The 57,671-nt window shown below is 35.4% G+C and carries 44 protein-coding genes, 1 tRNA gene and 4 pseudogenes (2 of these 49 running past the window's edge); 30 read left to right on the top strand and 19 right to left on the bottom strand.

The features are described 5' to 3' along the window. The 4 genes from ABWU31_RS00930 to ABWU31_RS00945 form a co-directional block, all read right to left on the bottom strand. Window positions 1–271, bottom strand: partial view of a cell division protein FtsQ/DivIB gene (locus tag ABWU31_RS00930; RefSeq protein ID WP_006279753.1) — the 5' end (the start) only. Its footprint begins 488 nt before the window's first position; only the first 271 of its 759 coding nucleotides appear in the window; its start codon is at window positions 269–271; the stop codon falls past the left edge of the window. After that, entirely contained in the window at window positions 252–1,271 is a 1,020-nt protein-coding gene (locus ABWU31_RS00935) for a D-alanine--D-alanine ligase (protein WP_049973618.1), read from the bottom strand. The genes ABWU31_RS00930 and ABWU31_RS00935 overlap by 20 nt, the downstream gene beginning before the upstream one ends. Before the next feature lie 60 nt (window positions 1,272–1,331). Beyond that, window positions 1,332–2,375 (bottom strand): RDD family protein, encoded by a 1,044-nt coding sequence (locus ABWU31_RS00940; protein ID WP_049973617.1) that lies wholly within the window; start codon window positions 2,373–2,375, stop codon window positions 1,332–1,334. 188 nt (window positions 2,376–2,563) lie between these two features. Beyond that, window positions 2,564–2,938, bottom strand: a complete 375-nt coding sequence (locus ABWU31_RS00945; protein ID WP_077188509.1) for a ferredoxin family protein — start codon at window positions 2,936–2,938, stop codon at window positions 2,564–2,566. Between the two features lie 61 nt (window positions 2,939–2,999). Here ABWU31_RS00945 and ABWU31_RS00950 point away from each other — a divergent pair. Beyond that, window positions 3,000–3,575 (top strand): annotated as a pseudogene (locus ABWU31_RS00950) (DNA-processing protein DprA); the annotation flags it as partial. Window positions 3,576–3,583: 8 nt separating this feature from the next. Here the strand turns inward: ABWU31_RS00950 and ABWU31_RS00955 are convergent. After that, a protein-coding gene (locus tag ABWU31_RS00955; protein ID WP_353271256.1) for an IS630 family transposase occupies window positions 3,584–4,595 on the bottom strand; the annotation gives its coding sequence in 2 pieces (ribosomal slippage) (window positions 3,584–4,132 and window positions 4,134–4,595; 1,011 coding nt in all). 113 nt (window positions 4,596–4,708) lie between these two features. Here ABWU31_RS00955 and ABWU31_RS00960 point away from each other — a divergent pair. Next, window positions 4,709–5,071 (top strand): annotated as a pseudogene (locus ABWU31_RS00960) (IS4 family transposase); the annotation flags it as partial. Between the two features lie 141 nt (window positions 5,072–5,212). Here the strand turns inward: ABWU31_RS00960 and putA are convergent. The 3 genes from putA to secB form a co-directional block, all read right to left on the bottom strand. Continuing rightward, the gene (putA, locus tag ABWU31_RS00965) at window positions 5,213–8,353 is read right to left on the bottom strand and encodes a bifunctional proline dehydrogenase/L-glutamate gamma-semialdehyde dehydrogenase PutA (protein ID WP_236514422.1); all 3,141 of its coding nucleotides are present in this window, start codon (window positions 8,351–8,353) and stop codon (window positions 5,213–5,215) included. 134 nt (window positions 8,354–8,487) lie between these two features. Then, window positions 8,488–11,073: an aconitate hydratase AcnA gene (gene acnA / locus ABWU31_RS00970; RefSeq protein WP_353271257.1), complete on the bottom strand. Its 2,586-nt coding sequence runs from the start codon at window positions 11,071–11,073 to the stop codon at window positions 8,488–8,490. Window positions 11,074–11,087: 14 nt separating this feature from the next. Continuing rightward, the gene (gene secB, locus ABWU31_RS00975) at window positions 11,088–11,591 is read right to left on the bottom strand and encodes a protein-export chaperone SecB (protein ID WP_006279761.1); all 504 of its coding nucleotides are present in this window, start codon (window positions 11,589–11,591) and stop codon (window positions 11,088–11,090) included. 164 nt (window positions 11,592–11,755) lie between these two features. On the opposite strand from secB, the gene ABWU31_RS00980 reads away from it, so the two are divergent. The 7 genes from ABWU31_RS00980 (at window position 11,756) to ABWU31_RS01010 (ending at window position 18,150) form a co-directional block, all read left to right on the top strand. Then, window positions 11,756–12,406 carry a Tim44/TimA family putative adaptor protein gene (locus ABWU31_RS00980; protein ID WP_353271258.1) on the top strand — a complete coding sequence of 217 codons (651 nt, stop codon included), beginning with the start codon at window positions 11,756–11,758 and terminating at the stop codon, window positions 12,404–12,406. A gap of 17 nt (window positions 12,407–12,423) precedes the next feature. Further along, window positions 12,424–13,119 (top strand): DNA polymerase III subunit epsilon, encoded by a 696-nt coding sequence (dnaQ, locus tag ABWU31_RS00985; RefSeq protein ID WP_353271259.1) that lies wholly within the window; start codon window positions 12,424–12,426, stop codon window positions 13,117–13,119. A 44-nt stretch (window positions 13,120–13,163) separates the two neighbouring features. Beyond that, window positions 13,164–13,772, top strand: a complete 609-nt coding sequence (locus ABWU31_RS00990) for an SCO family protein (protein WP_236514420.1) — start codon at window positions 13,164–13,166, stop codon at window positions 13,770–13,772. Window positions 13,773–13,980: 208 nt separating this feature from the next. After that, window positions 13,981–16,368 carry a DNA topoisomerase (ATP-hydrolyzing) subunit B gene (gene gyrB, locus ABWU31_RS00995; RefSeq protein WP_077188514.1) on the top strand — a complete coding sequence of 796 codons (2,388 nt, stop codon included), beginning with the start codon at window positions 13,981–13,983 and terminating at the stop codon, window positions 16,366–16,368. Window positions 16,369–16,565: 197 nt separating this feature from the next. Further along, window positions 16,566–16,787, top strand: a complete 222-nt coding sequence (locus ABWU31_RS01000; RefSeq protein WP_353271260.1) for a transposase — start codon at window positions 16,566–16,568, stop codon at window positions 16,785–16,787. A gap of 27 nt (window positions 16,788–16,814) precedes the next feature. Then, window positions 16,815–17,647 (top strand): IS5-like element ISWpi1 family transposase gene (locus tag ABWU31_RS01005; protein ID WP_353271062.1). Its coding sequence is split into 2 segments (ribosomal slippage): window positions 16,815–17,184 and window positions 17,184–17,647, totalling 834 coding nucleotides; the frame shifts between segments, so codons are not numbered across the junction. Then, entirely contained in the window at window positions 17,644–18,150 is a 507-nt protein-coding gene (locus ABWU31_RS01010; protein WP_353271261.1) for a transposase, read from the top strand. Before ABWU31_RS01005 ends, ABWU31_RS01010 begins: the two co-directional genes overlap by 4 nt. A 352-nt stretch (window positions 18,151–18,502) precedes the next feature. Here the strand turns inward: ABWU31_RS01010 and tsaD are convergent, their stop codons facing one another. The 6 genes from tsaD to ABWU31_RS01045 all read right to left on the bottom strand — a co-directional run bounded on the left by tsaD (window position 18,503) and on the right by ABWU31_RS01045 (window position 24,341). Then, entirely contained in the window at window positions 18,503–19,510 is a 1,008-nt protein-coding gene (gene tsaD / locus ABWU31_RS01015; protein WP_077188403.1) for a tRNA (adenosine(37)-N6)-threonylcarbamoyltransferase complex transferase subunit TsaD, read from the bottom strand. A 914-nt stretch (window positions 19,511–20,424) separates the two neighbouring features. Continuing rightward, window positions 20,425–21,936, bottom strand: coding sequence for a bifunctional phosphoribosylaminoimidazolecarboxamide formyltransferase/IMP cyclohydrolase (gene purH, locus ABWU31_RS01020; protein ID WP_077188401.1), 1,512 nt, complete (start codon window positions 21,934–21,936; stop codon window positions 20,425–20,427). 358 nt (window positions 21,937–22,294) lie between these two features. Further along, complete coding sequence (gene fmt / locus ABWU31_RS01030; protein WP_353271262.1) at window positions 22,295–23,194, bottom strand: methionyl-tRNA formyltransferase; 900 nt, start codon at window positions 23,192–23,194, stop codon at window positions 22,295–22,297. A gap of 12 nt (window positions 23,195–23,206) precedes the next feature. Beyond that, window positions 23,207–23,572: a 50S ribosomal protein L20 gene (gene rplT / locus ABWU31_RS01035; protein WP_006279340.1), complete on the bottom strand. Its 366-nt coding sequence runs from the start codon at window positions 23,570–23,572 to the stop codon at window positions 23,207–23,209. A 20-nt stretch (window positions 23,573–23,592) separates the two neighbouring features. After that, a complete protein-coding gene (gene rpmI / locus ABWU31_RS01040) occupies window positions 23,593–23,799 on the bottom strand; it encodes a 50S ribosomal protein L35 (protein ID WP_007548610.1) in 207 nt (68 codons plus the stop codon). A 98-nt stretch (window positions 23,800–23,897) separates the two neighbouring features. Further along, entirely contained in the window at window positions 23,898–24,341 is a 444-nt protein-coding gene (locus ABWU31_RS01045; protein ID WP_010962890.1) for a PAS domain-containing protein, read from the bottom strand. Window positions 24,342–24,506: 165 nt separating this feature from the next. Here ABWU31_RS01045 and alaS point away from each other — a divergent pair, with 165 nt between their 5' ends. The 3 genes from alaS to ABWU31_RS01060 all read left to right on the top strand — a co-directional run bounded on the left by alaS (window position 24,507) and on the right by ABWU31_RS01060 (window position 28,822). Next, window positions 24,507–27,140 (top strand): alanine--tRNA ligase, encoded by a 2,634-nt coding sequence (gene alaS, locus ABWU31_RS01050; protein WP_353271263.1) that lies wholly within the window; start codon window positions 24,507–24,509, stop codon window positions 27,138–27,140. A 733-nt stretch (window positions 27,141–27,873) separates the two neighbouring features. After that, the gene (locus tag ABWU31_RS01055; RefSeq protein ID WP_007548762.1) at window positions 27,874–28,203 is read left to right on the top strand and encodes a transposase; all 330 of its coding nucleotides are present in this window, start codon (window positions 27,874–27,876) and stop codon (window positions 28,201–28,203) included. Beyond that, window positions 28,187–28,822 carry a transposase gene (locus ABWU31_RS01060; protein ID WP_265038583.1) on the top strand — a complete coding sequence of 212 codons (636 nt, stop codon included), beginning with the start codon at window positions 28,187–28,189 and terminating at the stop codon, window positions 28,820–28,822. The genes ABWU31_RS01055 and ABWU31_RS01060 overlap by 17 nt, the downstream gene beginning before the upstream one ends. Window positions 28,823–29,460: 638 nt before the next feature. Here the strand turns inward: ABWU31_RS01060 and ABWU31_RS01065 are convergent. After that, on the bottom strand, window positions 29,461–30,987 hold the full coding sequence (locus ABWU31_RS01065) for a lysine--tRNA ligase (RefSeq protein WP_236514718.1): 1,527 nt from the start codon (window positions 30,985–30,987) through the stop codon (window positions 29,461–29,463). Window positions 30,988–31,095: 108 nt separating this feature from the next. Between ABWU31_RS01065 and ABWU31_RS01070 the strand changes: the two genes are divergently transcribed. The 9 genes and pseudogenes from ABWU31_RS01070 to ABWU31_RS01110 all read left to right on the top strand — a co-directional run bounded on the left by ABWU31_RS01070 (window position 31,096) and on the right by ABWU31_RS01110 (window position 48,426). Then, on the top strand, window positions 31,096–31,392 hold the full coding sequence (locus ABWU31_RS01070) for a type IV secretion system protein VirB3 (protein WP_006279216.1): 297 nt from the start codon (window positions 31,096–31,098) through the stop codon (window positions 31,390–31,392). A gap of 9 nt (window positions 31,393–31,401) precedes the next feature. Further along, window positions 31,402–33,807 (top strand): VirB4 family type IV secretion/conjugal transfer ATPase, encoded by a 2,406-nt coding sequence (locus tag ABWU31_RS01075; RefSeq protein ID WP_353271264.1) that lies wholly within the window; start codon window positions 31,402–31,404, stop codon window positions 33,805–33,807. Then, window positions 33,800–36,364, top strand: coding sequence for a type IV secretion system protein (locus ABWU31_RS01080; RefSeq protein WP_077188209.1), 2,565 nt, complete (start codon window positions 33,800–33,802; stop codon window positions 36,362–36,364). The genes ABWU31_RS01075 and ABWU31_RS01080 overlap by 8 nt, the downstream gene beginning before the upstream one ends. A 9-nt stretch (window positions 36,365–36,373) precedes the next feature. Next, entirely contained in the window at window positions 36,374–38,749 is a 2,376-nt protein-coding gene (locus ABWU31_RS01085) for a type IV secretion system protein (protein ID WP_265030068.1), read from the top strand. Then, window positions 38,746–41,727 carry a type IV secretion system protein gene (locus ABWU31_RS01090; RefSeq protein WP_353271265.1) on the top strand — a complete coding sequence of 994 codons (2,982 nt, stop codon included), beginning with the start codon at window positions 38,746–38,748 and terminating at the stop codon, window positions 41,725–41,727. Before ABWU31_RS01085 ends, ABWU31_RS01090 begins: the two co-directional genes overlap by 4 nt. Window positions 41,728–41,816: 89 nt before the next feature. Next, on the top strand, window positions 41,817–45,614 hold the full coding sequence (locus tag ABWU31_RS01095; RefSeq protein ID WP_353271266.1) for a type IV secretion system protein: 3,798 nt from the start codon (window positions 41,817–41,819) through the stop codon (window positions 45,612–45,614). After that, on the top strand, window positions 45,604–46,236 hold the full coding sequence (locus ABWU31_RS01100; protein WP_010082417.1) for a hypothetical protein: 633 nt from the start codon (window positions 45,604–45,606) through the stop codon (window positions 46,234–46,236). Before ABWU31_RS01095 ends, ABWU31_RS01100 begins: the two co-directional genes overlap by 11 nt. 122 nt (window positions 46,237–46,358) lie before the next feature. Further along, entirely contained in the window at window positions 46,359–46,907 is a 549-nt protein-coding gene (gene rsmD / locus ABWU31_RS01105) for a 16S rRNA (guanine(966)-N(2))-methyltransferase RsmD (RefSeq protein WP_077188204.1), read from the top strand. A gap of 136 nt (window positions 46,908–47,043) precedes the next feature. Further along, window positions 47,044–48,426: pseudogene (locus ABWU31_RS01110) on the top strand (IS66-like element ISWen3 family transposase). Between the two features lie 257 nt (window positions 48,427–48,683). Here ABWU31_RS01110 and ABWU31_RS01115 read toward each other — a convergent pair. Continuing rightward, a protein-coding gene (locus ABWU31_RS01115) for an IS630 family transposase (RefSeq protein ID WP_353271144.1) occupies window positions 48,684–49,695 on the bottom strand; the annotation gives its coding sequence in 2 pieces (ribosomal slippage) (window positions 48,684–49,232 and window positions 49,234–49,695; 1,011 coding nt in all). 147 nt (window positions 49,696–49,842) lie between these two features. Here ABWU31_RS01115 and ABWU31_RS01120 point away from each other — a divergent pair. Further along, complete coding sequence (locus ABWU31_RS01120; RefSeq protein WP_155968924.1) at window positions 49,843–50,019, top strand: hypothetical protein; 177 nt, start codon at window positions 49,843–49,845, stop codon at window positions 50,017–50,019. Between the two features lie 417 nt (window positions 50,020–50,436). Continuing rightward, window positions 50,437–50,510, top strand: a tRNA-Arg gene (locus ABWU31_RS01125). 8 nt (window positions 50,511–50,518) lie between these two features. On the opposite strand, the gene ABWU31_RS01130 is transcribed toward ABWU31_RS01125, so the two are convergent. Together ABWU31_RS01130 and ABWU31_RS01135 are read right to left on the bottom strand one after the other, a co-directional pair. Next, complete coding sequence (locus ABWU31_RS01130) at window positions 50,519–51,469, bottom strand: complex I NDUFA9 subunit family protein (RefSeq protein ID WP_236514355.1); 951 nt, start codon at window positions 51,467–51,469, stop codon at window positions 50,519–50,521. 50 nt (window positions 51,470–51,519) lie between these two features. Next, window positions 51,520–53,049, bottom strand: a complete 1,530-nt coding sequence (locus tag ABWU31_RS01135) for a UDP-N-acetylmuramoyl-tripeptide--D-alanyl-D-alanine ligase (RefSeq protein WP_353271267.1) — start codon at window positions 53,047–53,049, stop codon at window positions 51,520–51,522. A gap of 183 nt (window positions 53,050–53,232) precedes the next feature. Between ABWU31_RS01135 and ABWU31_RS01140 the strand changes: the two genes are divergently transcribed. The 7 genes from ABWU31_RS01140 to mdh are packed head-to-tail and all read left to right on the top strand — an operon-like array spanning window position 53,233 to window position 57,047. Continuing rightward, on the top strand, window positions 53,233–54,000 hold the full coding sequence (locus tag ABWU31_RS01140) for a hypothetical protein (protein WP_353271403.1): 768 nt from the start codon (window positions 53,233–53,235) through the stop codon (window positions 53,998–54,000). Between the two features lie 16 nt (window positions 54,001–54,016). Continuing rightward, window positions 54,017–54,274, top strand: a complete 258-nt coding sequence (locus ABWU31_RS01145; RefSeq protein WP_006279579.1) for a hypothetical protein — start codon at window positions 54,017–54,019, stop codon at window positions 54,272–54,274. Window positions 54,275–54,277: 3 nt separating this feature from the next. Continuing rightward, a complete protein-coding gene (locus ABWU31_RS01150) occupies window positions 54,278–54,646 on the top strand; it encodes an HIT domain-containing protein (RefSeq protein ID WP_338482554.1) in 369 nt (122 codons plus the stop codon). 18 nt (window positions 54,647–54,664) lie between these two features. Beyond that, the gene (locus ABWU31_RS01155) at window positions 54,665–55,018 is read left to right on the top strand and encodes an NADH-quinone oxidoreductase subunit A (RefSeq protein WP_006279576.1); all 354 of its coding nucleotides are present in this window, start codon (window positions 54,665–54,667) and stop codon (window positions 55,016–55,018) included. A gap of 3 nt (window positions 55,019–55,021) precedes the next feature. Further along, complete coding sequence (locus tag ABWU31_RS01160) at window positions 55,022–55,528, top strand: NuoB/complex I 20 kDa subunit family protein (RefSeq protein WP_006279574.1); 507 nt, start codon at window positions 55,022–55,024, stop codon at window positions 55,526–55,528. Beyond that, a complete protein-coding gene (locus tag ABWU31_RS01165; RefSeq protein WP_006279573.1) occupies window positions 55,521–56,093 on the top strand; it encodes an NADH-quinone oxidoreductase subunit C in 573 nt (190 codons plus the stop codon). The genes ABWU31_RS01160 and ABWU31_RS01165 overlap by 8 nt, the downstream gene beginning before the upstream one ends. A gap of 3 nt (window positions 56,094–56,096) precedes the next feature. After that, window positions 56,097–57,047 (top strand): malate dehydrogenase, encoded by a 951-nt coding sequence (mdh, locus tag ABWU31_RS01170; protein ID WP_353271268.1) that lies wholly within the window; start codon window positions 56,097–56,099, stop codon window positions 57,045–57,047. Window positions 57,048–57,095: 48 nt separating this feature from the next. Here mdh and ABWU31_RS01175 read toward each other — a convergent pair. After that, window positions 57,096–57,671 (bottom strand): annotated as a pseudogene (locus tag ABWU31_RS01175) (IS66-like element ISWen3 family transposase); it runs 807 nt beyond the window's last position.

The following is a 57,671-nucleotide window of genomic DNA, read 5'->3' on the forward strand; positions in this document are numbered from 1 at the left end:
ACAGGATAGGTTGCGTTCTATCTGTCAAACTTAGAATATCCTTTTTGTTTGTAAATTTATTGCCGCTCACGACTACTTCGTCGATTGAAAATCCACTACTGAGTAATAAACTAGATAGGCAGTCATTATACCAAGTAAAGTAGTAATTAAATCGATTTATTATTTTATCAAGTGAGCTGTAAAGTATTAGCGTAAGAAAAAGTGCTGTGATAATAACCAAGGCACACTTACGCAAAAAACTCCTTTGGCTTCTAGTAATACTGCTCAACATGACTTAAATCCCTAATATTTTTGTGCTGCAAACTATCTTCAATAATAATTTTAACTAATTCATTAAAATTGATTCCTTTTGCCAATTTTGCAATTTCTGGCACTAACGATAACTCAGTAAAGCCAGGATGTGTATTAATCTCAAGCATTTTTAAAGTGTTATTCTTGGGATTATAACGAAAGTCTGAGCGGGAAATAGTTTTGCATCCTAAAAATTGATGAACTTTCAGTGCGTGTTCCAAGGTCATTTTATATATATTGTCAGGAATTTCAGCAGGAAATATATGTTCTGCAAATCCATCTGTATACTTTGCTTCATAATCATAGAATTTATTTTTTGGTCGTATTTCCATAGTGCCAATTGCTTCATCCAGCAATACAGCAGTATGTAACTCTATGCCCGGTATGTATTCTTCTACGATCATCAAATCTTTTGTCATAGAAGTAGCTCCTTCCTTGTCATCCAAGTAGCCAGATACTGTTTTTTTTTCCTGGTCACGCGCTGGAATGACATCAAATTTCAGTTTTAAATAATCCTCATGTGAGGAAACAATATGTACTCCGATGCTAGAGCCTTCATTAATTGGTTTTAAGACGTACGGATAATCAATTTTAATATTATTTTTTAGTAGATCTTCTCGGCTAATTACATAACCTTTTGGAGTATCAATACTAAGGGACCAAAATATATGCTTTGACATTGCCTTGTTCATAGCAACAGCAGAAGCCATAACTCCTGAGTGTGTATATTTTATACCTAAGATTTCCAATAAACCTTGAATGCAGCCATCTTCACCATAAGGTCCATGCAGAGCGATAAAAGCAAGGCCCGGATTAATTTTTTTAAGCTTTTCAGCAATGTTGCTGTCAACATCTATTTCTATTGCATTATATGAAAGGCTATCAAGTGCCTTCTTTACTGCTCTTCCACTCATAAGTGATATTTCTCTCTCACAAGAAAATCCACCACTTAAAATTGCTATAGTTGGAACCATGGGCACTCTTAGAAGAACCTTATTAATTATAACTACATATATGAACCTTGTAAACAGAAGGGAAAGTTAGCTTGGAGGTTTATAATCTACTGCCACTGTCTTTGCAATTTTATCATGAAGAAACTGCTTGCGTTGGTCAAATATTGCACATATGAAAATTAGTATTGTGGTCATAAAGATTAAGCCTAATAAAGGATCAAACCACCATTCAGAGGTATACTTATCAAAAAATTTCCTTCTCGTGATGAATATGGGGAAGCAAATAACTTCAAATGAAATATGCCTAACTATTGCTTGCACTAGAGTAACATTTTCAAGTGTATTTGCATCTTTGATATTAATACCGCATAACAATTGTCCTGGAGTACCACCAAATCTTCTTATCATGAATACTCCGAATACTATCGATAGCAAAAAAGATAAGCAAATACGTATAATTAATAATTTAGGTCTAGCAATGTGAAAAACCACTCTTACAAGAATCAAACAGAATAAAGGAATTCCCTTAATAATAAGACTGTCAATAATATGCGCTAACACACGCCTAGTTATTCCCACATATACATAGTTTAATTTTGGGTAGCATGCTTCAGACCTATAATCCATTACTACTGTTTTTGTAATTTTGTCGTAGAAAAGCTGCTTGCGCTTATCAAATATTGCAAACATTAGAACCAATATTGGTAAAATAAAAAACCACTCAGAAATGTAGGTGGGTACCCACAAAAGTGCCTTGAGAGTGCTTCTCATCACTACTTGCATTAAAGCAGCGTTTTTAAGTGTGTTTGCATCTTTTATGTATATACCAAGTAGCAACTTTCCTGGAGTCCAACCAAGTCTTGTTATCATTAATACTTCCAATGCTATATATACTAAATCTTTCAATAATATATCTAAGTCTTCTAATATTTCATATCGCTCTGATATAAGGTCACTATTAGTGTCAATATCAGGAAAGACATAATTAAAAACATCGGCAAGGGGCTCTCCTGATAATATGAATAAAATTAATAAATAAAATAATGAATAACAGACTAGGAATATAATTTGGTCAACTATATAAGCTGCAGCACGCTTAGTTATTCCCGCATATTTTACTTTAATATCCATTTTATACCCCATATGATCCGTCTAATGTACCTATTAACAGTTAAATAGCAGTAAAATTGCTGTATTACTATTTGTATTCTCAAGTAAACTAGTTATGCTATCAAGGACATAAACAATACAGCCACTTTCAGCAATGCAAAACAATAATTGTGAGATACAAGAGAAATTTTCTTTTTCCTTCAGTAGCATTATTCTAAATTTTCGTCAAAATAAGCTGTTTTATCCTTTTTTTCCTTATACTCTTCTGCAGTATAGAGAGGTTGCTTCTTAGCTGTGATATTTGGCCATTTTTGTGAGTATTCTACGTTTATGTTGTAAAATGATTTGAAGATTTTTTGTTCACTGTTCAGTAACTCTTCATCTAGTTCTAAAATATCTTTTATGGAATCATCAGTTACAATTGCATCTACTGGACACTCAGGTATGCACACTCCGCAATCAATACATTCATCTGGGTTAATCACGAGCATGTTTTTACCTTCATAGAAGCAGTCAACGGGACATACTTCCACACAGTCCGTATATTTACATTTTATGCATTTATCTGTAACAAAATGCGTCATAAAACACTGTATATTTGCATTATCTTGGGTACACTAAATTGATAAGAAATTCAAGCCTTTTATGAAGATAAATAAATTGAACAACAAAGAATTAGAAGTATGGTTAAGCTTGGCTAGAACTATAGGACCAACAAAGTTTTTTAGTATACTAAGAACACATGGATCGCTAGATGAGGTGCTAAAATATCTCAATAGGGTGGCTAATAATAAGGTGTATGGCATTCAAGATGCACGAGAAGAAATCAATAATGCAGAAAGAATTGGAGCTAAAATTATACCCGCATGTGACCCAGATTACCCTGATCTTTTAAGAAATATCTCTAGTTGTCCTCCTGTAATAACTGCGCTTGGTGATATATCATTATTAAGCCGTGAGATAATTGCAATAATCGGTGGGCGTAACTCTTCAATGAATGGAAGAAATTTTGCCAATAAGTTGGCACTTGATTTAAGCGAAGCTGGTTTTGTTATCGTTTCTGGACTTGCAAAAGGAATCGATACTGCAGCAAACAGTGTAATATACAAAAATCATCCCACTATTGCTGTTACAGCAAGCGGAATTGATGTGGTGTACCCAAAAGAAAATTTTGATCTATACAAAAAAATCACCGAGAATGGTGGATTAGTAGTTACTGATACCAACTCTCATTGTTGTCCAGTCAAATAGGAAACATTGCAGAGTTGTTTAATTGTGGAGCTGGCAAGAGAAGTAATAAATTTGCACAAAGCACCCTCAAGTAGAGCAATTGTATCGTATATTTTATTGCGCAAAATGTTCTGTTTTATATATAACCAAAGCCTCTCAACAGGATTTAGCTCAGGTGAGTATGGAGGTAGGTATATAATGTCGATATTTTTAGGTACCTTTAAATTTTTTGACCTATGCCAACTAGCACAGTCCATAACGAGAAAAGCCTCTCGTGTTTCTAGATATTGCGAAATTTGCTCAAGAAATATGTTCATGCAATCAGTGTTGACATTTGGTGCAAATAAGCTAGAACTCTCTCCATTTCTAGGATTAACTGCACTATAGAGATAGAAATTTTGCCTACCTAATTTTGTTTTAACCTGTGTTCTAATCCCCTTTTTAAACCACCCATGTCCAACTTTTGAATGTGTGCCAAACCGTGATTCATCAAAGAAAAATAGCTCTTTTTCTGGATACTTGCTAATAGCTCCATTGAGATTTTTTTTTGAATTCCTCTTGTTTGCTTTTATCTTTTCCATTATGAACTGGTCTTGGTGTAATATATGAGAATTTCATCTTTTGCATATGGCGGTGTACTGTAGATTTGCTGATATTTAATCCGAACTTTTCCTGGATTCTTATTCTCATTTCTTTAATGGTGATATTAGGATTTTCTTCTATCCACTCTTCAATTTGCTGTAGTTGAGCCTGATTTAATTTAGTTTTTCTACGACGTTGTGAAGGAGCAAACAGTTTTTCTTCTCTGCCAATTTTCAAGAGTTTTACCCACGAAGTTAGTGCGCTTCTTGAAATGCAATATATTTTTGCTACAGCCGTTATACTGTACTTTTTTGCTGCAATTACAGCATTTAGTTTTTTTGAAACATATGCATTATTCATTACTTTCTTCAGCATTTCTTTTGCTGATTCTACTACTTTTTCATCCAATAATTTTGATCTTAATGCCATTTAAACCTCGCTATTTTACTTACTTCAGTATGGCTTTTCTTCCATCATTGTCCATCTGTTTGCCCTGTAATGGGAATTGGTATGAGAAACAGAGTTTTTGACCGAGACTTTGGAGCAAAGCTTATGTGTTAAGGTGGCACATAGAGGAAACGACTCAAAGTAGGAGCAGAGTTAGAGAATTTTTCTGGAGAGGCTGTATTACAAGAATTTTGGGCAAACTTGGTCATGTGCAATATATTATCGCTTCATATATGTGATGCACAAGGGCCTTGGAACCCAGATCAAATTACTGAGTATCGTTTAAATTTTTCAGTTTTATTTAGTGTAATGAGACAGAAACTCTATCAGGTACTTATTGCGCCAAAAAACTTTCAAGCCCTTTTTAAGTATACGCGCTAAAGTTAAAATCCGACCGGGACAGCCGCAATAAAGTAGATAAGCCTAAACGCCATCATGTCTTTAGGAGAGTTTGCTAATGAAAGTTCTTAAGTTGACGCCATTGGCTGAACGGATACGATTTATTTCAGTGCATGAGCTGGTCCTTTTCGGATTTTAGCGCTGTGTACATAACTGCACGAACGTCTAGTTTAGGGGTAAGAAAAATTAGGGCCTGCAAATTAATCCAAACACATAAGTGTAGTGTTACCACCAAATGCTGTAGTGTTAACACTTACAACTTTTTCTGTAGAAAAACGCTGTAAATAATGAGGACCACCAGCTTTTGGCCCAGTGCCAGATAGTCCTCTACCACCAAATGGTTGTATCCCAACTGCTGCACCTATCTGGTTACGGTTGATGTAGACATTTCCAACTGATATTTTTTTACTTATAGTGTCAATTTGACTTTGTATACGACTCTGCAAAGAAAACGTAAGCCCATATCCAGTACTATTTATATCACTTATAACTTCATTTAATTGTGACTTGTTAAAACGTATGATATGTAAAATAGGACCAAATACCTCTTGCTTTAATTGCGAAATTTTTTGTATCTCATAAATATATGGAGGAAAGAAATAACCATTATGAGAATTCGTATCCATGGGTACTTTAAATAACAGATTTGAATCTTCATCCTCTGACATTTTTTGCGTATGTTGAGTGAGCATATCGATAGATGCTTTATCAATTATTGGACCAATATCAGTACTAAGTTGTATTGGGTCACCAATCTTGAGTTCTTGCGCTGCACCGCATATCATTTTTATCTGCTTCTCTGCTATGTCCTCTTGAATAAACAGCACTCTAAGCGCAGAACAGCGTTGACCACTGCTACGAAACGCAGAAAGCAAAGCATCCATAGCCACTTGCTCTAAAAGAGCAGAGCTATCAACTATCATAGCATTGAGCCCTCCTGTTTCAGCAATAAGTGGCACAATAGGACCATCCCTATTTGCAAGCATTTTATTGATTATTTGAGCAGTTTGTGTTGAGCCAGTAAAAGCTACTCCGGCAATTCTATTGTCTGGAACTAATATTTTGCCTAAATATCCACCATCCCCAGGAATGAGGTGTAACACATTCTTTGGTATCCCAGCTTCATGTAGTATCTTAACAGCTTCGTAGGCAATAATCGGCGTTTGCTCTGCCGGTTTTGCCAGCACTGCATTACCTGCTGCAAGTGCAGCTGAGACCTGCCCAATGAAGATAGCGAGCGGAAAATTCCACGGTGATATGCATAAGAAAACTCCTCTGCCTTCAAAAAAGATGAAGTTATCTTCACCTGTTGGGCCCGGCAATTTTTTCCAGTCGCTCAGTTCATTTTTTGCTATCATTGCATAATAACGCAGAAAGTCGATTGCCTCTCTTACTTCTGCTATTGCATCGGATAAAATTTTTCCTGCTTCCACAATCAGAATGTAAATTAACTCTTTCATCCTTTCCTCAAGCAAATCTGCAGCTTTTTCAAGGCATTTAGCGCGCTCTTCTGCTGAAACATTCTGCCACTTAGCAAAAGCACTATGTGCTATTTCAAGAGCGTTTAAAGCTTGATCGCTTGTTGCACTTGACACTTCTCCAATTACATTTTCCAAATGTGCAGGATTCACTACTTCGATAAATTCAGCATTATCAAATAGTGCTTTTCCATCAATTATTGGTCCAACTTGCCACTTTTTTTCACTAAAACCCTTTATATCATCTGCAAATTGTGAGACTATCACAGAATCACTAATATCCATCCCCAAGGAATTTTTTCTTTCTGGTCCCAAAATATCTTGTGGTAATGGAATGCCTGGATGAGGTTCATAATTAAAATTTATAGCTTTTTCCAGTGGATCTGAAATTAACTCATCGATTTTAACGTTAGGATCACTTATTTGATTAACAAACGAACTATTAGCTCCATTTTCAAGAAGGCGTCTTATAAGATAAGGCAACAAGTCACTATGTTCCCCAACGGGTGCGTAGACACGACAGCTAACATTTGTTGCAAGCTCTGACATTGCATAATCATATAAGTCTTTTGCCATTCCATGTAAGCGTTGAAATTCAAATCCAGGGTGGTTTTTATCAGCAAGTTCCATGATAGAGGCAAAAGTATAGACGTTATGAGTTCCAAAGCATGGGTAAAAGCTGTTTGGTTTACTCAAAAGTTTCTGTGCGCACACGAGGTAAGATACGTCAGTATAGCTTTTTCTTGTAAATACTGAGTAATCATTTAATCCCAATTCTTGCGTACACTTGATTTCTGAATCCCAATATGCACCTTTTACAAGCCTCACCATAATTTTATGATTTGATCGAATAGCAACATCCTCTACAAAGTCAAGAACAGATAAAGCACGTTTTTGATATGCTTGTACAGCCAAGCCGAGCCCTTCCCACTCAGAAAGTGATTCATCAAGCCGTAATTGTTCAAACAAGATTAAGGAAATTTCAAGCCTTTCTGTTTCTTCTGCGTCTATGCATAGTGAAATGTTGTATTTTTTTGCCTCGCGGCAGAGCTCTAAAACCTTAGTGAATATCTCACCAGCAATTCGGCCAAATTGACTAAATTCATAACGTGGGTGTAAAGCAGAAAGTTTGATTGAAATTCCATGGGATTTAAAACAATCATTTATTTCAGTGGATTCACCTATAGCTTTTATTGAGTGCATGTATGAATTAAAATACTCTTCTGCATCCTCAGTTGTGTGAGCAGCTTCGCCAAGCATATCAAAAGAGTATAAAAACTTACTATTGTCATCTAGTTTTGCGTACCTTAAAGCTTCTTCTATGGTTTCTCCAACAACAAAATGATTACCAAGCATAGACATTGCTTGTTTTACTGCTTTGCGAATGATCGGTTCTCCTAAATTCTTAAGTAACTTAGAAATTGCGTAATAGAACTTCGAATCGCCTTCATTATCTCTCAATATACTGCTACCTATCATCAAGCTCCATGTGGAAGCATTAACAAACAACGAAGAAGAGTGCCCTAAATATTTATTCCATTCCTGATTGGCAATTTTATCTTTGATTAGCTCGTCTATTGTATAATCATCTGGTATTCTAAGTAGTGACTCAGCAAGACACATAAGCGCTATTCCTTCATCATTGGAAAGCGAGTATTGCTGCATAAAGGAATCTACAATACTTAATTTATTGTGTTTGATTTTTTCAATAACTTGTTTTGCTATATTATAAATTCTATTTTTTGAATCAGCCGAAAGCTCTGCTTTTTCTACAAGATAACGTATATAACTCTTTTCATCAGTACGATAAAATCCTTGTAAACGTTTTCTGAGTTCATTAGGTTCTTGTATAGAGCTTATCATATATAATTATCTCCAAAAAATACTCCGACACCATATGTATGGTGAAATTATATCATAACTTTGCGCAGAGCAAATTGCTATTTACAAAGGGATCAGGGCTGGCTAAAAGAAGTCCATGCAATAACTTCACTAAATCAAAAAGATTGTGCAAGTATGTAGCTCAACACTCCACCACACATCAAGTATTTAGTCTCAGTTGCGGTTTGTACAAAGCATTTGAGTTGAATTGATTGCCTTGAATTATCCTTTCTTTTGATGATACATTCTAGATTTCCACTCGGCACTATTTCACCTTTTATGCTTATTACCTCGCTACCATCAAATATCTTTCTGGTTATTCCATTTTGGAATATAAGTGGAAGAACACCCATACCAACTAAGTTGGACCTATGTATACGCTCAAAGCTTTCTGCAATTACAACTTTAATCCCCAACAATAAAGTACCCTTTGCTGCCCAATCCCTACTTGAACCTGTGCCATACTCCTTTCCTGCCACAATGATGAGAGCTTCCTTGTAGCGCATCGCCGCATCAAAAATTGGCATAGTTTCTTGAGAAGGAATATATTTTGTATATCCACCTTCGGTGCTAACCATTTCATTTTTTATTCTAATGTTAGCAAAAGTCCCACGCATCATTACATTGTGATTACCACGACGAGATCCATATGAATTGAAATCCTGTGGTTCAATTCCAAGCCCTTTTAAATATAGACCGGCAGGACTACTCGAGGCAATATTTCCCGCAGGGGAAATATGATCAGTAGTTATGCTATCGCCAAACATTGCTAATATTTGTGCACCCTTTATATCGATTTTATTATTTTTAGGTGATAAGTTATCAAAATAAGGCGGATTTTGTATGTAAGTGCTGTTTGCATCCCAATTATAGATTTCACTTTTTTCACACTTTATCTTTCGCCAATGTTCATCACCAGAAAAAACATCCTTATACTTTTGTATGAACATCTCACGTGTTACCACACTTTTAACACAATCTTCGATTTCATTGTTTGTTGGCCATATATCTTTGAGATAGACATCATTTCCATTCTTATCTTTGCATATTGAATCTTTTGTCAGATCAATTTGCACAGTACCAGCAAGTGCATATGCAACAACAAGTGGCGGAGATGCCAAGTAATTAGCTTTGACTAACGGATGAATTCTTCCTTCAAAGTTACGATTGCCAGATAAAACTGCAGCAACGGTTAAGTTTTTGTTTTTAATGCCATTTTCTATATCTTTATTAAGTGGACCAGAATTCCCAATGCAAGTTGTGCAACCATATCCAACTAGATTAAAACCCAAAGCATTTAGATCTACCTGCAATCCAGACTTTTCTAAATATTCTGTTACAACTTGTGACCCTGGAGCAAGAGAAGTTTTAACCCAAGGCTTTGATTTTAATCCAAGTTTAATTGCATTACGAGCTACAAGACCTGCAGCAATCATCACACTTGGATTTGAGGTATTAGTGCAGCTTGTTATTGCTGCAATAACTACACTTCCATCTTGGAGTTTATCGCTTTCCTTTGACTCATTAACTGAAAATGATTTAGAAAAAGACTCTGCCACTTGTGAAAGAAAAACCTTATCTTGTGGTCTTTTAGGACCAGCCATTACTGGCTTCACGCTCGATAAATCAAGTTCTAGTGCGTCAAAAAATGCTAACTCATTATTGCCACGCCACAATCCTTGCTCTTTCGCATAAGCCTCAACTAACTTAATCAGCTTTTCTGGTCGCCCTGTTAAATGTAAATAATCGAGTGTTTTCTGATCAATTGGAAAAAACCCACAAGTTGCACCATACTCTGGGGCCATGTTTGCTATAGTGGCTCTATCTGCCAAAGATAAATAATCTAAACCATCACCATAAAATTCTACAAACTTACCAACAACGCCTTTTGTTCTTAGGATATTGGTAACCGTCAGCACTAAATCAGTCGCAGTTACTCCTTCCGGCAATCTGCCAATTAATTTAAATCCAACTACTTCTGGAATCACCATACTAATTGGTTGACCAAGCATCACAGACTCAGCTTCTATGCCTCCAACACCCCAACCAAGAACTGATAATCCGTTAACCATTGTAGTATGGCTGTCAGTACCAACTAAAGTGTCAGGATATATGACTCCATCATTATTACACACAACTTGCGCTAAATATTCAAGATTCACTTGGTGGCAAATCCCTGTGCCAGGCGGCACTACTCTAAAATTTGTGAAGGACGATTCCCCCCACTTTAAAAATTGATATCTCTCCAAATTTCTTTTTACTTCTAGCTCAACATTCTTACTGAATGCGGAAACACTTCCATAACTATCTACTTGAACAGAATGGTCAATCACAAGATCAACCGGTACAGACGGATTTATGTTGCTCGGGTTTCCTCCATTTTTCTTAACATAGCTCCGCATTGAAGCTAGATCAACAACAGCAGGAACCCCTGTAAAATCTTGCATCAACACCCTTGCTGGTTTATAGCTAATTTCGTGATTAGTGTGTTTATTAACGCAGTCTGCTAGCACTCTTATGTCATCCAGCTTTACGTTTACTCCATCTTCATTGCGCAATAAATTTTCAAGCAGAACCTTAAGTGAGCAGGGCAATTTAGTCACATCTATTCCTAAAAATTCACTAACACTACTTAGGCTAAAATAGTTGTATGACTTCCCGTCAATGTTTAAAGTCGTTTTTGCGTTTAAAGAATTATTCATCAAGTTACATCATATTAGTTAAAATTGGAATTACTACCGTTACTTTTTTGTTGTTGACCTTGCTGCTCATACATAGTTTCAAAATCTATAGGATCTAGCATCAGTGGGGGAAATCCACCACTACTTGTAACTCTTGCAATTATTTCTCTTGCAAAAGGGAAAAGAAAAGTAGGTCCGCCAATAAACAAAGCTTGTCTTACCTCTTCCTCACTCAACTCTTTTAAATTTTCTATTGAAAAAATACCACAATATTTCGTCTCACAAATGAAAGCTACGCCATCTTTTATGCCTTCATCTTTTACCGTTGCTTTGACTTCTATATGCAAAGTAATTTCATGGAAAGATTTTTCTTCATTCACTTCTTCTTTGTTTTTCGTCCCTTCTAATTTTGCTGAATTGATATTAACCATTACATTAATATCTGGAGCTTTACTAGAAGAAAGGAATGGCGAATTCGGATTCTCAAATGATAGATCTTTAACATATTGACCGTGAATTCTCATTTTTTGTTGTGGCATTTCTTACGTCTCCTTTAATTAAGTTGAGATATTTAATACTTTCTTATATAATATATTCATTTACAAACGAATAGCAAACCTGATTATAAGTTGATATGAAAAACATATTTTCATTAATAATTAATAATGTTCGGATACTTTATATGCCAAGGAGTTGAGTTACTATGATAGAGCTTGTAATATATGCTTTATTAGCGGCGTTCATTTTTTCACGTTTGTATAATTCTTTAGGAAGGTCAGCCAACCTCAACCTAAAAAAGCTAACTAATGTATTGGATGTAAGCCGAAGTAGACAAGATGTAGTAGAAAACATTGAGGGTTACATTGATAGCAATGATGAAAATTCAATAAAAGTTACTTATAAACAAATATTAAAAAAAAACAAAGATTTTTCTATTTCCCACTTTATAGAAGGTTCAAGCATAGCTTTTGAATTAATAATAAAATGTTTCAATCAAGGAAATTTGTCTCAGTTAAAACCACTTCTCGATAAAGACTTATATGATAATTTTGCAGAGAAGATTAAACATCGTAAAGAGGTGCACGAGTCTATAATTGTTTCTATTGTTTCACAAAAGATTTTAGAAATAAAGCTAGTAAAAAACGCAGTGTTTATTGCAGTATATTTCCTTTCAGAGCAAATTAACTTCGTTAAGAATAATAAAGGGGATATCATATCAGGTAGTACATCCACCATTAATAAAGTTGAGGATGTATGGCAATTCAAAAAAAGTGTTAATTCATCAGACCCAAGCTGGTTGCTTGTTTCTATTCACTATAAAAAGACAAGTAACGATAAGACAAATGACAAGTAAGATGAGTTTTTTTTGAAATGGAAAGCAAGCTACGCGAAATAGTACTTGACACTGAAACGACAGGTCTTGACACTGGATCTGGTCATCGAATTATTGAAATAGGGTGTGTGGAATTAATTAACCGCATTCCAACAGGTAAAGTATTCCATCGGTACCTTAACCCAGAAAGAGATATACCTTATCACTCATTTAAGATTCACGGTGTTAGTGAAGAATTTTTAGAAGATAAACCATTATTTTCAGATGTTGCACTTGAATTTCTTGACTTTATATCTAATGATATTTTGGTAATTCACAACGCTGAATTCGATGTTAAGTTCCTTAACATGGAGTTAAGCAAGCTGAATGCTGGGTTAATTTCCTCAGATAGAGTGCTAGATACATTACCTCTTGCGAGGAAAAAATTCGCAGGATCACCTGCTTCTTTGAATGCATTATGTAAGCGTTTTGATATATCGCTAGAGAATAGAGAATTGCACGGAGCACTAGTTGATGCTCAATTGCTTGCAAAGGTATATGTTGAACTTACAGGAGGGTTACAAACCTTTCTGTTTGATAATGAATGCAGTCAGGACAGTAACTCTACATTCGTTCAGCATAAAGCGCGTAATCTAACTCCCAGAGAACATTCACCAAATAGTGAAGAAATTGATGAACATAAGAAACTGTTAGACAAAATTAACAATACACTTTGGAATAAATGTATTGAATAGATCAACCAATAAAGATACAATTTAATTTTACTGAGAGCATTCTAATGGTAAGGTTTGTAAGATTGTTATCTAATGTGCTAGCAGCATTAGCAGTTGTTTTTTTAGGTTATTGTTATTTCACTAAAAAAGGCATATTTGCCCCAGTAGCGATTCACAACGCAGAAGTTAAGATAGGCGGAGATTTTTCTTTAATTAATCAGGACGGACAGATCCTGCGCAGTAGTGATTTTAAAGATAAATACATGATGATTTTCTTTGGGTTTTCCTCATGCAAAAGAACTTGCCCTATGAACCTTGGAATAATTTCAGAAACACTTGCAAAGTTAGATGAGAAAACTAACAACAAGCTACAAACATTTTTTATCACAGTTGATCCTGAGCGCGATAGCACGGAAAGACTTAAAGAATTTCAGCAGCAATTTGACCACAGAATACAAATGTTAACTGGTGAAAGAGAAAAAATAGACGAAGTAGTTGCGAAATACAAAGTATATGCAAGCAAAGTTGGTGGAGAAGAAGAAATCAACCATTCTTCGATAATATATCTTATTGGCCCTGGAGGAAAATATGTTACACACTTTGCAGCCGATTTAAATTCAGACGAAAGTCAATCTGATAAGATTTTGGCTGAGATCAGAAAATACGTAAACTGAATTATAGATTCTTCTGTTAATTACGCAACTGCATGAGCGTTATAATTTAATCTCCACCTGGAAGACACATTGGAATGACACTATTTGCTGTCTTCAAAAATAAACATTCGTAAAATTGTGCTTTTAATATGGGTTATCAGTTTAAAAATGTTGCTAATCAGCATATATGAATGTAATATTAATTAACATTCATAAACGAAGCAATACCATGGAAAATAGTTATAATGCCGATGCAATAAAAATCTTAAGGGGTCTTGATGCTGTAAGGAAACGTCCAGGTATGTACATTGGTGACACTGACGATGGATCTGGCTTGCACCACATGGTATATGAGGTTGTTGACAACGCAATAGATGAGTCTTTAGCTGGATATTGTGATAAAATTGAAGTTAGTATAAATGCAGATGGTTCAGTATCTGTAACTGATAATGGTCGTGGCATTCCAACTGACATTCATGAAGAAGAAGGAATATCAGCAGCAGAGGTAATAATGACTCAACTCCATGCTGGTGGTAAATTTGACAGCAATACCTATAAGGTTTCTGGGGGATTACATGGTGTTGGAATCTCAGTTGTGAATGCATTATCAAGCTGGTTGGAATTAACTATTTGGCGCAATAAGAAAGAACACTTTATGCGTTTTGAAGATGGTGAGTCTATTGAACCTTTAAAGGTAGTCAACGAAAATACAAACAAAAGAGGAACTAAAGTCACGTTCATGCCATCAACAGAGACTTTTAATGGCATTAATTTCAGTTACTCAACGCTTGAAAGTCGTATAAGAGAATTAGCATTTTTAAATTCAAATATCGACATTACTTTACGTGATCTGCGCAATGAACCATATACAGAATCTCATTTCAATCAGAGCAATCAATCTAAAGACAATTTTGGTACAGCAAATTTTGTGCAGTATTTAGATAAGAATAAGACACATGTAACTAAAATTGCCAGTATGAAAGGAGATGCAGAAGATCTTGGCATCAGCTTGGAAATATCGATGGAATGGAATGATTCCTACTATGAGAATATGTTGTGTTTCACTAATAATATACGGCAACGAGATGGTGGTACGCATTTGGCAGGATTTAGATCTGCACTAACTAGATGTATCAATAACTATGCAACTAATGAAGGGTTTTTAAAGAAAGCAAAAGTAAATTTAACTGGAGAGGACGTTAGAGAAGGTTTAACTTGTGTTTTATCTCTCAAGATGCCTGACCCTAAGTTTTCTTCACAAACAAAAGATAAACTAGTTAGTTCTGAAGCACGTGCAGTTGTAGAAAGTATAGTTTCTGATAAATTGAGCACAATCCTTGAAACTGATCCCAAATTGGCGGCAAGCATAGTAGAAAGAGCAATTAGGTCAGCAAAAGGAAGAGAAGCCGCAAGAAAAGCACGAGAGCTAGTTAAAAGCAAAAACAATATTGATATTGCAACTCTGCCAGGAAAGCTTGCTGATTGCCAGGAAAAAGCCCCTGAGTTATCGGAATTATTTATAGTAGAGGGTAATTCAGCAGGTGGTACTGCAAAGCAGGGGCGTAATCGTAAAACACAAGCAGTGCTTGCCTTAAGAGGAAAAATTCTAAACGTAGAACGTGTAAGTTTAGATCGTATTTTTTCATCTGCAGAAATAGGCTCTTTAATTACTGCAATTGGTGCTGGAATAGGGAGTGAACACTTCGATATTGAAAAAGCTAGATATCATAAAATTATCATCATGACAGATGCAGATGTTGATGGTTCACATATAAGAACTTTGATTCTGACTTTCTTTTTTAGACACATGCGTGAAGTTATTGAAAAAGGCTACTTATACATAGCACAGCCACCCCTCTATAAAGTTACAAAGAATGCTAAAGACACTTATATTAAAGATGACGAAACTTTTGAAGAGTATATAATAAACTCAGCAGTTAAAAGATTAACACTAAGTAGTACAGCTACAGAATTTAACGATTTGCGCCTTATTTTGAATAAATGCGTTAGCATTTCTAATATTAGCAAAAATTATGATAGAGAAATACCACAAAATCTCTTAGAGTCATTGCTAATTTTAAGTAAAAAGAATGCTCTATCATCGGCTGATGAGATATTAAAGTATTTGAAGTTAATGTACAGCGAATACACTTGGGAAGTGGAAATAAAAGATGAAGAAAAAGAAATTCATATCTCTAAATTGTTTCAAGGATTGGCAGACAAATATATATTTGCACTTAGTATGCTTGAAGGCAAAGATATGCAAAACATATTAAGTTTGCTTGATGGTATAAGTAATTTATTTAATGGTGATTCATTTTTAAAGTCACAAGAAACTGAAATAAGAATCACTTCTCCAAGTACGCTTGCAAAAATAATAATGGACTATGGTAAAAAAGGTTTAACTCTGCAGAGATTTAAAGGTCTTGGTGAAATGAATGCTGATCAGCTATGGGATACTACGTTAAATCCTGAGGCTAGAACTTTACTAAAGGTTGAAATAAAAGATTGTGAAGAAGCTGATTCCATATTTTCAATACTAATGGGTGATATAGTTGAACCACGCCGTGATTTTATTAATAGCAATGCACTCAACGTGCATGATGTTGATATTTGAACTTTTAGCAAAATGTACGAACGTTACGGGTTTAAGCAAAGACTGTGTCATTCAAGTAGCTGACACTGGTTTCTTTATAACGGTGTCATTCCAGTGCTTGACACTGGAATGGCTTTGTTGCATCGCTCAAGTGAAAAGAACTGGCAGTTACTGACAAAATTCATTATAAATAGCGATTTAACTGTTGAAGAAAAAATATGCCACAAAAAATGAGGGTCAGTAACCATAGCGAATATAACAAATTTCTAGAAAAAAGAGGAAATATTTTTCATTATATCAACGAAGCCATAGAAAAGTGGTACGAGAATGGTCCAAAAATACCAGGTGGCAACAATATTTATAGCGATAAAGTTGTAATTTTGGTGCACATAATAACTTGTTTATTTAGAGGTTGTCCGGAAACAAGTAAAAGGCTATAATATCTGAAATTTTAGTACGGGGTAAAGATGAGAAAAAAGTATCCAACAGATCTAAGCGAAAGGGAATGGGCAAGAATAGAAAAACACTTCAGAGTATCATACAAGAAAGGAGGAAGGCCGCCAAAGTATAGCAAAAGAGAAATATTAGAAGCAATTTTCTATGTATTGCGTACAGGGTGTCAATGGCGGTATTTACCAAATGATTTTCCGCTATGGAAGACTGTGTATGAGCAGTTCAGGCAATGGAAGAAGCAGGGAATTTTTGAGAAAATGAATTATGAAATTACAAAATATAGTAGAAGAAAAATAGGAAGGAATGAGCAGCCGAGTGCCTGTATAGTAGATAGTCAATCTGTAAAGACTACAGAAAAGGGGGGATCAAAGGCTATGATGGAAGTAAAAAAGTAAAGGGTAGAAAAAGGCATATAATTACAGACACTCAGGGTTTTATACTAGGTTGTTACGTAGGCGCTGCTAACGAAAATGATAGAGATGGTATTAAAATAGCATTAAACAATATGAGAACAAAATATACTAAAGTTAAAAAAATGTGGGCTGACATGGGATACCAAGGAAGAAATTCAAAGAATCACATAAAGGAAGAATATGACATAGATATTGAAATTGTTACAAGGCCTCCATGTAGATTTTGGGTGCACAAAGATACGCCACCTGAGCTACTACCAACAAGAGAACAAGGGTTTAAAGTACAGCCAAGAAGATGGGTTGTAGAAAGGACTTTTGCTTGGGTTAATAGGAATAGAAGGCTATCGAAGGAGTATGATTTACTCACAACATCCACTGAGAATTTCATATACCTAGCTATGAGTAGGGTTATGTTAAAGAGGGAATATGCTTGAATTTACTAGTTTCCGGACAACCTCTAAGAATACAAGAGGCAATAAATAATTTGGATGAAATCAGTAGGAGTTCAATTGAAGCGTTAGTTTGTAGTTTGGAAGCAATAGAAAAGTCATTAAGAAAGCTTGACAAAATGCTTTCAGAACAAGGTGAAAAAGACGATGATTGTAAATTGTTAACTACTGTTCCAGGAGTGGGGATTATAGTAGCAATGACGTATAAAGCTGCAATTGATAACCCACATAGGTTTGAGAAATCTGATACAGTTGGAGCATATATAGGGTTGACACCAAGGCAATATTCTTCTGGAGAAGTTGATCGGCATGGCAGCATATCAAAGATGGGACCAGCGGAATGTAGAAGTATGTTATATGAAGCTGCACAAACAATGCTTACAGTTACCAAGAGGACATTTAAATTAAAAAACTGGGGTTGCGAAGAAAAAAGGAATGAAAAAAGCAATCGTAGCAGTAGCAAGAAAATTAGCTGTAATTATGCATAGGATGTTGGTTGATAAAACAGAATTTTATTATCAATAAACATCAAAAGAGCATAGGACAATAATTTTATTGAAAATAAAGATAGCAATGCCGATGGAAGGGACAAGCAAGAACTTAGTTAGACTTCGTGGTAAATATGTTGCCGTCCACTTCCGCCTAACAAGTATAATGCGGCTTGACAAATTTATTGTCATCTCAGACCGCGGAGAGAACCATATGCTACTTTTAACTTATGTAAAATTACCAAGGATTATGGAGAAGATATGCTGTTTTGATTTGTGTGAAAATTATTGTTGACTTATGTGCAATTAGAGAACCTAAGTCACTTTAGCTATAATTCAGAATTGAGAGCTTTTAATAACTCTCTAACTCCCACTTAGGTCTTGGTGCAAAATTGAGAGAATCTATATAGCTTTTCTGTAACATTTCAATTCCTGCCCATCCAACCATTATTGCATTATCTGTACATAGGTTGTTGGGAGGAAAAAATATGTTTAAGTTTATGTGTTGTTTTAATTTTTCTCTCAAGAAATTATTTGCTGCAACTCCACCGGTAATCACAAAGTCATTGATTTTGATATTTAAAGATTCGGCCATAATAATCGCATTACTAACCCTGTCCAGCAGTATGTTACTAATACACTCTTGAAACGAAGCACATACATCACACACATCTTGCTCGCTCATTTTAAGTTCTTGCACTAAGTTTTTTACTGCTGTTTTAATTCCAGAAAACGAAAAGTTACATCCAGAACGTTTTATCATTGCCCTTGGCAATTTAAATCTTGCACCATTGCCTTTTTTAGCTAACTTTTCAATTAATGGCCCTCCGGGATAGCTTAAACCCAGCATCTTAGCAACTTTATCAAATGCTTCTCCTAGTGAATCATCGAGCGTTTCTCCAAGTTTAATGTATTTACCTACATCCTGTGCAATTAAAAATTGACAGTGACCACCTGATATTAGTAGGACTAAAAATGGAAATTTTACCTCATGCAGTAACCTAATAACCAATGCATGCGCTTCTAAGTGATTCACTGCAATGAACGGTTTTTGTGCCACATGTGCAATTGCTTTAGCCATCATTGTACCAACTATTAATCCACCTATGAGTCCTGGTCCTGATGTTGCTGCAATTGCATTGAGGTCACAAAAGTTAAGGTTAGATTTTTTTACAGCGCTTTTTATCAGGCCACTTAAATGTTCCATATGAGCACGTGAAGCTATCTCAGGAATCACCCCACCGCGTTTTTTGTGTTCTACTTGAGAAAGAATCTTGTGAGCAAGGACTTGCTTGTCACTATTTACAATCGCTACTGCAGTTTCGTCGCAGCTTGTTTCAACAGCTAAAATGGTTTTCATGTATATTCGAGCACTTTATTATCAAAACTATATCTTGAAACGCTGTAGAAGTTAACTGCAAAGTTAACTTCTACAGCTAAAAGATTTACCGACAACCGTCATCCCGCTGCTTGTTAGCTGATGAGATGCCGCGAATGAATCCACAACTGTACGAACATTATGATTTGAGAGCAATTTCCACTAGGAAGGTGTCATTCCAGTGCCTCTATGATGTTATCCCAGTGCTTGACACTGGGATCCAGCTTTTTCATAATCATCAAAATGTTGTATTTTTACATAAAATGGCTATTTTTATGCTTACCAACTTAATAAAATTCCTGGATCCCAGTGGGCTTTGTTGCATCGCTAGCTATGATGGATTAAAGATAAAAAAGATAGCGAATATCAGTAGCTTATTATTCTGGTATTTATAACAAGAACGGTCAGTGAATACCTAAATTTGAGTAAAAGAAATTTCACTACCACTCACTAATCTGGCTAAAATTCAAGAATTTCAATGCTTTAGCTATTTTCAATAGAATTAAATTTATTAATATAAATAACAAGTTACTATTCTTAAATTTGATCAGATTGATTGCAAAAAAAACAAGATTTTCAATAAGTTGCTTATAATCCTAATTATAGTTAGCCTTTCATAAGTAGCGATGCAACAAAGCCATCCCAGTGTCAAGCACTGGGATGACATCATAGGGGGCTACTTGGCTGACAACCGTCATCCCGCTACGTGTTAGCGGGATCTCTTGTTAGCGCCGCGGCGGTATATTTGTCATCCCGCTAGCGGGATCTAGAGATACCGCGAATGAATCGCGGTATGACGGTTCGCGGCAGCATGACGATGGTTTATACCTCGTCATTCCGCTACGTGTTAGCGGGATCTAGAGATACCGCGGCGGTATGACGATAAGACACAAAGCCTAATGGAAAAAACTGCGAACGCCAGTGAAAAACATAGCAATTTTATTTTCATTTGCAGCTTTTATCACATCTTGATCTTTCAGCGAGCCGCCGGGCTGAATTATAGCTGTAATTCCATGTTTTGCACTTTCTACTATGCTATCTGGGAATGGAAAAAATGCATCTGAAGCAAGCACTGCACCTTTACATTTTTCACCTGCTTTTTTCACTGCAATGTTCACACTATCTATTCTGCTTGTTTGCCCTGCGCCGATGCCAATAGCACAACCATCTTTTGCTATAACTATTGCGTTGGATTTCACATGTTTACATATTTTCCAGGCAAAAATAAGATCTTCCTTTTCTTTTTCTGTTGTAGTGCACTTTGTTACTTGTTCTGCTTTTATTGTGTGGTCATTATTTTCTTGCACCAAAAACCCACCAATAACATTTTTAGTTTGGTATTTCACATTTTGTTGAAAAGATTTATGAATAATCACTCTTAAATTTTTCTTTCTTTGTAAAATTTTTAGTGCCTCATTGTTTACCGATGGTGCTATCACTACTTCCAAAAATATCTCGTTTAATTTTTCCGCTAGCTTTAAATCTATCTCCCGGTTTAAGGCAACTATACCACCAAAACTGCTTACTTCATCGCACGATAGAGCTTTTTCATATGCTTCCAAAGCATTATTACCAATAGCAGCGCCACATGGGTTATTATGCTTGATTATCACTGCTGCAGGCTCTTTAAACTCAGAAATTATGTTAAGTGCGGACTCTATATCTACTATATTATTATAACTCAACTCTTTTCCATGTAGTTTTTCCAACGGATATTCTGTAAATTGATTACTATAAAATGCAGCTTTTTGATGGGGATTTTCACCATACCTGAGTTCTTGTACTTTATGCCCGTATAGAGCAAAAAACTCTGGTAACTCATTATTTTTACTCTGGGATAAAAACCAACTGTGAATATTAGAATCGTAGTGTGCAGTGAGAGCAAATGCTTTGGTTGCTAAGTGTTTTCTATATTCCAATGTTGTTTCATTGTTATTTTTTATCATCTCAGCTTTTAGTGCTTCGTAGTCTTGAATGCTAGAAATAACTGAAGTAAAACGAAAGTTTTTTGCTGCAGCTCTAATTAATGCCACCCCGCCGATATCAATTTGTTCTATAATTTGCTCTTCATTTGAGCTGCTACTTACTGTCTCCCAAAATGGGTATAGGTTAGTTATAAGCAGGTCTATTGGCTCAATTTCTAGATCTTGCACTTCCTTTTTGTGCTTTTCTCGATCATAAAGTATTCCTCCATGAATTTTAGGGTGTAAAGTTTTTACTCTACCACCCAGTATCTCTGGAAATTGCGTATAATCTGATACTTCTTGCGTTTTTATTCCGGCATCAGATAGTGCTTTATAAGTATTGCCCGTTGAAAGAATTTCTATTTGTTGCTGCGTTAAAAACGATGCAAGATCAATTATATTCGTTTTATCGTATACTGATATTAAAGCTCTTTTTATTTTCATTTTTATATGGAAAGTTTTTTAAGATTATATCTAAGAAAAGAAAATTTGTCTATATATAGCTACTACGTCATACCGCCGCGGTATCCACAACTGTACGAACATTGTGATACAAGAGACCAAGAAAGATGTCACCCAGTCTGGGATCCAGAAAACTTCACTTTAAATGAGCACACCAGGTGGCTGTACAATAGAAACTGGATTCCAGACTGGAATGACACCATCTACTACTCAAATTACCTGCAAATTGCAATGTTCGTACACCAAAACGCGGTATCTTGTTGTAGATTCCGCTAACAAGCAGCGGAATACCAAATTGTAGAAGTTGCTTTAGCCCTCCTAACCCTCCCTTCAAAGCAGTCTATTCTATAAATTTTTTTACCATGCTTGATTTCAAGCCACGAATAAAATCTTCAATACTACAAGGATTTCTCCCTTCCATTTGTACAACTTTAGGAATTAAAGTGCCACCTTTTAAACTTATGTGCATATTATCGTTAACAATCTTACCTTGTTCTGAAGCGAGAGCTTCAAAATCAGCATCAAGTATCCTGATACGTTTATTCTCTATCTTGATGAATGCTTTTGGGTAAAACGCTTTAACTTTTCTATAAGCAACTTCACAGGAATCACTTGCATAAATTTTATAGTCTTCCACTTTGTCAGCGTAACATGCATCGTTATCGTTCTGTTTTAAGGGAAGCTGTTTTTCAATTTCGTTTAGCACTTTCAGCAGTAAATCACTGCCTAGCTTAGATAATTTATCATGCAATGTCTTGTAATTATCGTTCTTTTCGATAAGAAATTTTTCCTGTTTTAAAATAGGGCCGGAATCTAATCCTTCATCCAGTTGCATAATGCTAACCCCGGTTTCTTGATCTCCTGCTAAAATTGTGTGCTGTATCGGAGCTGCACCGCGCCACCTCGGTAGTAATGAAGGATGAATATTAATACAACCATATTTAGGAATATTCAAAATTTCTCTTGGAAGTATCAATCCATACGCAGCTACAACTGCAACGTCTGGCTTGAAATTTCTAAATTTTTCTTGCTCTGCCGAGAACTTTAGAGAGATAGGAGTACATACCTCTATGTTACTTTCTTCAGCGATAACATGTACTGGAGATTTCATTGGCTTCTGTCCACGCCCCGAAGGTTTTGGAGCCTTGGTGTATACTGTCACCACTTCGCTCTTTGATTTCAGTAACAAGCTCAGAGAATTAACAGCAAATCCTGGTGATCCCATGAAAATAATTCTCATGGTGTTTTTGCTTTAAGAATTCTCCGCTAATTTACCACTTACAGTTTCTACTAATTTGGCAAAATCATCCTTATAATTAACTGCCATCTCAGCAAGAATTTTTCTATTTAAATCAATGCCGGCAAGTGTAAGACCATGCATAAACCTACCATAAGTAAGCCCATGCTCTCTTGCTGCTGCATTAATACGTATTATCCATAAGCTACGGAAATCACGTTTACGGGTTCTTCTGTCTCTATAAGCATATTGCAGTGCTTTTTCAACTCTTTGTAATGCAATTCTATAACAACTTTTTGCGCGCCCTCTATAACCCTTTGCCAGTTTCAATATTTTTTTATGACGAGCGTGAGTAGTGACTCCACGTTTTACCCGAGCCATTTTATTTTACCTCCATTTTGTTAAATACCGTAAGGCATATGAAGCTTAACTATACGCGAGTCAGATTTACCAAGAATCGTTGTACCGCGCTGATTACGAATATTAGATTTACTTCTCTTTACCATGCCATGCCTTTTGCCTGACTGAGTAGAAATAACTTTACCCTTAGCTGTAAGGTGAAAGCGCTTTTTCACAGAAGATTTGGTTTTTAATTTTATTTTCTTCATATTCCAAATAAATTTACAAGCACTACTATTGAGTTCTTTAATAGTAATTAAGCATTAGTATAAATAATTTTATTAAAGAATCAAATTAAAATTGTATATTAAAGGAGTTTAAAAGTAATTACGCCCAATATGTGTGTTATACCTTCTTTATTCCCAAGTGGCAACAATACTTGCCTCATTTTAACACTTTCACTTTCTTCCTCTTCATTGATCGGGCATTTACTCTCTATTACAGTATCAAGTTTATCAATAACTGCATCTATTTTATATAGTCGCAAAAATGGTGCATCAATTGCATACTTATTATCAATGCGCGTCTTTTTCTCAAAACCATAGAATTCAACAGCCTTTTCTCCTGCATTTTCACAAATATAACCTTGATCCTTGACTTCAATGACAAAACAATGCTGCCATGATTCCATTATTTCTGCAGTGTCTATTTCATGCCTTTCTGGCCAATCTCTGTCTGATCCTTTTATGTCATTCCAGTGTTGAGTCACCACATTTGCTATTCTTTTTTCTTTGCCTACATAAATTTCCATTCCAATTTCCACATATAAAACACAGATATGAGGTAAATTTATCGTGAATATATTGATTTTTTCTTACCACAAGGTGCATGTCACTAGAAGTTCTGAGATCTAGAGAGTGGTATTGATTTTATTTCCATTACAACTTATTATTTATAGATAACCTCAATAAAAACGATGAAGCTAAACGAAATCAGAGAAAGATTTATAAAATTTTTTGTAAATAATGACCACGAGCAGGTTTCTTCTTCTCCTTTGATTCCAGAACATGACCCAACGCTCATGTTCACAAATGCTGGTATGGTGCAGTTTAAAAATATTTTTACTGGTGCTCAAAAAACTGAAATGAAACGTGCTGTCTCAAGTCAAAAGTGCCTAAGAGCAGGCGGTAAACACAATGATCTGGAAAATGTTGGCTATACAACTCGGCATCACACATTTTTTGAAATGCTCGGAAATTTTAGCTTCGGTGATTACTTTAAGGAAACTGCGATAGAATTTGCGTGGGAATTTATCACTAAAGAGTTATCTCTTGATAAAAACAGACTATCCATAACCGTCTACCATACTGATGATGAGGCGTACGAGATTTGGCGTAAGATAAGTGGCTTTTCAAGTGATAAAATCATAAGAATTACAACGGATGATAACTTTTGGAGTATGAGAAGCACTGGTCCGTGCGGTCCATGTTCTGAAATTTTTTATGACCATGGGAGTCCTAATTTACAAGAGGGCGATAGAATTGTTGAAATCTGGAATCTGGTATTCATGGAGTTTAACAAAGATGAAGAAGGTAATTTACACAAATTGCAAAAAAAATGCATCGATACTGGAATGGGCCTTGAAAGAATAGCGGCTGTTATGCAAAACGTCCATGATAACTATGATATTGATCTATTTTCTGCTCTGATAAGTAAATCACAAGAGTACTGTGGAAGAACGGAAAATAAAATAGCGCATAAGATCATAGCAGATCATCTTCGCGCGGCTGCATTTCTCATCGCAGAAGGAGTGCTTCCTGGAAATGAGGGCAGGAATTACGTATTACGCAGATTAATTAGGAGAGCCACACGTTATATTCACCTGCTTGGATATAATGATTCCCTACTCCATCGTATTTTTCCAGTGTTGATAGATAGCACGAGTTCGGCTTATATGGGAGCTGAATTAGTCAGAGCTAAAAGCTTAATAGAAACGACGTTAAAATCAGAGGAAGAAAACTTTAAAGACACTTTGATGAAAGGTATCAATCTCCTGGAGAAATTCACTACAGATTTAAAATCGGGCGATACTTTGCCTGGAGAATCAGCGTTTAAGCTATATGACACCTACGGATTTCCTTTGGATATTACACTTGATATTTTAAAAGAGAAAAAAATAAATTTTGACCAAAAGGGTTTTGATGATGCAATGGGAGAACAAAAAGAGAGAGCACGTGCTAAATGGGCTGGATCTGGTGAAAAATCTGTTGAGCAAGTATGGTTTGATTTGATCAATAAATTTGGCAAAACAAAATTTGTTGGTTATGAGTTCAATGAAGTAAGTGATGCGAAAATACTAGCTATAGTTTCCTCTAAAAATGAAGTAATTGATTCTGCAAAGGAGGGAGAAAAGATAACCATTATACTTGATAAAACACCTTTTTATGGCGAGTCAGGTGGACAAGTGGGAGATACTGGCAATCTGATCAAATCTGATAGAAGTATTATTATAGTCGAGAATACCAATAAGGTTAATGACCTATATTTGCACAGATGCATAGTTAAGTTCGGTTCAATTTGTAAAGGTAACACAGTTGCAGCAAGCATTGACAAGGAAAGAAGGCAAACCTTAAGAAGAAATCATTCAGCTACACATCTTCTGCACTTTACACTCAGAAAAATTCTAGGTGATCATGTCACTCAAAAAGGTTCCCTAGTTGCACCGGATAAGTTACGATTTGACTTTAGTCATAACACTCAAGTTACTCAGGATCAGCTATTCTTAGTAGAAGATATGGTAAACTCTCTAATCAGAGAAAACCTTTCTACGTCTACAAAAATTCAGAGCATGAATCAGGCAATAGACGAAGGAGCTATGGCGTTATTCGGCGAAAAATATAGCGATCAAGTAAGAGTAGTGAAGATTGGAGATTCAAGGGAACTGTGTGGTGGCACACACGTTGAACATACTGGAGAAATTGGTTTGTTTAAGATAGTAACAGAGAGTTCTGTTGCTTTTGGAGTGAGGAGAATTGAAGCTTTAACTGGTCAGGAAGCAATCAATTATGTACGTGATAATGAAATTAACTTAAAAAAAGTTGCAGAATTCGTAAAAGCGCCAGTGAGTGAAATAACAAGCAGATTAAGTATTTTAAGTCAAGAACACAAAAAATCCGAAACCAAAATAAAAAACCTATATAAAAAGCTTGTGAGTGCAGAGAATATAAAAAGCACCGAAATAAATGGAATAAATTTTATAAGCCACACTTTCACTGATATTCCAGCAAATGTAATAAGAGAGTTTGTTTTGCAGCAACAAAAACCAAAAACGGTAATAGCTTTTACGGCAACAGAAAAAGATAAAACAGTCTTGATTATTAAAGTAAGTAAAGACTTAATCAATAAGATTAGCGCAAAAGAACTAATATCCATAGCAGTTAAAAAGAACTGTGGTGGGAATGCTGAACTTGCACAAACAGGCTGTGATAGCAATAAAATAGATGATGCCATTACAGCCATTTATAGCAAAATAACAGCTTCTAAGCACTCTACGTCATACCACCACGAACCGTCATACCGCCGCGGCGCTAACAAGCAGCGGGATACTTAACCATCGTCTACACCGTCATACCGCGATTCATTCGCGGTATCTCTTAGCATAGATCCCGCTACCTGTTAGCGGGATGACGGTTGTCAGGCTAGCTGTCATCCAAGTAGCTCGACTACTTGGATCCAGGAAAAAGAATGGTGTCATGAAAGTAGCTGACACTGATTCCTTTATGATGGTGTCATCCCAGTGCCCAGACACTGGGATGGCTTTGTTGCATCGCTACTTATGAAAGGCTAACTATAATTAGGATTATAAGCAACTTATTGAAAATCTTGTTTTTTTTGCAATCAATCTGATCAAATTTAAGAATAGTAACTTGTTATTTATATTAATAAATTTAATTCTATTGAAAATAGCTAAAGCATTGAAATTCTTGAATTTTAGCCGGATTAGTGAGTGGTAGTGAAATTTCTTTTACTCAAATTTAGGTATTCACTGACCGTTCTTGTTATAAATACCAGAATAATAAGCTACTGATATTCTCCACCTTTTTTATCTTTAATCCATCATAGCTAGCGATGCAACAAAGCCCACTGGGATCCAGGAAACTTAATTGCAAGTAATGCATTGGATTTGGTGAGTATGGGTTTTGCGTTATAGAATGAAGCACTTTTGGTGAATTTATAAAGAAAGCTGGATGCCAGTGGGCTTTGTTGCATCGCTCAAGTGAAAAGAACTGGCAGTTACTGACAAAATTCATTATAAATAGCGATTTAACTGTTGAAGAAAAAATATGCCACAAAAAATGAGGGTCAGTAACCATAGCGAATATAACAAATTTCTAGAAAAAAGAGGAAATATTTTTCATTATATCAACGAAGCCATAGAAAAGTGGTACGAGAATGGTCCAAAAATACCAGGTGGCAACAATATTTATAGCGATAAAGTTGTAATTTTGGTGCACATAATAACTTGTTTATTTAGAATAGGCCTGAGGCAAACAGTTGGGTTTATAGCAGGATACCTTGAGCAAATTGGGAAAAATTTGCAAGTTATCAGCTATTCACAATCATCAAGAAGGTTTAAGAAACTCAATATTAAGATCAATGATTGCAGAAAATAATATGGAAGATATCGAAATTGCTATAGACAGTACAGGAATTAGTATATACAACAACACTCCTGGTCATAGCAAAGAAAATAGCGAAGATAGAAAGTATCGCAGCTATGAACAGACAAGAAAATTGCATGTAATGTTGAATACAAACAGCAAAAAAGCCATAGCTGTAAAATACAGTAACGGTGTCTACTCTGATCACTATGGAGCTTGTGATTTGCTAAAAGAAGTCGATTTTCAGTATGTCATAAAAGTACTATATGCAGATAGGGCATATGACAGAGAAAAGCTCTATAAGCTGTGTAATCAATATGGTATAAAAACGAAAATTCCTCCGAAAAACAACGCAGCAGAGCATCCAAAGTTAGACTATATGGCTGAGAGAAATTCTGCAGTCAAGCTCATAAAGTCATATGATGAAGATGGTATAAAGAAGTGGAAAAAAGAGATGAGTTATGGAAAAAGATCTTATATAGAAAGTTTTTTCTCGCGACTGAAACAAACATTCGGGTTTAGTTTTAGGAATAAATCTGAGACAAATAGAGAGAAGGAACTACTTGTTAAATGCTATTTGCTCAATAAGTTCACTGATATTGGTATGGCTAAATTTGAGATAGCTTCATAAATTTATTGTGCGTTACCTACTATCCGAAGAGCGATGCAACAAAGCCATCCCAGTGTCACGCACTGGGATGACATCATCCTTTTTTTTGGATTCCAGCGTCACGCGCTGGAATGACACCTCTCTTGGGCTCTCTTAGCTATAAATATTAAGGAATTTACCAAACGAAAAAAAAGGCAAAAGAAGCCCCGTGGTTGGCTAATTACTTACATTATACTTTCAAGTATGGCGTTTTTTTATTCTAAACGCTTAATAACCGCGATTTAGTTGCTTTTAAGCCGCAACTAATCTAAATTATAAACATTAAGAAATTTACTAAACAGAAAAAAAGGCAAAAGAAACCCTAGGGTAGCTAGTTATTCACTATCCATTTTTTAAATCGGCGTTTTTTGATGTTTTAAATAGCGCATTTCAGCTTATATTAGGTAAAAACCTAGAAATTTTATAAAGACATAAGGTGCACATAGTGCAAAAAATTAAACATGGGACGCCAGATACGTGAGTTTTTTTGTCATTTAATCTGTACAGAGAAGATAAATAAATAGCTTCAGTTTCATGATAAGGGAGCTGGCGAAGGGTGTCAAGTAAGTTTTTTCGTTTCTATTTCCAATAAAAGTTTGTTATATGGTTATGCAAGAAGTCTATTTAATAGCGCTTTCTATGAGAGAAATCGTATTATCCATTCCATAAAGCTTTATGAAAGATCCCATTCTTGGACCGGTTTTTTGGCCAAGTAACGTTTCATATAATAGCTGAAACCAGTCACGTAAGTTAGTGTAATCATATTTTTTTCCAATAGAAAATACCTGAGATTGAATTTCTTCAGCAGTAGCAGTTATAGATAGAGAATGTAAAGTGTCCTTCAAATCTAGTAACGCTTCTTTCTCTTTTTCATTTGGAGTTTTATATGATTTTGTTGGCTTGATAAAATCGTGATAATACTTTACTGCAAAGTCTGAAAGTCTATCAAGCATTTTATTATTTTCTGGTGTAACGTTTGGTGCATAAGAGGATATAAAACCCCATAGGATCTCTTTGTTTTCAGCATTACAAGCTGCTGCTAGGTTTAAAAGTAGTGAGAAATTTATGCCTGAAGTTTCTATACTGGGAACATTGCCCTGGTGAATGTGCCAAGCAGGATTATTTATATCCTTTTCTTTGTTCTCATGATAACGCTTTACAAATTCTAAATATTCATCAGTTGATTTTGGTATCACATCAAAATATAAACGTTTAGCTTTTTTAGGACTCTGAAAAATGTACAATGCTAAGCTCTCTGTTGGTGCGTAAGTTAGCCACTCTTCAATTGAAATGCCATTTCCTTTTGATTTTGATATTTTCTTTCCTTCTTTATCAAGGAAAAGCTCGTAGCAAAACAGAAGTGGTGGCTTTTCTCCAAGTATTTCACATATTTGACTTGAAAGCACAGCAGATGGAGTTAAATCTTTTCCGTGAGCTTCGTAATTTACTCCAAATGCGGCCCACCTCATTCCCCAATCAGGTTTCCATTGCAGTTTACATTTTCCTTTTGTCACTGGAACTTCTATTTTTTCCCCGTTTGGGTCTTCATATGTGATTGTTCCTTTCTCTGTATTTGTTTCAATTACTGGAACTTGTAAAACTTGAGAAGTTTTTGGGCATATTGGCAAGAATGGACTATAAGTCTGCTGTCTTTCTTCCCGAAATGATGGAAGCATTACGTCCATCACTTTATCATAATTTTTCAGTAAGAGTAAAAGTTTTTCATCGTAAACGCCAGATTTATAACACTCTGTTGCACTCCTGAACTCGTATTCAAATTCAAACATATCAAGAAATTTACACAACAATGAATTCATATGATGACCATAACTCTGATGAGTGCCAAATGGATCAGGTATCATAGTCAATGGTTTATTTAAGTGCTCTCTTAGCATCTCTTGATTTGGCACATTATCTGGTATTTTTCGCAAACCATCCATATCATCTGAAACTGCAATGATTTTGGTTTTTATACCAGGAGCTATTTTTTTTAATGCATTTACAATAACTGTAGTGCGGAAAACCTCTCCAAAGGTTCCTATGTGGGGTAAACCAGAGGGTCCATAACCAGTTTCAAATATTATTTCTTTTTTATTAGGAAACTCTTGCAATATTTTTTCTGCTTCTTGAAATGGCCAACTTGTCATTATCGGGATTAAATAATGTATCTTAACTTAAAGTGCTACTAGTTTCAATGGATTTTTAATATAATGATATAGTATTAGTGTTAGAGCTATTATTAGAAGGTTAAAGATATGTCCACAGGTAGTATACAAACAGATCAATTATTTAAAGGTCTTACAAGACCTGCAATGCTCTTTGGTGTGAGTTATATGTTTGCAATATTAAACGTCCTGATTTGCATGCTAATTTTCATTAATTCAAATGATTTAAGAGTGATTCTCTTAATGTTACCAGGTATGCATGGACTTGGTTATATAGCTTCTGCAAAAGAACCGTTGTTTATTGAATTATTTATGGTAAAATTGGGAAAGTGCTCGAAATGTTTAAATCGTTTTTACCATGGAGCCAATTCTTATGATATTGCTTAACGTTGTGTGATGCTGAGGTTTAGGGCTATTCAATCAAAGAATAAATCTACTCTGAACAGGGAAGTTCACGCTGCTGAATTTATTCCTTATTCTTGCTATTGGAATAGCACAACCTTGATGACAAAAGAAAATTGGTTGGTTAAGGTTATAAAATTAAGTGGTTTTGCATTTGAAACTGCCGATGACGAGGATTTAGTCATACAGAAGAACATCAGGAATCAGATGCTAAGAAGCATTTCATCTCCGGCATTTAGTTTGTATTTTCATACTATCAGACGTAAGAAAAATATTTTTTCTGATGAATTTGCAAGTCAAGGTTTGCCGAATTTTTTCGCTAATCACGTAAATCTAAAATGGAGAGAAAAACACGCAACAAGGCAATCATTTATTAATGACCTATACATTACGATTATCCGTAGAGCGGACACAAAAGGAGTAGAATTTTTGTCACATCTACTAAAAAAATTCGGACATGTAACTTCAAAACATGCTTGGGAAAGTGATATACGTGCCACGTATGAAGATTTAGAGGAAACGACAAATCGTGTAGTGACAAGCCTTAGAAATTATTCGCCTAAAATTCTTGGAGTAAAAGAAACTCCAGATGGTTTGTTCTGCGAAATAATGGAGTTTCTATCTAGAATCGTAAATTGTGGCTTCGTTACAAATACGCTTTTTCCGCTAAGAACTGAAATATCAAGATACTTACCAGTACATAGGTTATTCTTTGGCCGTAAGATGATACAGGTTGTGACTCATAATGAGAGTAAATATGCTGGAATAATTAGTATCAAAGAATATGGAAATCATACTTCTGCAGGAATGCTTGATTCGTTTTTACAACTTCCTTACGAGTTTATAATTACGCAATCTTTTCAATTTATAAACAGGCAAATGGCGATTGGAAAAATGCAGATACAGCAAAATCGAATGATACAGTCTGCAGATAAAGCTATTTCTCAAATAGCAGAAATTTCTCAAGCGCTTGATGACGCAATGAGTGGTAAGATTGCGTTTGGTCAACATCACCTGACTATTTTATGTATAGAAAAAAGTCCTAAATCATTGGATAACGCTCTGTCGTTGGTAGAATCAGAGCTTTCTAATTGCGGTGTTTACCCTATACGTGAGAGAGTTAACCTTGAACCAGCATTTTGGGCGCAAATTCCTGGTAATTTCGATTATATAGTGAGAAAAGCTACAATAAGTAGTCTTAATTTGGCTGGATTTGCATCTCAACATAATTATCCTACTGGTAATAAATTCAATAACCACTGGGGAGATGCCGTTACAGTTTTTGACACGACATCTGGTACTCCATTTTTTTTCAACTTTCATATAAGGGATGTTGGACACACTATGATAATTGGCCCAACTGGTGCTGGTAAAACTGTTTTAATGAATTTCCTGTGTGCCCAAGCGATGAAGTTTTCTCCAAGGATATTCTTTTTTGATAAAGATCGCGGTGCAGAGATTTTCTTAAGAGCACTTAGTGGTATCTATACTGTAATAGAACCAAGAACTAAAACAAATTTTAATCCTTTACAACTTGATGATACCTCTGATAATAGAACATTTTTAATGGAGTGGATAAAGTCTTTAATTTCGGTATATAATGATAAATTTACTTCAGAAGATATTGCACGAATTAATGATGCAATTGAAGGAAATTTTAAATTAAGAAAAGAAGACAGATTCTTGAGAAACCTCGTACCGTTTTTAGGGCTTGCAGGTCCTGATACTCTAGCTGGGGCAATATCTATGTGGCATGATAATGGTTCTCATGCTGCAATATTTGACAATAAAGAAGATTTGCTAGATTTTTCACGAGCAAGAGTATTTGGTTTTGAGATGGCTAGCTTGCTCAAAGATCCTGTTGCTCTTGGACCGGTCTTGATTTATTTATTTCATAGGATTAGTATATCTCTTGATGGCACTCCATCTATTATCGTTCTTGATGAGGCATGGGCGTTAATAGATAATCCAGTTTTTGCACCCAAGATAAAAGACTGGTTGAAGGTACTGAGAAAACTAAATGCTTTTGTGATTTTTGCTACTCAGAGTGTTGAGGATGCAAGTAAAAGTACTATTAGCGATACGCTTGTACAACAAACAGCGACACAGATTTTTTTACCAAATCTGAAAGCTACTAGTGTCTATCGGGATGTTTTTATGTTAACTGAACGTGAATATATATTAATTAAGCACACAGATCCGAGTACTAGATTCTTTTTGGTGAAACAAGGAGTCAATGCTGTAGTAGCTAGAATAGACTTAAAAGGCCTGGATGATATAATCAACGTATTATCCGGACGTGCAGAAAGTGTTCTATTGTTACACGATATATTAAATGAAGTTGGGGACAACCCAAAAGTATGGTTGCCTATATTTTATCAGAAGGTAAAAAATGTTTAAGACTAAGCTGTCATTGCTATTAATTGCGATATTTTTACTAAATATAGACTTTTTACTCTCATATCCAGTGCTTGCAGATGGAGTAAGTGGTACTGACAAGACAGAATTTGTTAGCAGATTTAATTCCACTGGCAGTTTTAGTCGTGCCTCTAATCCTGATTGTGGAGCGTTTAAAACAGCTGCAGCACTTGCTGGAATAGCGATTGCTGTTGGCGCAATATTTACTGGCATTGTTTTGATCGTTTCTTCTGCTGGTTTGTTTACCGCTCTTGTTATTGTTGGAATGATAGCTGCAATTGTTGGAGTCTGGAAAGCGATAGGAGGGCTTGTTGTTTGTGAACATAGTTTTGTTAAACACCCAGTTGCACGTGATCATGATGGAAAATACAAAAATTTTAAATTAGAAGACACAGGTTATAGTGGCTGCACCAATGAAAATTACCAAACAGAAGAGGAATATTTTTCTTGTTTGCAAAATAAAGCTCGGGAAGACGTGAACAAAAAAGATTATGACGGGAAAAGAGCAGAAAAAGAAGCCTTAAATTCTAACGTTCAGGAGAGTACAGAGAGTTATTACTGGCCAAAAAACGGTGTGCAATACAGTGAATATATAGAAGTATGTCATCGAAACCCTTTAACTTTTGGTAATCTTTTTAACAAGAAAGACTTTGATTTCAGAAAAGAAACTGGATACATAGATTTTGATGTCAGGGAGAAAGATACTGGATATGTAGATGGGTCATGGTCCCCGAAGGTTGATGGTGAGCTGAAATGTAAAGTTCTCAAAGCAGGACAGAGCGAACCCATACATGGAGCTACATTTAAAGCAGTAAGAAAAATGGGCAGATTATGTGTGGAGTTAGCAAGTGTGAAAATGCTTGGTATCGAAATGACTCCTTGGCCGCAAGGGGTTGATATGGGGTGCACGGAATTGCCACCTGACCCACTTGCTCCTATGTGTGAAAAATCTGTGATGATATTCAAAAATAAAGATGGTACAGGAGAGGAAAAAGTTCCTATTGGTAATAATGATGACTATAAAACTATTATCAGATCTAAAGAAAAAAGACTCAACGGACAAGGGGGGAAAATTTTTGTAGGTTATGATAATGCTGGCTGTTTTAGCTCGTATGTTTCTGAAGCTTGTTATAACCAGGCAGGGAGTAAATCATTAGCTCCTATTCCCGTAACTTCTATGATAGTGCAATGCATTAAGGAATCGTTAGATAATTTAGTTGCAGGTAAAGGTGCACCAAATGGTGAGAGTTTTATATCTGTAGCACAGAAAAGGCTGAAAAACACTGTAACTGCTGTTTTAGTTTTAGCTTTAATACTGTTCTCTATAAAAGCCATGTCTGGTGGAGTTCAGAGGCCTCAAGAAATGTATATGTTGATCATAAAATTCGCTTTAGTGATTTACTTCACAACAGGCAGTACCATGTCTCATTATTATGGAGAATTAACTCGTCTCTCAAATGGTTTGTCAGAGATAGTGCTAAAAGCATCATCTGAAAGTAAAGGCATATGTAATTATAAAGCAGGTACAGATTATGAATATACTCGTGCAGGAAAGAGGGTATCTTACAGTTATCTTGCACCTTGGGATAGGCTTGATTGTAGAATTTTATTTTATTTAGGTGCCCCTTTAGATGGAATTGGTGGCAAAATTGGTACTGGAGGTGTTGCAACGTTAGCAGTCTTGCTTGGTGCTGCTCCTGTCTTATTAGTTGCAGGTTCGGTAATCGGTATTATTTTTGCTGGTGGACAAATTTTAGTAGCTCTTGTCTGTATATTTATGGCCGTTCTGATGATGATGGTTATTTTGTGGCTGTGCTATGTATTTATTTTATCTCTAGTTGCTTTAAGTGTAATCATCATTTTATCACCTTTGTTCATTCCTATGGTTTTATTCCAACACACCAAAGGATATTTTGAAGGCTGGGTGAAAGAGTTGATTACCTATAGCTTATACCCGGTTATCCTTTTTGCGTTTTTGTCCTTTATGTTCATAGCATGTGATAAAATCTATTTTAAAAATTTAAATTTTGAACTGGACGAGTCATATAAAAATGAACAACCGGACAAGTCATATGAAAAGAAACAAGCAGAAATCTCATATAGTAAGAAAAAACAGTGGTTTAAATTGAAAAATGGGGAATGTGATAAAAATGAAACTACTCTTGCATGTATGATGCAAAATTATAGCTTTAAAAAGAGCAGCATACTTGGTCTATTCGACTTTACATACATGGAGTTTGGCAGCTCTCTCATCGGAGAATTATTAAAATTGTGTTTAGTATTATTCCTCTTTTACCACTTTTTAAACATTCTTCCTGGCATGGCTGCTGAACTTGCTGGTAACCATAGAGCAGCACTTGGCTCAGGTCAGACACCTGGACAAATGGTGGGCAAAGCTTTATCTGCTGCCAAAGCTGCTGCTGGGGGTGTTGCTGGAGTTGCTGGTGCTGCTGCTAAGAAGTTGAGTGGTGGAGACAAGAGTAAATCTCGAGGTTCTGGTTCTAGTAGCTCCGAGAGTGTTAACAAAAGCACTGAATGAGTTGGATTTATGCTAAAATTTTTGCTGATAATACCGTTTTTTTTTCTGTCAGGCTGCGGGGAACATCACTGTATTAAGCCAGAAAATTTATCAGGTTTGCGTGAAAAACTAGATATAGTGTCAACAGAGCAGAAGTGGGTTGATTCCGGTGTTAATATCTCAGATAGAATAAGAGTAACAGAGATTGGTATAGTGCCTAGTAAGGTTAATTTTTGCCCTAAGCAGTATGAAGATTTTGCAATTGGGCCTGGGGAAAATAGCGTTACATTACCATTTGCACTTAAGGAAGGCGATACGATAAGCTTTAGTGTTATTGGAAGTAAAGTGTGTAAAGATAAAGAGAGTGAGACAAAAATCAGGTATGTGAAAATTGATGAAAAGTGCAGCGAACAAGAAACGGAACATTTTGCACATGTTTTAAATCGAGAAGGATGTCAGGGTGAAATATGTCCTAATAAATATATAATAGGCGATGCGCAATGGTTGAATGGAAAAGAGTACTGGGATTCAGATTTTTCGCAGTTAAGTCAAGATACAAACATTATTAATTCTATAAAACAAGGAGAAAGTGTAAACTGCAGTGAGCTTTCAAGTGATCAGAAAAACAAAACAGATACGCGCATTTTGAATTTACTCTGCGGACGTATATGTAAATTTCCTTCCGACAGCGGAAACAAAGGTTGCGCATACATTGAATACAATAGTATAGAAGGTGAGATATTCAATGCTTTAAATTCTAGTGGTGAATCTGTTATTGCTGAAACTATTAGTAACGTATTAAAGGAAAAACAGGTAAAAACTGACATTACACTATTACGTGTTCACATGGATGGTGAAGATTTTGAACACATTCCAACAGGTGGCATATGCACTAACTGTGATTATAAGATAGAAAAATACCATCGAACACCAAGTTTAACTTTTAGTTTATGTAGTAGAAATGACGAGCACTGCTATGATAGAAATGACAAAGGTGGTTTCAACATAAGAGTAGCGAAGAACCACAGTCTGGAGAATAGTTTGTATATAAGCGTCTCTGACAAACTTCCTGAGCATAAGCCTGGTGAAAACCAAGCGGATATATCTGTAGATATCAGCAAAGTTCATGATACTGAGTACATGGAAGGCTTAAAGGAAAAGTTAAAAGAAAAAAAAGGCACCATATATTATGGAATAAGAGACCATGGCTGCGATTACAAAAATGAAGGTCAGTTTAGTATTAACCTAACAACTAAAGAGCCACCTACAAAAACTTTTAGTGCAATATATAATTTCTTTGATGAAAAAGTGAAAACTGCATTTTTCGGCTCTAATTATAAAGACCCTAACGCAATTCACTCTGATACTAGTCCTGTGAAGTCTCTTTACGAAAGTTTTATAAAATCAAGCAGAACAAATACCATTAGATCTACTATAATATCACTATTAGTACTATATATAATCTTATATACTCTTTATTACTTTTTTGGATTAACTCATATTTCTATATATGAGTTTTTAATTATATGCGTAAAGATAGGAATCATCGCCCAGCTATTGCAGGATAATAGCTGGGACTTTTTTTATAACAACGCATTCTCTATATTTATTAACACTCCAAAACAACTAATAGAAATAGCAAATTTTAGAGGCACTACTTCAAATGTTTTTGAGTTTCTTGATTTGCCGCTCAATAGGTTCTTGTCATCGCATTCAGTATTGTTAATAGTATCTCTTATATTTTCTGGCCCTTTGGGCATTGTATCTTTTTGCTTGGTGATTTGGGGTTTAATCACAGTGAGCTTATCTATTTTTAATGCCTTATTTTCTTTTATTACATCTATAGCAATAGTTGCGTTATTACTTTCTTTAGCACCTATTTTTATTATTTGTCTTTTATTTGCGTATACTAGGCAGATGTTTCAAAACTGGGTTAAAAATTTAGCAAGATTTGCAATTCATCCAGTGGTCCTTTTAATTTTTATATCACTGATAAGTCAGGTTATGGATTATATTGTGTATTCAGTATTTGATTTTGAGGTCTGCTCTACATGTATACTTAATATTAACCTAAAGATTTTTAACCCTTGTATTTTTTATGGTTATGCTTCCAAATATACACCTAATATTACCGCTATGATGGCTTTTGTTATTTTGGGACACGCTATGAAAGCTTTAGTTGAAGCTTCTTCGGCAATATCTGACTCGTTGTTTGGTGCTTATGTAGCAAGCGAACCTGGAAGACAGTATCAACAAAGCTTAATGGGAACAGTAGGGTTAGATGAACAAAGCGTTCAAAGAAGAGAAAGAGGAGATGCCTCTCAACAGTCAGGTACGTCAAGACCTCAAATACCACAAGGGACTCAAAGGTCAACGCCTCAGATACCACAAGGAAGACAGCAATGATAAGTAAAAGATCACTATTGTTGATACTGTGTCTTGCAATCACTGGTTGTAATATGGATTGTGTCGAGCCTGGGTTGCAGAGCAAAAACACCAGCGTTAATGTGGATGTTCCAGTTCGTAAAGCCGATAAAATTCATTGGGTTGATTCTGGTCAGGTAATTAGTCAGGGTGAGAAAATCAAATTCACCCTCGATGGATCAGTAAATTTTTGCCCTTTTAAAGAAGACAAAAATCCAAGGAAAGTACTTGTGCCAGCTAGCTTTTGTGCTGATGGCTCAGAACCAAATTATAGTAAGGCTGCGGATATTAATAGTGTACCTAACAATTATGGTGTTAATGAAAGTAAAAACGAACTATGTGGTGGCAAAGGATTTGGCAGCAATAGACGTTATGTGGACACTGGAATTAAAGTAAATCCTGGTGACAAGTTAAGCTTCAGCTTAGTTCCCAGAAAAATAACAATTGATTACGACAATCCAGAAGGGAAAGGCATCAATTTTGATGACAATTGTTATAAAGCTGTAGAAAATGACCGTAAGGAAACTGTATATAAGAAAGCTACAGTGAGTGAAGTACATCAGGGGGGAGAGTTTTTTTGTGATGGTAAAGATGGTACAAAAAATAAAATACAATTTTTACCTCTTGATAAAACAAAAGCAAAGGAAAGCAAAGTGCTAGTTGGCAATGGGTATACCCCATATGATAATAAGGTGCATTTTAATAAAGGTTATATTCAAGACAACGAACCATGGGTATATGGTTCACTACTTGATTTACGCCGCGCTAAAATAGGATTGAACGAGTTATGTGATGGAAAAAACTGTAGTCTTGATGAGAGAAAAAAGTACTCCTCCTATGAGCTTAACTGTTACCATCAAAATATATGCTATACTGAGAAGGGTATATGGAACTATGGTTTAGGTCAAGCAGGAGAACGGAACTGTGTCTCCTCTATAAGGTATAAGAAGTACGATAAAGGAAATAAATGTGATATGTATTCTTATCTAGAAAAAATGGAAGGGAATGTTAAAGCAGGTAGTTTTACTGAAGATGATAAATCTTGGGCTGAGGCTCTTGTTGCAAAAATAAGCGATCCAGGTGATGCAAGTATTTCTGAAGGCAAGCGTAATGATATGAAGGGCGATGCTAAAGGTATTCAATGTCTTCCAAAAAGAGGAGGAGCAGGAAAGGAGAAAAATGATAAACTAGTATGCTCAAAAATCAGTGATAATTTTGAAGATTTTTCCTTAAAATTAAATCATGACTATCCAATAGGAAGTGTAACACCTGGTAGCAGTGTGATGCTTGCCATTGCAGATTATGGTCACTATGGAGCTAATAGAGGTGGGTACCATGTTAAAGTGACTAGATCATGTGAATATATTAATGGCGAAAAATTATATGTATATTTAGGTGATGAGCCACCTAAAGATTTGCATGGTGTGGGAACTAATGATTTTAAAGTGGTAGGAGTGAGAGAAAGAGTAAACGGAAAAGATGAGTACACCATATTAGATGTAATAAGCGGAGAACACTTTCAGAACGAAGAATCTAAGAAGATATATTTCGGCATCAATGTAAGCAACGTAGAGAGAGATGACATTACAGATAAAAATGGCAAATATTATGAAAATAATAAGTACACAGTAACTTTATTTGTTAAAAGAAAAATTAATGATTTTATTTCATCGAATGTAAACGGGGTATTTAAACTTATAAAAGAAGAAGTAATTGGGGACAGCGTTAAAGATTCATACAAAGGATATGCAAGAGGTCTTCTTCAAGGGGTAAGAGCTTTGCTTACTCTATACGTTATATTTACTGTCGTTGGCTATATGCTTGGAACAATACAGCTAAGTAAATTTGATTTCATTGTAAGAATGTTCAAGATAGCATTTATAGCTTTTGCCTTTAGCGATAGAAGCTGGGAACTTTTTGGTACAACTTTATCCAGACTTTTTATAGATGGTAGCACTTATTTGGTTGATAGCTTTTCTGCCTATATAGGGGAAGGGGGGAGAAAATTTGCATTCTTAGACTTGACAGCAGGAGTATTATTCACAGCAGAAACTTGGTTAAAGTTTTTATCATTGATGCTCTCTGGTCCTTTTGGCTTTATTGCATTTTTGGCAATACTCTACGCTACTTTTATGTTCTTAAAATGCATTATTAGCGCTACGTTTAAATATGTAATATCTACTGTTCTAGTGGCGTTTTTACTGTCATTAACACCTTTATTTATCGTATTTATTCTATTTCAAAAGACTAAACCCTTGTTTGATAATTGGATAAAAACGTTGGCTCATGTTTCATTAGAACCAGTCATTTTATTTTCATTTTTATCTCTTTTAAATCAGTTGATGTATTCAGTTTTATATAACCTCACAAATTTTTCTGCATGCTATCAATGTTTAATTAGCGTAAATTTCTTATCGTATGATCTGTGCTTGATGAAATCAATACTGCCTCTTGGATACAGTCCTGGCACTAGCGTTGATGTTGCACTCAGTAGCGGAGAAAGGGCTGGTGGACACTTTGCAGCATTACCTATAGACCTAATCCAGGCGTTTATATACCTCATTATTGCCGGTGCAATGGAAGCTTTTGTTTCTATATCGGAAACTATGGTACAAACACTATTTAGCTCTGGTTATGGAGTTACTGGCGGTGTTGGTACAGTTGCTAAGAGCGCATCGCAAGCTATGCTGTCAACCGTTGGCCTTGATGATAAGACCCAAAGTATGATACAGAGTATCAAGCAGAAAATGAGTAAAGATCGGGGAAAAATTGAGGCTAAATTACCTAACACGCCAAAGCAACCAGACAAAAAAGAAGATTCTAAAGGAAGTTCTGATAAAACAACGAGTGATAGACCTAAAACATTAAAACAATCAGATCAGCAAAAAAATTCTGATGAAACAATAAGAAGTGATCCTAGTGCTAAAGCTAAAAACAAGGAAGAAAATGGAGAGGAGTAAGATATAAATGATATTATGGAGTAACTAATTAAAAAGATATTTTAAGTAAAGTTTTAGAAATTTATTCTGTATTTGGAAAAAGTTTAGATATGCAATCACGTTTAGGCAAATGTTGGTTTAGGGTATTACTTCTTGCAGCTTATGTGCTGATCACAGGTTGTAGTAAAAACGATATACCTTTTCCAAGGTGTATATCTGCTGACTATTTTGGTCCTAAACCTATTGCAGTAAGCGCTCATTTTTCAAGCGACCACGATGCGTTTATTCCAGGAGATGGAGAAGTTATTGATCCTGAAACTGGCGAAATTAATTATGGTTTTCGCCATAACCAAGTGGTGAAGTGGGAGGATACCGGACTCGAAACCAATGGAGATAGTTTAAAAGTGCGAGTTAATGGTGCATGGACATCTTGGAGTAATAATAACAAGAAGGAATCTAAAAAAGGCAGTTATACCTTACAAAGCTTGGAGCAGTTAAAATATGCAACTAAATTTGAAGGTAAACAAAGTGATAATAGTTTACCTAATTTTCACTTAGTTTGTAATGATTATAAACCTAGCATACAAAAATTTTCAAGTAAGCCTAATGCAAGTTGCACTGTAAATTGCAAGTGCATTAATGAAGATGATAGTGCAAATACAGTATCACGTGGTGCTCCATGTTGGTTTACCAACGGTCATGGTGCTTATCTTTTGTTTCAAACGGGGAAAGATGATCCTAACGAAAATCTAAAGTTAATGCGCGATCCTCAATATCCTACTGTACATCTAGGTTATAACTCCACAGCAGAGGGCGACAATGGATTTTTTACTTTAGACAGAGATAACACTAAATTAAAGGACAGAAATTGTAATGAGTTGAAGTTAAAAAAGGGATGGAAAATATATGTAAAAATATTAGATAGATATTACTTAGATAATGTAGGTGGCTACTCTTTTGAGTTCTTAAGTGGAGTGCAGCAGCCAAGTAGTTTTGGGTTTTTTGATTATATTTATAACTATCTAAAATGTGTATTATTGATTAACAAAAATTGTGAAGAGCATTTTAACAGTAACGATCCTGCAGCTGCACAAGCTATGTTCGAAAATATAGCTGAAAAAAGTACGAGCTTTCACAATTTTGTTCTTTCCTTGCTTGTTCTATTTGTAATGATTTCATCGCTTCTTTATCTTTTTGGCATGATACAAGAGACTAAGCATGATATGCTCATCAGAATGATGAAAATCACTCTAGTAATAGTGCTTATATCTCCTGGAAGTTTTAGATTTTTCTATGATCATTTTCTTGTTTTATTCGTTAAAGGTCTTGAACAATTGATAAGTATAATTACTAACTTTGCTCCCAACATGAACACCGGAAGTATTGCTCAAGGAGATGAAGCTAAGTTGTTTAGCTTCATGGAGGACATGTTCAATAAGTTTTTTGCTTATTCTGTTTGGAAAAAGTTTGCAGCGTTTTTGCATTACCAAATGTGGGCAAGCCTTCTGATGATACCGGCAATTTTCATAGGGATAGTTTTATATTTCTTGCTGTGCTTATATGCTTACATAATATTCCTCTCTGGTTTTATGGGTATAGCTTTTCTTATAGCTATCATGCCGCTGTTCCTAATCTCTATTTTATTCTCACCACTGAAAAGTCTATTTGAAGGTTGGATAAAATTCTGCATCAGCTTTTGTTTGAAGTCGATTATGATATTTGCTCTCTTGTCATTACTGGCTTCCATTATAATGAATACCTTTTATAGACAACTAGGTTTTACTGTATGCTACAATAAATGGTTCGAGGTAAGGTTATGTGCTCCAAAATGGGTGTTTGGTGGTTTTTGTATCATTGATAAACAGTATTTTGGTTGGACCCCAGGGCAAATTTTTGTACCTTACACTCTTGGAGAAGCTTCTCCACTTAACATAGATAAAAATATAGAAGGTATAGAAAAACTAAGCAGAGAAGGTGGTACAATAAAATTTACTGGCGGCGCTGGATATATCCCTCTTCCACCTGATTACATTGAAAAAGGGTTTCGTTATATAGATTATCCTTTCTTTAACCCAATTCCTGGTACTGAGAAGAATCCAGCAGACCACTATATTGCAGAAAGTGATATGATAGTGAAGAATGACTGTAGAGCAAAAGATCTAGTACGCTTAACAAATAGTTTATCATATGCATCAGAAAAAGCTGATATTCTACTGTTGATCAACAATATAGACAAAAAGATAGGTGGTATGAATAGTAAAATAACAGAGCTTTACTGTCGATCTCAGCAAGATGAAGCAAAGTGTAAAAATTATAGGAAAATAGTGGATGACTACAGAAAAGGTACCATAAGACCAGATCTCAAAAGAGAGATAAAGTCTTTGGTGCAAAGAGTATTAGAACAACAAGGTTGTGGAAGACTGAAACTTCATGATTTATATAGGGATCCCAACAGTGAATACTGTAAGAAATGTAAAGATTGTGAGGATTGCAAAGATTATCGAGAAAATAGTGATTACCAAAGGGTGCAAGACATACAGAGAGGTTATTTAATCAATGCAGGGGAAATCTTTGTATTATTCTTGCTTTCATTTTTAATGTTCTCCTTACGCACGTTCGTACAACAAATGGGCTCAAGTATCGCTGGTGGTGGATTCAGCGTTTACAATATATCTAGTATGTATTCTAAGCATTCTCCAAGCGCTACTGCACATGGCGACCCAGATGCGTCTTTTGTAAGTCAAATCTTATATTTTGGCAAATCAGCAGTGCAAGATAAAATTGGTGGAGGGTTAGAGTCTTTAGGCAGTTGGGCTACTCATTTACCGGATAGATTAGCTGGAGGTGCAGCTAATCTGCTGGGGAGAGTACCAAGAGTTGGAGGAGTGCTGAAATACGCTATTGATGTGCCACGTAAATTTGTAGGTGCTACTATTGAAGCAACAAAATTTGCAACATCACCTAAAAATGACGTTGATAAACTTGAGGAAAAAATCTACAGGGCATTTGGAGTTGATAAGGAAGATATTACGCATAGAAGGATCGGTAAATATTTAGAATATTACAAAGGATATGTAGGATCACATTTGGGCTATACAATAGAAGATGCTATGAAATTTACTTGGGAGCATGGCCTTGACTCTATAGGAAAGCATGGCTATGATCATAACCTACTCTATAGAGCAAAAGAATATAGGCGAGATTTCTTAGAGAAGCTTCATGATTACACTATCGGCCGTAAGAGAGAACCAGAAAAAGACAATCCTGATCAATCAAATAAGGTAGAACGAGAGTTAGGCACGGAACTAGTAAGAGATAACCATGATCAGCCACTAGAAGAAGGCGACCCTCTTCGACTACGAGGGGGAGGTCAGCCAGATAAGGTAGTACGAGAACTAAGCACAGAACAAGAAGACAAGCCTAATCAACTACAGCATGATCAGCCAACAGAAGAAGATAAGCCTGATCAATCAAATGAAGTGACACGAAATTTAGGCACGGAACCAAAAGGCCCAGATGAAATTGATGATTTTGGATCTGCTTTTGAAGGTATGGAAAAACGTGCTGAAAGAGAAGGCAGAAGAAATCAAGATAAAGTTTACAACCTCTCACCACTTTTTGAAATGAACACTCCAGAAGCTGTAGAAAAACGTGCTGAAAGAGCTAGAAGAAAAGAAGAAAGAGATCGAAAAGACGAAGTTTATAATCTTAAGCCTTTATTTAAAGAACCAAAAAATCCAGAAGAGTACGTTAAGGCACTTTTTGGAATGAATACCCAGGAAGCTATAAAAAAACGTGCTGAAAGAGAGGAAAAAAGAAATCGAGAAGACAGTAAAAGGAAATTACCGGAACCAATGAGGAAACCAGATGCAAAAGGAGATGAGAAGAGGATTGAAGATGAAGACTAATAAAAATTTCAAAGGCCTTGATTATTATAAATTGCAGCAAGACAAAGATGGCAACATAAAGTTAAATGACTACGACGACATTTTAAATGCGCGTAGGGCAAGGGTAGACTTGTTGCGGGATAACACATCACTTGACAAGGATGTCAATTTTGCTAAATTGAATAAAGCTTTGAGTGAGAAATTTGTAGATAATCATAGTTTATTGTCTGAATTTGATAAGGAAGACAAAGAGATTGTACAAGAAAGGATTAAGGTGTTTAGTATTTTAGAAAGTCTTGAAGACCTTAAAAGCGTGAAAAGTGAAGATCTGTTAGAGGTTAGCTTACTGCTGTCAGATCTTAGCTTCATAGAGAGAAATGTTGTACTAAATACCGATCAGAATTCTGATCTAGCAGGATTTAAAAACCTATTTATTGAAAAAAAAGCATCTGGTGAAGAGTATAGTGAAGAAGAATGTAGAGGCTTTCTTGATAATATAGATAAAATCAATACTATAATTAAGTTAGAGTTAGAAAGCAGAATTGAAGGGCTAAATCATGATGAAAAAAATGATCATGATGATTTACAAGATGAGATTGGTCAAGCAATTAATGCAGCAGGCAAATCAGAAAAAGATAACTGATGAGTCTTGTGTTTGTGTTTTTCTTACAAGCGACTCGATAGCTTCTCTCTATTAAACTGCTAAAGCCATATTGACATTAATCATATAGTATAAATAATTAATTATTTTGGAGCTTATTTAATATGCTACGCATCATTGCAGGCAAATATCGCGGAAGAAAAATAACTACAGGTAAGCATTTAGCTGCACGGCCAACTATGAGTATTGTCCGAGAAGCAATATTTAATATGCTTTCCTCAAGAAAACCTATTTATAACTTGAATGTACTTGATTTATTCTGTGGTAGTGGTTCTTTTTCATTTGAAGCGCTTTCTCGCGACGCTAAACATGCATTCATGGTGGATTCAGATTATTACAATTTGCAACTGCCTAAAAAAACAGCAGAAGATTTTGGAATTACGAACAATGTCACGCTAATTTGTTGTAGTGCTAACAAATTGCCACAACCTATTTCAAAGTGCGATGTAGTTTTTATAGACCCACCTTACAATAGCAATCTAGTTGAATCAACGTTGAATGGACTAGCTCACTCAGGCTGGTTAAGTGATGATGCATTGATAATTCTAGAGATTAGGAAAAACGAAGATTTTGAGTGCAATAAAAACTTCAGTATAATCTTGGAACGCACCTACGGTATAGCGAGAATAATTTTTCTTTCTCTATTAACTTGAACTTGCATATACTTTTCATTGATGAGTTCCAGTTCTATTTTCGTCAAGTTTCCGGAGAGTATCCGTTCAGCGGAGTGGCAGAATAAGGTAGACAAGGTGATCTAAAAAGATAATCATAGAGCAAAAGTGAAATAATATGGTAAACCTTTTAGAACTTTGCAAAAATTTACAGCAAAAAATAGAAAGGTTAGAAGCAAAAATAGAAAGATTGGAAAAAGAGAATGAAAGTTTAAAAGCAGAAAATAAGGCTTTAAAGATAGAAAATGCTGAGTTAAGAGAAAGACTCGGTTTAAGCTCAAAAAATTCATCAATACCAAGTTCCAAAGAGTTGTATAAAATAAAAAAGAATAAGCCGAAAAGCGAAAGGAATATTGGCGGTCAGGTTGGTCATAAAGGAAGTTTTCGCGCCAACATGGATGCAGATAAAGTAGTAAAGATAGAGTTGCCTAATACTTGCGAATGCGGAGGAGAAATTGCAATATGTGAAAAACCATATATTCATCAGAAAGTTGATCTTCCAGAAATCAAGCCTTATGTAGTGGAATATCAGTTAGAACATGGCCGTTGTCGGAGATGCGGAAAGAGAAGAAGTAGCAAGTTACCGGAAGGTGTTACGCCAGATACATTTGGTCCAAGGGTTAAGTCAATAATTGCAGCGTTCAGCGGATTCTACAAAAATTCAAAACGCGAAATAGCGAGTGTCGTAAATGATATCTTCAATTTGAACATAAGCGTCGGTAGCATATCAAATAGTGAACATAGAGTTGCTTCAAAATGCAAAAAAATGTATGAGCAGATCGAACAAGAGATAAGTAGGAGTAAAGTTCTACATATTGATGAAACGAGCCATTATAACAAAGGTAAACTCGCTTGGTGTTGGATGTTTGCAAGCAATACGGCAAGTTTTGTAAAATTTACAGAGTCAAGAGGAATGAAAGTTTTACAAAATAGTAAATTCTGCAATCGCAATAGCTTGGTAATAACTGACAGGTATGCAGCATAGAATTATTTTGCCGATAAAAACAGGCAAATCTGTTGGGCACATTTATCAAGAGATTTTGAAAGATTAGCACATAGTTGGAATATTGAAGTTAAAGTTCTGGGTTGTTACTTGAGAAACGTGGCCACTGAATTATTTGCACTAAAAAAAGCTTTACTAAAAAGTGAGATAGATGTTTTGAGGTTTGTCAGACGTGCCAGAAAATTAAGAAAACGTACAAAGTATTACTTGAAGGAGATATCTCGTTTACCTGAAGCAATTGGAGCCTCTCGAGTTGCAAAAAATGTTCTGAGATCTGAAAGAATGATGTGGAAATTTTTAGATGACCCAGAAAATATTCCGCTGACAAATAACCACGCTGAACGGCAAATTCGGCATTATGTCGTTTATCGCAAAAACTCATATTTTACACAATCAAAGCGGGGAAATACATTCCTTGAGCGGATAATTTCATTATACTTAACTTGGAAACAAAGGGGTCTCAATCCTTTCCAAAATCTCCTATCTATTGTTTCTTAAACCACTCTCCTGAACGGATACAAGAAATTTATTATTAATTTTAAGAAATACTATAGCTGACCCAAGCAACACGTCATACCGCGATTCATTTCATAACTGTACGAACATTGTAGTGTGGGCCACCAGTGGGGTGTCATCCGAGTAGCTTGACTACTTGGATCCAGTTTTCTTTACAAATTCACAAAAAGTGCTTCATTCTATAACGCAAAACCCATACTCACCAAACCCAATGCATTACTTGCAATTAATACCAATTCTCATTGTTGTCCAGTCAAATAGGAAACATTGCAGAGTTGTTTAATTGTGGAGCTGGCAAGAGAAGTAATAAATTTGCACAAAGCACCCTCAAGTAGAGCAATTGTATCGTATATTTTATTGCGCAAAATGTTCTGTTTTATATATAACCAAAGCCTCTCAACAGGATTTAGCTCAGGTGAGTATGGAGGTAGGTATATAATGTCGATATTTTTAGGTACCTTTAAATTTTTTGACCTATGCCAACTAGCACAGTCCATAACGAGAAAAGCCTCTCGTGTTTCTAGATATTGCGAAATTTGCTCAAGAAATATGTTCATGCAATCAGTGTTGACATTTGGTGCAAATAAGCTAGAACTCTCTCCATTTCTAGGATTAACTGCACTATAGAGATAGAAATTTTGCCTACCTAATTTTGTTTTAACCTGTGTTCTAATCCCCTTTTTAAACCACCCATGTCCAACTTTTGAATGTGTGCCAAACCGTGATTCATCAAAGAAAAATAGCTCTTTTTCTGGATACTTGCTAATAGCTCCATTGAGATTTTTTTTTGAATTCCTCTTGTTTGCTTTTATCTTGTCCATTATGAACTGGTCTTGGTGTAATATATGAGAATTTCATCTTTTGCATATGGCGGTGTACTGTAGATTTGCTGATATTTAATCCGAACTTTTCCTGGATTCTTATTCTCATTTCTTTAATGGTGATATTAGGATTTTCTTCTATCCACTCTTCAATTTGCTGTAGTTGAGCCTGATTTAATTTAGTTTTTCTACGACGTTGTGAAGGAGCAAACAGTTTTTCTTCTCTGCCAATTTTCAAGAGTTTTACCCACGAAGTTAGTGCGCTTCTTGAAATGCAATATATTTTTGCTACAGCCGTTATACTGTACTTTTTTGCTGCAATTACAGCATTTAGTTTTTTTGAAACATATGCATTATTCATTACTTTCTTCAGCATTTCTTTTGCTGATTCTACTACTTTTTCATCCAATAATTTTGATCTTAATGCCATTTAAACCTCGCTATTTTACTTACTTCAGTATGGCTTTTCTTCCATCATTGTCCATCTGTTTGCCCTGTAATGGGAATTGGTATTAGCCGCTAACACGTAGCGGGATGACGGTTGTCGTTTAGCTACAAACGTTAAGAAATTTACCAAATGAAAAAAAAGGCAAAAGAAGCCCTGGGGTTATTATCCGCTTTAAAATATTGGCGTTTTTTATGTTTTAAACGCTTGACAAGCAAGATTAAGCTGCTTTTAATTGCAACTAACTTACGCTGCAAATGTTTAAGAAGTTTACTAAGCAGAAAAAAAGACAAAGAATCCCCGAGTTAGCTAGTCTTTTACTATCTCTGTCGAGTATTGGCATTTTTTGATGTCTTGTAACGCTTTATAAGCGCGTTCAGCTTATTTAGATAAAAATCTAGATGTAGATGAAGTTTTGTAAAGACATACAGTATCTATATACTGCAAAAAATTGAACATAAGACGCCGATACATTAAGTAATCCTTACCTTTTAATCTGCAGATTGGCGAAAGCAAATACAATAGCTTCAGTTTCATGATAAGGGGACTGGCAAGGCTTGTCAAGCAAGTTTCTATATAATATTTTCTAAAATAAATAGACTTCTCACATCCAATTTTGGCAGCGCGCGACACACAACTGCAATGACAAGGTGTTGCAAGATAAACATCATATTCACACGAAGTACTTGACTTCACTTGTACTAAGAAGCATTTTATATATGTTGTGTGCCCGTAGCTCAGCTGGATAGAGCAACAGCCTTCTAAGCTGTGGGTCGTAGGTTCGAATCCCACCGGGCACACTCTTCTATCAATACTTTCTATAAATCTTCAAGTACTCTGGCACCACATTTTCAATTGCTAATGGTCGAACCTTCATTGTTTCAAGGTCAACTGACTTTTCGATTGAACTATTCATCATAACTTTCACCTGATCTTGAGTAAGCATAGGGTTCGTATCTCCGGTTATTGGTTTTAGCAGCATAGAAATAATTTTATTTTCTAAAAAGAAAGCTATTAACTTTGCCATTGGAAAAGATACATTGATCAACAAACACTTTCTGTTAGTAACATTCAGAATAAACTTCAATAAGCTTTTGAAAGAGTAAACCTTTGGTCCGCCCATGTTATAAATTTTCTTGTCTTGCTTATTAAAACTGATAATACGATATACCACTTCAGCTAAGTCTGTTACACATATGGGCTGAAATTTAGTCGTTCCATTGCCAATTAGTGGTAAGAAAGGAAGAATAGTTGCTAATCTTGCAAATTTATTAAAGAAGTTATCTTCCTTACCAAATACAAGACTTGGCCTAATTATTATTGCTTCTTGAAATGCTGAAGTTACAGCTTTTTCACCTTCCAATTTACTTTGAGCATATTTTGACAACTTGCTATTTTCTATTCCCATAGCAGAAAAATGTATCATCATAGGTACATTTTTCATTTTTGCAGCTTTTGCTATCCTTTCAGCTATTTTAACGTGAACAGCGTAAAAATCGTGCTTTTTTGCTTCATATAATATTCCCACTAAGTTTATAGCTACATCACATTCTTCCATACCCTCCAGAACTGATTTTTCATCAAAAAAATCGCCTTTAAATATTGATATTTGTCCTAAATTGCCACACAATTTTAAACAAGCAGCTTTTTCCTGATTACGAGTGAATATCTTTATTAAATATCCTTCTTCTGCCAAGCGTCTTACGATGTGTTTCCCTATAAACCCCGTTCCACCAAAAATAATTACACGTTTTGTCACAATTAAAGTTCCTAATAATTTGTTACTGTAAATTAATACAATGATTTCGCTTAATATTTTATTACGAATTCCCGTACAATAAGATCCATTTTCATTCCTCGTGAGCCTTTAACTAGAATTGCATCATTATTCTGAATAATGTTAGCTAAATCACTTTTCAATTGATTAGAATCATTAAAATGCGTGCCTCTTATATTATCTGGCAAAAGCTCATGCAATTCTAACATAAATTTACCAACTGTATAAACTTTATCTATATTATTTTCTGTGATAATCTTAACCAAATCTGTATGAAACTCTATGCTTTCATCACCAAGTTCCAACATATCACCAAGCAAAGCTATTTTTCTCTGATTAGAATATGTACTCAAAGTTTTTATTGCAGTTTTCATCGAAGTAGGGCTGGCGTTATAGGAGTCATCAATTAAATGTATATATTTTTTATTGTATTTGACCTTATGAATATTGCCTCTACCTTTCGCTACACTAAAATTCTTAAGTGCAAGTGGTAATTTTGATAAATCAAGTCCGAGGCTTTGCACAACTGCTGCAACAGCAAGTAGCGAATAAGCAAAATGCTCACCTTGTACACGTAAATTACAGTTTATAATTTGATTATCACTCAGCCTGATTTTTAAACTTAATCTATTAGCAACTCGGTTTGATGTCATTCCAGCGCGTGACGCTGGAATCCAGTCTTTATTATACAACCGTCTGATATGCTCATTTGCAATTGAACTTCCTGGATCCAAGTAGTCAAGCACTGGGATGACAGAAGATAGTGCTGAAATGACAGAAGATTCATCGTTTCTTATTAAGTTTAGTAAACAAACTTCAGCATTTTTATCTTTACCGAAGCTTATTACATTTCTATTGGCGTGTGATGAGAGATAATCATAATATTTATTATCTCTGCTTAAAACCAAAGTACCGTTATTTTTCATACCATACAGAATTTCTAACTTCGCTTGTGCAACGTCAAATAGTGATGAAAAATTTTCAGTATGTGCAGGTTCGATGTTGGTAATAACTGCAATATTCGGATTACTAATTTTTGATAATTCTTTTATTTCACCAGCTTTATTCATTCCCATTTCAAGAATTAAGTACTGGCAGTTTTTTGGAGCTTTCAGAATTGTCAAAGGCAATCCTATATTATTATTTAAGTTACCTTCATTTACATGAGATACTCCATATTGCGATAAAACAGTGTGCAGCATATCCTTTGTAGTGGTTTTCCCAACACTGCCTGTAATTGCAATAACTTTAGCATCAACAAGAACATTTCTAATGTAGTATGATGCCATACCGTGCAAAGCTTTCAGGGTATCTTGTACAATAATGAGAGGGAAATTTTTATATTTACCCTCACTCACTATTGCAGCGACAGCCCCTTTTAAAAACGCTTCATGCAAAAAATTATGGCCATCAAAATTCTTTCCCTTGAGGGCAATAAATAAATCACCTTTTTTTATGCTTCTTGTGTCCGTTGAAATATTTGAGCTATGTATCCAATTACAACCATTTACGTCTCTTCCGCCAGTTGCATCAATGATATTATTTGTGTTCCATTTAAACATAATTTAGAGTATTCTTTATAATAAATTGAACAATAAAAGTAGCGAAAATACTACATGTTTTAGACAATGTGCAAATAACGGTTGCAATCCCTATAATTCTATCTTATAATGGATATAGAAGTTTAAATTTTTTCGTCTATAATTAAAATGTATTTAGTTATAGAAAGTACCTTGGAGGTATGTATGGCAGAATCTATTTGGGCTAAGATAGGCGGAGCAGTTAAAACAGGTGTAGAAGCTACAGGTCGGGTGTTTGCTCTTGTGCCTAAAGCACTTATTTACCCTATAAAGAAGCCGTTTGCTTCAACGGGTGAAATGAAACATGATGCTACAGTTTCGTTAAAGAAAGCTGTTGGTATAGATGTACCTGAAGAAGAAAGGGAATATGATCCACCTATAGAAACCACACAGGCTAGTAAGGATCTTGGTGTACAAATAACAGAGCAAAAGAAAGGGATAGGAAAGGTAAGTTTTTTAGTGTCAAGAACTCTGACGGGAGATATACCTTGTTTGAATGATGAACAATTGAATAAAATAAAAGCATTAAAAAGTGAGTATTCAAACATCACTATACATAGAGAAGAAAATAAAATTGTAATTGAAATTAACGTTGAGGAAATAGCTAACACTATTAAAACTAATCCTGATAATACAGGCAAGAGCGAGAAAGAAATAAAAGAGCTTGTTCTTAAAGGAATTGCTAATAAAGTTGACGAAGACCTTAAGAAGCTGGCAAAAATTACCGGTGGAGAATTTAAAATTCATACAGACTTAAAATTGCTGAATGGTATTGCAGAAAAATTGTATTATGATAATCAAAAGCAGTCATCAGACAAAGTTGTGAAGTCTGATGTTGGTCAGCCTTCAGAAACTATAGCTTCAGGTGAGAAAAAATGGGCGCAAGAAGCTATAAAAGCAGGTAAGTCGCAAAGTTGTGGAATGCAAAAATAAGTTATAGGGGAGTATTATGAGTGAAGCTAAAAAAATAGAGGAAAGACATCATAGTCTAACTGTTCCTGGGGATATGTATCACTTACAACCAGGAGTTATTACTGGAAAAAGGGTAAGTGGAATAGAACCCTTTTTGAAAGAACAGCAGGACATGGTAAAAGTAAGGGAACTTGTAAGCTCTTTAAATCTTGAAGATGCTTCTGGTGAAGCGATAAAACCACTATCTACACCTAATGTAGAGAAAAACGAAGAAAGAGGGAAAGGTCGCTCTTAAAATATGAGCAATGAAGCTTATGATAGCGATAACATCTTTGCTCAAATATTAAGAGGTGAGTTACCTTGTGGGAAGGTACATGAAAATGAAAATGTACTAGCTTTTCATGATAAGTACCCTGACGCGCCAGTTCATATTTTAGTTATACCAAAAAATCAATATATTTCATATGATGACTTCATTCTAAAAGCTCCTGAAGAGGAAATAGTGGATTTCTTCAAAACTGTAAGAGAGATAGCACACAAATATAATCTAGAAAAAACAGGATATAGATTAGTCACTAACTACGGTGAAAATGGAGAGCAGGTTGTACCACACTTTCACGTGCATATTTTAGGTGGTAAAAAGTTAGGAAAGCATGTAAACTCATAGTGTTATATGTTTTGTTAAATGAGCGAATATTTAACCATAGTAATCTTTATCTGCGTATCAATTGTAGTATCTTTTGCTTTAGGTATATTGCCTATGTTTCTTGCAGTGAGTAAGCCAGATGGTGAAAAGCTTTCCACATATGAGTGTGGCTTCAATCCACTATCTAGTGCAAGAAAAAATTTTGACATTAAATTTTATCTAGTTTCAATATTATTTATAATATTTGACTTAGAAATTGCTTTTCTTTTTCCTTGGGCTGTTTCTTTATCTAAGATAAGCTATGGTGGATTTTGGTCTATGATGGTATTTCTTGCAATACTCACTATAGGTTTTATCTATGAATGGTGTAAAGGTGCATTAGAGTGGGAGTAGTTTATGACAAATCAAATTCTATCTAATGATGACTGGGGTCGTTATAAAAAAGAAGGGTTTCTTGTCACTAAATTTGGTGATTTAACAGATTATGTAATGAATTGGGCAAGGTCTGGTTCATTGTGGCCAATGACATTTGGTCTTGCATGTTGCGCAGTTGAGATGATGCATACTGCATCCAGCCGTTATGATCTTGATAGATATGGTATAATGTTTCGTGCAAGCCCACGTCAATCAGATGTGATGATTGTTGCTGGCACACTAACTAATAAAATGGCAGCAGCATTGCGCAAGGTTTATGATCAAATGGCAGACCCGAAGTATGTTATTTCCATGGGAAGTTGTGCAAATGGTGGTGGTTATTACCATTACTCTTATTCAGTAGTTCGAGGCTGTGATAGAATTGTGCCAGTTGACGTGTATGTCCCTGGATGCCCACCAACCGCTGAGGCGTTGCTATATGGAATGCTATGCCTACAAAACAAAATAAAACGGACTCGGAATGGATAAAACTGCAAAGTATATACAAAAAAAGACCAAATGCGAGTGCATTCAAAAAGATGATGGCATTATTGTAATATATTCAACTTTAGATGAAATTGAAAAGTACCTATTCTTTCTACGTGATGATGAAAAGTGTAGGTTTGAACTATTAGTTGATATTTTTGGGGTTGACTATCCAAATAGAGAGAAGCGTTTCGAGCTAATATACAATCTGCTCAGCATTGTGCATAATATTAGAGTACACATAAAGCTTCAGTTATGTGAAAGCGACATGCCTCCAAGTGTAGCGAAGATATTTAGTACGGCTTTGTGGTTTGAGCGTGAAGTGTTTGATATGTATGGAATAGAGTTTTCTGATCACCCTGATTTGCGTAGGATTCTAACAGACTATGGATTCAAAGGTCATCCAATGTTAAAAGATTTCCCTCTCACTGGTTATGAGGAAGTAAGATATGATATAGAGACAAAAAAGGTTGTATATAATCCTATAGATTTACCGCAAGATTTTCGTATGTTTGATAGCTTATCGCCTTGGGAAGGTAAAACCATAAAAGTAAATACAAAGGAGTAGAAAATGACAGTACAAAGAAAAAAAATATCTTTAATCGGTGCAGGAAATATCGGTGGAACTCTCACCCATATGATTGCACTAAGGGAACTCGGTGATGTTGTTTTACTTGATATTAGTGATGGAATACCACAAGGTAAAGCACTCGACATAGCAGAATCATCCCCTATTGATGGATTTGATGTCAATATTACTGGCACAAATAGGTATGAAGATATAAAAAACTCCGATGCAATTATAATAACCGCTGGCATTGCCAGAAAACCAGGAATGAGCAGAGATGACCTCCTGCAAACCAATGCTAAAGTAATGAAGGAGGTTGGCGAAAATATTAAAAAATATTCTCCAAACACGTTTGTAATAGTGGTTACCAACCCTTTGGATGCCATGGTTTCAGTGGTGCATAAATTTTCAAACCTTCCAACTAATATGATTGTTGGCATGGCAGGAGTGCTTGATTCTTCCCGTTTTCGTTACTTTCTTGCAAGTGAGTTAAATATCTCAGTTGAAGATATATCTGCTTTTGTGCTTGGAGGACATGGCGACACTATGGTACCACTAATCAATTGTACTTCAGTTGCTGGAATTCCACTTACTCAAATTATCGATATGGGTCTTATCACACAGAAAAAAGTCGATGAAATAGTTGAACGCACTCGCAATGGCGGTAAAGAAATAGTTGATCTGCTTAAGTCTGGATCTGCATACTACGCTCCTGCATCTTCAGCTATATGCATGTTAGAATCATATTTAAAAGATAAGAGGCGCATATTACCATGTGCTGCTTACCTTAATGGTGAATATGGTGTAGAAGATTTGTTTATTGGTGTTCCTGTAATTATTGGAAAAAACGGAATTAAAAAGATCCTAGAAGTTAAAATGAATGATAGTGAACAAGAAATGTTTAATAAGTCTGTAAACTCGGTGAGAGAGCTGGTGAAATCTTTAGGTTCATAAGCAAATTAATGGTTTTATAGAGCTTCTGTATCCGTTCAGGAGAGTGGTTTAAGAAACAATAGATAGGAGATTTTGGAAAGGATTGAGACCCCTTTGTTTCCAAGTTAAGTATAATGAAATTATCCGCTCAAGGAATGTATTTCCCCGCTTTGATTGTGTAAAATATGAGTTTTTGCGATAAACGACATAATGCCGAATTTGCCGTTCAGCGTGGTTATTTGTCAGCGGAATATTTTCTGGGTCATCTAAAAATTTCCACATCATTCTTTCAGATCTCAGAACATTTTTTGCAACTCGAGAGGCTCCAATTGCTTCAGGTAAACGAGATATCTCCTTCAAGTAATACTTTGTACGTTTTCTTAATTTTCTGGCACGTCTGACAAACCTCAAAACATCTATCTCACTTTTTAGTAAAGCTTTTTTTAGTGCAAATAATTCAGTGGCCACGTTTCTCAAGTAACAACCCAGAACTTTAACTTCAATATTCCAACTATGTGCTAATCTTTCAAAATCTCTTGATAAATGTGCCCAACAGATTTGCCTGTTTTTATCGGCAAAATAATTCTATGCTGCATACCTGTCAGTTATTACCAAGCTATTGCGATTGCAGAATTTACTATTTTG

This window comes from Wolbachia endosymbiont (group A) of Alloplasta piceator, assembly GCF_964028505.1.
GTDB classification, from domain to species: domain Bacteria; phylum Pseudomonadota; class Alphaproteobacteria; order Rickettsiales; family Anaplasmataceae; genus Wolbachia; species Wolbachia pipientis.

What these genes read in the sequence shown, in the direction of transcription:
- ABWU31_RS01095 (WP_353271266.1), top strand. Translation starts at nt 41,817, where the DNA reads ATGCAATCACGTTTAGGCAAATGTTGGTTTAGGGTATTACTTCTTGCA.
- ABWU31_RS01120 (WP_155968924.1), top strand. Translation starts at nt 49,843, where the DNA reads ATGAAAAAAAAGGCAAAAGAAGCCCTGGGGTTATTATCCGCTTTAAAA.
- ABWU31_RS01135 (WP_353271267.1), bottom strand. Translation starts at nt 53,049, where the DNA reads ATGTTTAAATGGAACACAAATAATATCATTGATGCAACTGGCGGAAGA.
- alaS (WP_353271263.1), top strand. Translation starts at nt 24,507, where the DNA reads ATGAAGCTAAACGAAATCAGAGAAAGATTTATAAAATTTTTTGTAAAT.
- gyrB (WP_077188514.1), top strand. Translation starts at nt 13,981, where the DNA reads ATGGAAAATAGTTATAATGCCGATGCAATAAAAATCTTAAGGGGTCTT.
- ABWU31_RS01155 (WP_006279576.1), top strand. Translation starts at nt 54,665, where the DNA reads ATGAGCGAATATTTAACCATAGTAATCTTTATCTGCGTATCAATTGTA.
- dnaQ (WP_353271259.1), top strand. Translation starts at nt 12,424, where the DNA reads ATGGAAAGCAAGCTACGCGAAATAGTACTTGACACTGAAACGACAGGT.
- ABWU31_RS01060 (WP_265038583.1), top strand. Translation starts at nt 28,187, where the DNA reads ATGATTGCAGAAAATAATATGGAAGATATCGAAATTGCTATAGACAGT.
- ABWU31_RS01055 (WP_007548762.1), top strand. Translation starts at nt 27,874, where the DNA reads ATGCCACAAAAAATGAGGGTCAGTAACCATAGCGAATATAACAAATTT.
- ABWU31_RS01160 (WP_006279574.1), top strand. Translation starts at nt 55,022, where the DNA reads ATGACAAATCAAATTCTATCTAATGATGACTGGGGTCGTTATAAAAAA.
- ABWU31_RS01145 (WP_006279579.1), top strand. Translation starts at nt 54,017, where the DNA reads ATGAGTGAAGCTAAAAAAATAGAGGAAAGACATCATAGTCTAACTGTT.
- secB (WP_006279761.1), bottom strand. Translation starts at nt 11,591, where the DNA reads ATGCCACAACAAAAAATGAGAATTCACGGTCAATATGTTAAAGATCTA.
- ABWU31_RS00940 (WP_049973617.1), bottom strand. Translation starts at nt 2,375, where the DNA reads ATGGATATTAAAGTAAAATATGCGGGAATAACTAAGCGTGCTGCAGCT.
- ABWU31_RS00945 (WP_077188509.1), bottom strand. Translation starts at nt 2,938, where the DNA reads ATGACGCATTTTGTTACAGATAAATGCATAAAATGTAAATATACGGAC.
- ABWU31_RS01140 (WP_353271403.1), top strand. Translation starts at nt 53,233, where the DNA reads ATGGCAGAATCTATTTGGGCTAAGATAGGCGGAGCAGTTAAAACAGGT.
- acnA (WP_353271257.1), bottom strand. Translation starts at nt 11,073, where the DNA reads ATGAATAATTCTTTAAACGCAAAAACGACTTTAAACATTGACGGGAAG.
- ABWU31_RS00980 (WP_353271258.1), top strand. Translation starts at nt 11,756, where the DNA reads ATGATAGAGCTTGTAATATATGCTTTATTAGCGGCGTTCATTTTTTCA.
- ABWU31_RS01085 (WP_265030068.1), top strand. Translation starts at nt 36,374, where the DNA reads ATGCTAAAATTTTTGCTGATAATACCGTTTTTTTTTCTGTCAGGCTGC.
- ABWU31_RS01150 (WP_338482554.1), top strand. Translation starts at nt 54,278, where the DNA reads ATGAGCAATGAAGCTTATGATAGCGATAACATCTTTGCTCAAATATTA.
- rplT (WP_006279340.1), bottom strand. Translation starts at nt 23,572, where the DNA reads ATGGCTCGGGTAAAACGTGGAGTCACTACTCACGCTCGTCATAAAAAA.
- ABWU31_RS01065 (WP_236514718.1), bottom strand. Translation starts at nt 30,987, where the DNA reads ATGACAAGTTGGCCATTTCAAGAAGCAGAAAAAATATTGCAAGAGTTT.
- ABWU31_RS01070 (WP_006279216.1), top strand. Translation starts at nt 31,096, where the DNA reads ATGTCCACAGGTAGTATACAAACAGATCAATTATTTAAAGGTCTTACA.
- ABWU31_RS01080 (WP_077188209.1), top strand. Translation starts at nt 33,800, where the DNA reads ATGTTTAAGACTAAGCTGTCATTGCTATTAATTGCGATATTTTTACTA.
- purH (WP_077188401.1), bottom strand. Translation starts at nt 21,936, where the DNA reads ATGAAAATAAAAAGAGCTTTAATATCAGTATACGATAAAACGAATATA.
- rpmI (WP_007548610.1), bottom strand. Translation starts at nt 23,799, where the DNA reads ATGAAGAAAATAAAATTAAAAACCAAATCTTCTGTGAAAAAGCGCTTT.
- ABWU31_RS01045 (WP_010962890.1), bottom strand. Translation starts at nt 24,341, where the DNA reads ATGGAAATTTATGTAGGCAAAGAAAAAAGAATAGCAAATGTGGTGACT.
- ABWU31_RS01090 (WP_353271265.1), top strand. Translation starts at nt 38,746, where the DNA reads ATGATAAGTAAAAGATCACTATTGTTGATACTGTGTCTTGCAATCACT.
- putA (WP_236514422.1), bottom strand. Translation starts at nt 8,353, where the DNA reads ATGATAAGCTCTATACAAGAACCTAATGAACTCAGAAAACGTTTACAA.
- fmt (WP_353271262.1), bottom strand. Translation starts at nt 23,194, where the DNA reads ATGAGAATTATTTTCATGGGATCACCAGGATTTGCTGTTAATTCTCTG.
- tsaD (WP_077188403.1), bottom strand. Translation starts at nt 19,510, where the DNA reads ATGAAAACCATTTTAGCTGTTGAAACAAGCTGCGACGAAACTGCAGTA.
- mdh (WP_353271268.1), top strand. Translation starts at nt 56,097, where the DNA reads ATGACAGTACAAAGAAAAAAAATATCTTTAATCGGTGCAGGAAATATC.
- ABWU31_RS01075 (WP_353271264.1), top strand. Translation starts at nt 31,402, where the DNA reads ATGCTGAGGTTTAGGGCTATTCAATCAAAGAATAAATCTACTCTGAAC.
- ABWU31_RS01165 (WP_006279573.1), top strand. Translation starts at nt 55,521, where the DNA reads ATGGATAAAACTGCAAAGTATATACAAAAAAAGACCAAATGCGAGTGC.
- rsmD (WP_077188204.1), top strand. Translation starts at nt 46,359, where the DNA reads ATGCTACGCATCATTGCAGGCAAATATCGCGGAAGAAAAATAACTACA.
- ABWU31_RS00990 (WP_236514420.1), top strand. Translation starts at nt 13,164, where the DNA reads ATGGTAAGGTTTGTAAGATTGTTATCTAATGTGCTAGCAGCATTAGCA.
- ABWU31_RS01000 (WP_353271260.1), top strand. Translation starts at nt 16,566, where the DNA reads ATGCCACAAAAAATGAGGGTCAGTAACCATAGCGAATATAACAAATTT.
- ABWU31_RS01100 (WP_010082417.1), top strand. Translation starts at nt 45,604, where the DNA reads ATGAAGACTAATAAAAATTTCAAAGGCCTTGATTATTATAAATTGCAG.